The 57,130-nt window shown below is 58.4% G+C and carries 52 protein-coding genes, 1 tRNA gene and 1 pseudogene (1 of these 54 cut by a window edge); 27 read left to right on the top strand and 27 right to left on the bottom strand.

Annotated elements, in window-relative coordinates; genetic code table 11:
- A protein-coding gene (locus J2T09_RS19795; RefSeq protein ID WP_306837707.1) for a DUF1013 domain-containing protein crosses the window boundary here: on the bottom strand, positions 1 to 589 show its 5' portion. It extends 119 nt beyond the left edge of the window; the window shows 589 of its 708 coding nt (coding positions 1–589); the start codon lies at positions 587 to 589; its stop codon lies off the left edge, out of view.
- A gap of 251 nt (positions 590 to 840) precedes the next feature.
- Here J2T09_RS19795 and acs point away from each other — a divergent pair, with 251 nt between their 5' ends.
- On the top strand, positions 841 to 2,796 hold the full coding sequence (gene acs, locus J2T09_RS19790; RefSeq protein ID WP_306837706.1) for an acetate--CoA ligase: 1,956 nt from the start codon (positions 841 to 843) through the stop codon (positions 2,794 to 2,796).
- Positions 2,797 to 2,802: 6 nt separating this feature from the next.
- Here acs and J2T09_RS19785 read toward each other — a convergent pair whose 3' ends face one another.
- Together J2T09_RS19785 and J2T09_RS19780 are read right to left on the bottom strand one after the other, a co-directional pair.
- Positions 2,803 to 3,246, bottom strand: coding sequence for a thermonuclease family protein (locus tag J2T09_RS19785; RefSeq protein ID WP_306837705.1), 444 nt, complete (start codon positions 3,244 to 3,246; stop codon positions 2,803 to 2,805).
- 49 nt (positions 3,247 to 3,295) lie between these two features.
- Entirely contained in the window at positions 3,296 to 3,529 is a 234-nt protein-coding gene (locus tag J2T09_RS19780) for a DUF1674 domain-containing protein (RefSeq protein ID WP_306837704.1), read from the bottom strand.
- Positions 3,530 to 3,637: 108 nt separating this feature from the next.
- Here J2T09_RS19780 and htpX point away from each other — a divergent pair, with 108 nt between their 5' ends.
- The 4 genes from htpX to purH all read left to right on the top strand — a co-directional run bounded on the left by htpX (position 3,638) and on the right by purH (position 9,469).
- Positions 3,638 to 4,597, top strand: a complete 960-nt coding sequence (htpX, locus tag J2T09_RS19775; RefSeq protein ID WP_306837703.1) for a zinc metalloprotease HtpX — start codon at positions 3,638 to 3,640, stop codon at positions 4,595 to 4,597.
- Positions 4,588 to 5,979 (top strand): RsmB/NOP family class I SAM-dependent RNA methyltransferase, encoded by a 1,392-nt coding sequence (locus J2T09_RS19770; protein ID WP_373458533.1) that lies wholly within the window; start codon positions 4,588 to 4,590, stop codon positions 5,977 to 5,979. Before htpX ends, J2T09_RS19770 begins: the two co-directional genes overlap by 10 nt.
- Positions 5,980 to 6,169: 190 nt before the next feature.
- Positions 6,170 to 7,765, top strand: coding sequence for a heparinase II/III family protein (locus tag J2T09_RS19765; protein ID WP_373458532.1), 1,596 nt, complete (start codon positions 6,170 to 6,172; stop codon positions 7,763 to 7,765).
- Between the two features lie 87 nt (positions 7,766 to 7,852).
- Positions 7,853 to 9,469 carry a bifunctional phosphoribosylaminoimidazolecarboxamide formyltransferase/IMP cyclohydrolase gene (gene purH / locus J2T09_RS19760; RefSeq protein WP_306837700.1) on the top strand — a complete coding sequence of 539 codons (1,617 nt, stop codon included), beginning with the start codon at positions 7,853 to 7,855 and terminating at the stop codon, positions 9,467 to 9,469.
- 9 nt (positions 9,470 to 9,478) lie between these two features.
- Here the strand turns inward: purH and J2T09_RS19755 are convergent, their stop codons facing one another.
- Together J2T09_RS19755 and J2T09_RS19750 are read right to left on the bottom strand one after the other, a co-directional pair.
- Entirely contained in the window at positions 9,479 to 10,876 is a 1,398-nt protein-coding gene (locus J2T09_RS19755) for an MFS transporter (RefSeq protein ID WP_306837699.1), read from the bottom strand.
- A gap of 33 nt (positions 10,877 to 10,909) precedes the next feature.
- A complete protein-coding gene (locus tag J2T09_RS19750) occupies positions 10,910 to 15,649 on the bottom strand; it encodes an NAD-glutamate dehydrogenase (RefSeq protein ID WP_306837698.1) in 4,740 nt (1,579 codons plus the stop codon).
- Positions 15,650 to 15,821: 172 nt separating this feature from the next.
- On the opposite strand from J2T09_RS19750, the gene pdxY reads away from it, so the two are divergent.
- A complete protein-coding gene (gene pdxY / locus J2T09_RS19745; protein WP_306837697.1) occupies positions 15,822 to 16,694 on the top strand; it encodes a pyridoxal kinase PdxY in 873 nt (290 codons plus the stop codon).
- A 52-nt stretch (positions 16,695 to 16,746) separates the two neighbouring features.
- Complete coding sequence (locus tag J2T09_RS19740) at positions 16,747 to 17,385, top strand: carbonic anhydrase (protein ID WP_306837696.1); 639 nt, start codon at positions 16,747 to 16,749, stop codon at positions 17,383 to 17,385.
- Positions 17,386 to 17,418: 33 nt separating this feature from the next.
- Here the strand turns inward: J2T09_RS19740 and J2T09_RS19735 are convergent, their stop codons facing one another.
- The 3 genes from J2T09_RS19735 to J2T09_RS19725 form a co-directional block, all read right to left on the bottom strand.
- On the bottom strand, positions 17,419 to 18,231 hold the full coding sequence (locus tag J2T09_RS19735; protein WP_306837695.1) for a lytic murein transglycosylase: 813 nt from the start codon (positions 18,229 to 18,231) through the stop codon (positions 17,419 to 17,421).
- Between the two features lie 194 nt (positions 18,232 to 18,425).
- Positions 18,426 to 19,460 carry an aspartate-semialdehyde dehydrogenase gene (locus J2T09_RS19730; RefSeq protein WP_306837694.1) on the bottom strand — a complete coding sequence of 345 codons (1,035 nt, stop codon included), beginning with the start codon at positions 19,458 to 19,460 and terminating at the stop codon, positions 18,426 to 18,428.
- Positions 19,461 to 19,565: 105 nt separating this feature from the next.
- Entirely contained in the window at positions 19,566 to 19,763 is a 198-nt protein-coding gene (locus tag J2T09_RS19725) for a hypothetical protein (RefSeq protein WP_306837693.1), read from the bottom strand.
- Between the two features lie 155 nt (positions 19,764 to 19,918).
- On the opposite strand from J2T09_RS19725, the gene J2T09_RS19720 reads away from it, so the two are divergent.
- From J2T09_RS19720 to J2T09_RS19710, 3 genes are read left to right on the top strand one after another with little or no spacing between them, the layout of a single operon-like run.
- Positions 19,919 to 20,866 carry an MraY family glycosyltransferase gene (locus J2T09_RS19720; protein ID WP_306837768.1) on the top strand — a complete coding sequence of 316 codons (948 nt, stop codon included), beginning with the start codon at positions 19,919 to 19,921 and terminating at the stop codon, positions 20,864 to 20,866.
- Positions 20,867 to 20,903: 37 nt separating this feature from the next.
- Positions 20,904 to 21,845 carry an NAD-dependent epimerase/dehydratase family protein gene (locus J2T09_RS19715; RefSeq protein ID WP_306837692.1) on the top strand — a complete coding sequence of 314 codons (942 nt, stop codon included), beginning with the start codon at positions 20,904 to 20,906 and terminating at the stop codon, positions 21,843 to 21,845.
- Positions 21,846 to 21,892: 47 nt separating this feature from the next.
- On the top strand, positions 21,893 to 23,812 hold the full coding sequence (locus tag J2T09_RS19710) for a polysaccharide biosynthesis protein (protein WP_306837691.1): 1,920 nt from the start codon (positions 21,893 to 21,895) through the stop codon (positions 23,810 to 23,812).
- A gap of 2 nt (positions 23,813 to 23,814) precedes the next feature.
- On the opposite strand, the gene lpxE is transcribed toward J2T09_RS19710, so the two are convergent.
- The 4 genes from lpxE to J2T09_RS19690 all read right to left on the bottom strand — a co-directional run bounded on the left by lpxE (position 23,815) and on the right by J2T09_RS19690 (position 26,926).
- Positions 23,815 to 24,573, bottom strand: a complete 759-nt coding sequence (gene lpxE / locus J2T09_RS19705; RefSeq protein WP_306837690.1) for a lipid A 1-phosphatase LpxE — start codon at positions 24,571 to 24,573, stop codon at positions 23,815 to 23,817.
- A 131-nt stretch (positions 24,574 to 24,704) separates the two neighbouring features.
- The gene (gene leuB, locus J2T09_RS19700) at positions 24,705 to 25,814 is read right to left on the bottom strand and encodes a 3-isopropylmalate dehydrogenase (RefSeq protein WP_373458527.1); all 1,110 of its coding nucleotides are present in this window, start codon (positions 25,812 to 25,814) and stop codon (positions 24,705 to 24,707) included.
- A 160-nt stretch (positions 25,815 to 25,974) separates the two neighbouring features.
- Positions 25,975 to 26,580: a 3-isopropylmalate dehydratase small subunit gene (gene leuD / locus J2T09_RS19695; protein WP_306837689.1), complete on the bottom strand. Its 606-nt coding sequence runs from the start codon at positions 26,578 to 26,580 to the stop codon at positions 25,975 to 25,977.
- A gap of 115 nt (positions 26,581 to 26,695) precedes the next feature.
- A complete protein-coding gene (locus J2T09_RS19690; protein WP_306837688.1) occupies positions 26,696 to 26,926 on the bottom strand; it encodes a hypothetical protein in 231 nt (76 codons plus the stop codon).
- A gap of 133 nt (positions 26,927 to 27,059) precedes the next feature.
- On the opposite strand from J2T09_RS19690, the gene J2T09_RS19685 reads away from it, so the two are divergent.
- Positions 27,060 to 27,956: an HpcH/HpaI aldolase/citrate lyase family protein gene (locus J2T09_RS19685; RefSeq protein ID WP_306837687.1), complete on the top strand. Its 897-nt coding sequence runs from the start codon at positions 27,060 to 27,062 to the stop codon at positions 27,954 to 27,956.
- A complete protein-coding gene (locus J2T09_RS19680) occupies positions 27,953 to 28,159 on the top strand; it encodes a DUF1737 domain-containing protein (RefSeq protein ID WP_306837686.1) in 207 nt (68 codons plus the stop codon). The genes J2T09_RS19685 and J2T09_RS19680 overlap by 4 nt, the downstream gene beginning before the upstream one ends.
- A gap of 3 nt (positions 28,160 to 28,162) precedes the next feature.
- On the opposite strand, the gene J2T09_RS19675 is transcribed toward J2T09_RS19680, so the two are convergent.
- The gene (locus tag J2T09_RS19675; RefSeq protein WP_306837685.1) at positions 28,163 to 28,606 is read right to left on the bottom strand and encodes a metallopeptidase family protein; all 444 of its coding nucleotides are present in this window, start codon (positions 28,604 to 28,606) and stop codon (positions 28,163 to 28,165) included.
- Between the two features lie 172 nt (positions 28,607 to 28,778).
- Here J2T09_RS19675 and J2T09_RS19670 point away from each other — a divergent pair, with 172 nt between their 5' ends.
- From J2T09_RS19670 to bfr, 5 genes are all read left to right on the top strand, one after another.
- Positions 28,779 to 29,729 carry an ImuA family protein gene (locus tag J2T09_RS19670; RefSeq protein ID WP_306837684.1) on the top strand — a complete coding sequence of 317 codons (951 nt, stop codon included), beginning with the start codon at positions 28,779 to 28,781 and terminating at the stop codon, positions 29,727 to 29,729.
- Complete coding sequence (locus J2T09_RS19665) at positions 29,617 to 31,179, top strand: Y-family DNA polymerase (protein ID WP_306837683.1); 1,563 nt, start codon at positions 29,617 to 29,619, stop codon at positions 31,177 to 31,179. Before J2T09_RS19670 ends, J2T09_RS19665 begins: the two co-directional genes overlap by 113 nt.
- Positions 31,176 to 34,598: an error-prone DNA polymerase gene (locus J2T09_RS19660; RefSeq protein ID WP_306837682.1), complete on the top strand. Its 3,423-nt coding sequence runs from the start codon at positions 31,176 to 31,178 to the stop codon at positions 34,596 to 34,598. The genes J2T09_RS19665 and J2T09_RS19660 overlap by 4 nt, the downstream gene beginning before the upstream one ends.
- A 150-nt stretch (positions 34,599 to 34,748) precedes the next feature.
- Entirely contained in the window at positions 34,749 to 35,060 is a 312-nt protein-coding gene (locus J2T09_RS19655) for a (2Fe-2S)-binding protein (protein ID WP_306837681.1), read from the top strand.
- Positions 35,026 to 35,511 carry a bacterioferritin gene (gene bfr / locus J2T09_RS19650; RefSeq protein ID WP_112730631.1) on the top strand — a complete coding sequence of 162 codons (486 nt, stop codon included), beginning with the start codon at positions 35,026 to 35,028 and terminating at the stop codon, positions 35,509 to 35,511. The genes J2T09_RS19655 and bfr overlap by 35 nt, the downstream gene beginning before the upstream one ends.
- A gap of 74 nt (positions 35,512 to 35,585) precedes the next feature.
- Here bfr and J2T09_RS19645 read toward each other — a convergent pair whose 3' ends face one another.
- From J2T09_RS19645 to obgE, 10 genes are all read right to left on the bottom strand, one after another.
- Positions 35,586 to 36,119, bottom strand: a complete 534-nt coding sequence (locus J2T09_RS19645) for an RNA pyrophosphohydrolase (RefSeq protein ID WP_306837680.1) — start codon at positions 36,117 to 36,119, stop codon at positions 35,586 to 35,588.
- Between the two features lie 11 nt (positions 36,120 to 36,130).
- Positions 36,131 to 37,321, bottom strand: a complete 1,191-nt coding sequence (locus tag J2T09_RS19640) for a divergent polysaccharide deacetylase family protein (RefSeq protein WP_306837679.1) — start codon at positions 37,319 to 37,321, stop codon at positions 36,131 to 36,133.
- Between the two features lie 80 nt (positions 37,322 to 37,401).
- The gene (locus J2T09_RS19635; RefSeq protein WP_306837678.1) at positions 37,402 to 38,730 is read right to left on the bottom strand and encodes a S41 family peptidase; all 1,329 of its coding nucleotides are present in this window, start codon (positions 38,728 to 38,730) and stop codon (positions 37,402 to 37,404) included.
- Positions 38,720 to 40,150, bottom strand: coding sequence for a murein hydrolase activator EnvC family protein (locus J2T09_RS19630; protein ID WP_306837677.1), 1,431 nt, complete (start codon positions 40,148 to 40,150; stop codon positions 38,720 to 38,722). The genes J2T09_RS19635 and J2T09_RS19630 overlap by 11 nt, the downstream gene beginning before the upstream one ends.
- 98 nt (positions 40,151 to 40,248) lie before the next feature.
- Positions 40,249 to 40,731: a 23S rRNA (pseudouridine(1915)-N(3))-methyltransferase RlmH gene (gene rlmH / locus J2T09_RS19625; protein ID WP_306837676.1), complete on the bottom strand. Its 483-nt coding sequence runs from the start codon at positions 40,729 to 40,731 to the stop codon at positions 40,249 to 40,251.
- A 102-nt stretch (positions 40,732 to 40,833) separates the two neighbouring features.
- Positions 40,834 to 41,280 carry a ribosome silencing factor gene (rsfS, locus tag J2T09_RS19620; RefSeq protein WP_373458526.1) on the bottom strand — a complete coding sequence of 149 codons (447 nt, stop codon included), beginning with the start codon at positions 41,278 to 41,280 and terminating at the stop codon, positions 40,834 to 40,836.
- Between the two features lie 106 nt (positions 41,281 to 41,386).
- Positions 41,387 to 41,980, bottom strand: coding sequence for a nicotinate-nucleotide adenylyltransferase (locus tag J2T09_RS19615; RefSeq protein WP_373458531.1), 594 nt, complete (start codon positions 41,978 to 41,980; stop codon positions 41,387 to 41,389).
- Between the two features lie 42 nt (positions 41,981 to 42,022).
- Positions 42,023 to 43,306 carry a glutamate-5-semialdehyde dehydrogenase gene (locus tag J2T09_RS19610; protein ID WP_306837674.1) on the bottom strand — a complete coding sequence of 428 codons (1,284 nt, stop codon included), beginning with the start codon at positions 43,304 to 43,306 and terminating at the stop codon, positions 42,023 to 42,025.
- Entirely contained in the window at positions 43,296 to 44,471 is a 1,176-nt protein-coding gene (gene proB, locus J2T09_RS19605; RefSeq protein WP_306837673.1) for a glutamate 5-kinase, read from the bottom strand. Before proB ends, J2T09_RS19610 begins: the two co-directional genes overlap by 11 nt.
- Positions 44,468 to 45,532 carry a GTPase ObgE gene (obgE, locus tag J2T09_RS19600; protein ID WP_306837672.1) on the bottom strand — a complete coding sequence of 355 codons (1,065 nt, stop codon included), beginning with the start codon at positions 45,530 to 45,532 and terminating at the stop codon, positions 44,468 to 44,470. The genes proB and obgE overlap by 4 nt, the downstream gene beginning before the upstream one ends.
- A 75-nt stretch (positions 45,533 to 45,607) precedes the next feature.
- Here obgE and J2T09_RS19595 point away from each other — a divergent pair, with 75 nt between their 5' ends.
- Positions 45,608 to 46,468, top strand: coding sequence for an endonuclease/exonuclease/phosphatase family protein (locus tag J2T09_RS19595; protein ID WP_306837671.1), 861 nt, complete (start codon positions 45,608 to 45,610; stop codon positions 46,466 to 46,468).
- Positions 46,469 to 46,499: 31 nt separating this feature from the next.
- Here the strand turns inward: J2T09_RS19595 and J2T09_RS19590 are convergent, their stop codons facing one another.
- The 4 genes from J2T09_RS19590 to rplU form a co-directional block, all read right to left on the bottom strand.
- Positions 46,500 to 47,084, bottom strand: a complete 585-nt coding sequence (locus tag J2T09_RS19590) for a GNAT family N-acetyltransferase (RefSeq protein ID WP_306837670.1) — start codon at positions 47,082 to 47,084, stop codon at positions 46,500 to 46,502.
- A complete protein-coding gene (locus J2T09_RS19585; RefSeq protein ID WP_306837669.1) occupies positions 47,081 to 47,713 on the bottom strand; it encodes a GNAT family N-acetyltransferase in 633 nt (210 codons plus the stop codon). The genes J2T09_RS19590 and J2T09_RS19585 overlap by 4 nt, the downstream gene beginning before the upstream one ends.
- 127 nt (positions 47,714 to 47,840) lie before the next feature.
- Complete coding sequence (gene rpmA, locus J2T09_RS19580) at positions 47,841 to 48,110, bottom strand: 50S ribosomal protein L27 (RefSeq protein WP_132278681.1); 270 nt, start codon at positions 48,108 to 48,110, stop codon at positions 47,841 to 47,843.
- 31 nt (positions 48,111 to 48,141) lie between these two features.
- Complete coding sequence (gene rplU, locus J2T09_RS19575; protein WP_306837668.1) at positions 48,142 to 48,453, bottom strand: 50S ribosomal protein L21; 312 nt, start codon at positions 48,451 to 48,453, stop codon at positions 48,142 to 48,144.
- Positions 48,454 to 48,764: 311 nt separating this feature from the next.
- On the opposite strand from rplU, the gene J2T09_RS19570 reads away from it, so the two are divergent.
- The 9 genes and pseudogenes from J2T09_RS19570 to cas2 form a co-directional block, all read left to right on the top strand.
- Positions 48,765 to 48,854: transfer RNA gene (locus tag J2T09_RS19570), tRNA-Ser, on the top strand.
- Positions 48,855 to 49,095: 241 nt separating this feature from the next.
- A complete protein-coding gene (gene cas3 / locus J2T09_RS19565) occupies positions 49,096 to 51,381 on the top strand; it encodes a CRISPR-associated helicase Cas3' (RefSeq protein ID WP_306837667.1) in 2,286 nt (761 codons plus the stop codon).
- Between the two features lie 333 nt (positions 51,382 to 51,714).
- Positions 51,715 to 52,407, top strand: a complete 693-nt coding sequence (gene cas5c, locus J2T09_RS19560) for a type I-C CRISPR-associated protein Cas5c (RefSeq protein ID WP_306837666.1) — start codon at positions 51,715 to 51,717, stop codon at positions 52,405 to 52,407.
- Positions 52,404 to 54,176 (top strand): type I-C CRISPR-associated protein Cas8c/Csd1, encoded by a 1,773-nt coding sequence (gene cas8c / locus J2T09_RS19555; protein WP_306837665.1) that lies wholly within the window; start codon positions 52,404 to 52,406, stop codon positions 54,174 to 54,176. The genes cas5c and cas8c overlap by 4 nt, the downstream gene beginning before the upstream one ends.
- On the top strand, positions 54,173 to 55,135 hold the full coding sequence (gene cas7c / locus J2T09_RS19550; protein ID WP_306837664.1) for a type I-C CRISPR-associated protein Cas7/Csd2: 963 nt from the start codon (positions 54,173 to 54,175) through the stop codon (positions 55,133 to 55,135). The genes cas8c and cas7c overlap by 4 nt, the downstream gene beginning before the upstream one ends.
- Before the next feature lie 3 nt (positions 55,136 to 55,138).
- Entirely contained in the window at positions 55,139 to 55,831 is a 693-nt protein-coding gene (cas4, locus tag J2T09_RS19545) for a CRISPR-associated protein Cas4 (protein ID WP_306837663.1), read from the top strand.
- Positions 55,828 to 56,040 (top strand): CRISPR-associated endonuclease Cas1, encoded by a 213-nt coding sequence (locus J2T09_RS19540; protein WP_306837662.1) that lies wholly within the window; start codon positions 55,828 to 55,830, stop codon positions 56,038 to 56,040. Before cas4 ends, J2T09_RS19540 begins: the two co-directional genes overlap by 4 nt.
- Positions 55,997 to 56,863, top strand: a complete 867-nt coding sequence (cas1c, locus tag J2T09_RS19535; protein WP_306837762.1) for a type I-C CRISPR-associated endonuclease Cas1c — start codon at positions 55,997 to 55,999, stop codon at positions 56,861 to 56,863. Before J2T09_RS19540 ends, cas1c begins: the two co-directional genes overlap by 44 nt.
- An 11-nt stretch (positions 56,864 to 56,874) precedes the next feature.
- A pseudogene (gene cas2, locus J2T09_RS19530) lies at positions 56,875 to 57,042 on the top strand (CRISPR-associated endonuclease Cas2); the annotation flags it as partial.
- Between the last annotated feature and the right edge of the window lie 88 nt (positions 57,043 to 57,130).

Genomic DNA, 57,130 nt, shown 5'->3' with positions numbered 1-57,130 from the left:
CGAGGTTCTCGGTCTCGTTAGCCGGGCGCAGCGAAGCGCCAAGCTCGGCGGCGGTCGGCAACGGACGGTTCTTGGCGGCGCGTTCGACTTCGAGATCGAGGTCGATCTGGCTGCAGAGGCCAAGCGTGACCGGATCCATCGGGGTCAGGTTGGTGGCGTTCCAGTGCGTGCGGTCGCGGATCTGTTCGATCGTCGACTTGGTGGTGCCGACGAGACGCGAGATCTGCGTGTCCTTCAGTTCCGGATGGTTGCGCACCAGCCACAAAATGGCGTTCGGGCGATCCTGACGCTTGGAAACCGGCGTATAACGCGGGCCACGGCGCTTGGATTCCGGCACGCGAACCTTGGGTTCCGAAAGCTTCAGCCTGTAATTGATGTCGCCTTCGCCGTGGGCGATTTCATCGCGCGAAAGCTGGCCGGTGGCGATCGGGTCGAGGCCCTTGATACCCTGAGCGGCTTCACCATCGGCAATCGCCTTTACCTCGAGCGGGTGAAGCTTGCAGAAGGTGGCAATCTGATCAAAGGAAAGCGCGGTGTTGTCGACCAGCCATACTGCGGTCGCCTTCGGCATGAGCAATTGTTGAGCCATGGATATAGTTCCTCTGTCCGTCCGCGCCGGTGTCGCGGGCCGTGGGTATCAACCACCATTTCCGGGAATTAGAGGCCGTATAATCGATTTGGGACAGAATTGCAATTCTTTGAAGCGCGATCCCGAAGATCACATTCTCTCTTTTCATCTCCATTTGTCTAATTGCCGCCCCTGCCCCAATTTGTATGAATGCCAGAATGTCGCACATTGGTGGATGCAATGTGCCAGCATGCAAATGAGGGAGGAGTTTCATGTCCGAAAAAATTTATCCGGTTCTCAAGTCGACAAGAGCGAAAGCCCTGATCGACAAGGAGAAATACGAAAAATGGTATGAAGAGAGCATTGAGGATCCGGATAAGTTTTGGGGCAAGCATGGCCGGCGGATCGACTGGTTCAAACCCTATACCAAGGTCAAGAACACATCCTTTAAGGGCAAGGTTTCGATCAAATGGTTCGAGGATGGCCTGACCAATGTTTCCTACAATTGCATCGACAGGCACCTGAAGACGCATGGGGAACGCACCGCCATCATCTGGGAAGGCGACAACCCCTATATCGACAAGAAGATCACCTATAACCAGCTTTACGATCAGGTCTGCCGCATGGCGAATGTGCTGAAAAAGCACGGCGTCAAGAAGGGCGACCGGGTTACCATCTACATGCCCATGATCCCCGAAGCGGCCTATGCGATGCTGGCCTGCGCGCGCATAGGTGCCGTGCATTCCGTCGTCTTCGGTGGTTTTTCGCCGGAAGCGCTTGCCGGTCGTATCATCGATTGTGAATCCACCTTCGTGATTACCTGCGATGAGGGTGTACGCGGCGGCAGGCCGGTGCCGCTCAAGGAAAATACGGACAAGGCCATTCATATCGCTGCCCGGCAATATGTGACCGTCAACAAGGTCCTGGTCGTGCGCCGCACCGGCGGCAAGACCAACTGGGCGCCGGGGCGCGACCTCTGGTACCATCAGGAAATCGCCACCGTTAAGGGCCATTGCGAGCCGGTCAAAATGAAGGCGGAAGATCCGCTGTTCATTCTTTACACATCAGGCTCGACCGGAAAGCCAAAGGGCGTGCTGCACACGACGGGCGGTTATCTCGTCTATGCGGCGATGACGCATGAATACACATTCGATTATCAGGACGGCGATATCTACTGGTGCACCGCCGATGTCGGCTGGGTGACCGGGCATTCCTACCTTGTCTACGGGCCACTGGCGAATTGCGCGACGACGCTGATGTTCGAAGGTGTGCCGAATTTCCCGGACAATGGTCGGTTCTGGGAAGTGGTCGACAAGCACAAGGTCAACATCTTCTACACGGCACCCACGGCCATCCGTTCGCTGATGAGTGTCGGCGACGATTTTGTGACCCGCTCCTCGCGTTCCAGCCTGCGGCTGCTCGGCACGGTCGGCGAGCCGATCAATCCGGAGGCGTGGGAATGGTATTACAACGTCGTCGGCGGCAAGCGTTGCCCGATCGTCGATACATGGTGGCAGACCGAGACCGGCGGCCATATGATAACCCCCCTGCCCGGCGTCACGGACCTCAAGCCCGGATCAGCAACGAAACCGTTCTTCGGTGTGCAGCCGCAACTTGTCGATAACGAAGGCAATGTGCTGGAAGGCGCTGCCGACGGTAATCTCTGCATCATTAACAGTTGGCCGGGCCAGATGCGCAGTGTCTACGGTGATCATGAACGCTTCGTGCAGACCTATTTTTCCACCTACAAGGGGAAATATTTCACCGGCGACGGATGCCGTCGGGACGAGGACGGCTATTACTGGATCACCGGTCGCGTCGATGATGTCCTGAACGTCTCCGGCCACCGTCTTGGTACAGCCGAGGTGGAGTCCGCTCTGGTTTCGCATAATCTCGTGTCGGAGGCGGCAGTCGTCGGTTATCCGCACGGCCTCAAGGGCCAGGGCATCTATTGTTACGTGACGCTGATGGCCGGCAACGAGGGTACCGACACGCTGCGGCAGGAACTGGTCAAACATGTCCGCAACGAGATTGGCCCCATCGCCACACCGGATAAGATCCAGTTTGCGCCAGGTCTGCCGAAAACCCGTTCGGGCAAGATCATGCGGCGCATTCTCCGCAAGATCGCGGAGGATGATTTCGGGGCCCTCGGTGATACCTCGACGCTGGCAGATCCTGCCGTTGTCGATGATCTGATCGAAAACCGTCAGAACAAGGTTGGTGCCTGAGGGCCTCTAACCGTCGCAGTTTTCTTTCGGCTTCCGACCGCCGCTGTAAACGCGCACCAGGCCGGCGACCAAAAGGTCGTCGGCTACATTCTTTCCGTCCGGCAGAATGACATCGGCAACGATGCGCCCAAAATATTTGTCGCCGGAAATATGGACGAGCTGGATTTTCCGGGATGCAGCCGTCAACTCTTCCAGAGCGTTGCGAGCATCAACTCCTGCCAGACGAACGCCTGGGCATCCGGATTTCATTTCCGGTGCATCGATGCCGCGGATACGCACATACACTTCCATCCGCTGCTGTGGCCATGGCCTTGCCTCGACGAGCAGAGTATCTCCATCCACGATACGCAAAATCGTCGCCTCGACAGGCCCCGCGATTTCTTCGCGCGCGAAAGCCGCGGTTGCGATCGCTGCGGCCAAAAGGAGCGGCGTGGATAGTGTCTTCAACATAAAAAGGAATAAATTCCGATTCTACGTCAAAATCAATAGGAATATTTACTTAAAAATCGATGGCGCGACCATTGATCTCCCAATCGCCAAAACGGGCGGGATCGGCGCCGCCGCGGCCGCCGAATTCTTCAGGCATCTCCGTCGCCTGAGATGCCGCCTGACGACGCGTCTCGGCTTCCTGCAGGGCACGTTGTGCAGCGGGAGAGAGCGGCTTGCGTTCCGCAACGGTTTCGCTCACGGTTTCGGCCAAGGTCTGGGCATTGTCATTATCGGCAGTTTGCATTCCGCTCACCGGATGGTTCATTGAAAAATCAGGCTGAATTCACCACATCATAGGCCGTTCCAGGAAAATGGAAAACCCTTCGGTTCACCGGTTACGGGAGAGATGACGATGAATATGATGCGCACCGCCATGCTTCTGGCCTTCATGACGGCCCTTTTCATGGGGATTGGCCTCCTGATCGGCGGCAAGGGCGGCATGATGATCGCGCTGGTGATAGCCGCCGGCATGAACCTGTTTTCCTATTGGAATTCCGATAGGATGGTCCTTTCTGCCTATCATGCGCAGGAAGTTGACGAGCGCAATGCGCCCGAACTGTTTCACATGATCCGTGATCTGTCGGCGAGTGCCGGCCTGCCGATGCCGCGTGTCTATGTCTACGACAATCCGCAGCCGAATGCGTTTGCCACCGGTCGTAATCCGGAAAATTCGGCCGTGGCCGCTTCCACCGGCCTACTGGAGCGTTTGACGCCGGAGGAAGTGGCAGGCGTGATGGCGCACGAACTTGCACATATCCAGAATCGTGACACGCTGATCATGACGATCACAGCGACATTTGCCGGTGCCATTTCCATGCTTGCCAATTTTGGCATGTTCTTCAGTGGCAATCGTTCCAACAATCCGCTGGGTGTGATTGGCACGATCGTGGCTATGGTCGTTGCGCCTTTCGCGGCGATGATCGTACAGATGGCCGTCAGCCGCACGCGCGAATACTCCGCAGATCGTCGCGGTGCGGAAATCTGCGGCAATCCGATGTGGCTTGCCTCCGCGCTTGCCAAAATCTCCGGTGCGGCGCACGCCATTCCGAATTATGATGCCGAGCGTAATCCGGCCACTGCGCACATGTTCATCATCAATCCGCTGTCGGGTGAACGCATGGACAATCTGTTCTCCACCCACCCGAATACCGAGAACCGCATCGCTGCCCTGCAGGAAATGGCATCCTCCTATGCTCCTACTGCCTCGACGGGCGGCTTTCAGGCTGCTAGACCGCAGCGCGCCGCACGTTCCGTACCCAATACCGGCTGGGGCCGCGGCTCTGACGAACCGCGTAAAGGTCCCTGGTCTTGAACGACAGCAATAACAAGAAATCTTCGAAATCATCCAACGGCAAGCGGCCCCCTCGCCCGGTCCAGTCCGACAAGCCGGGCCTGGAAGTGCGCATGACCGCCGCCAAGCTTTTGGGCGCGGTGATCGATCGCAAGATTTCTCTCGACGGCATGCTCGATCTCAATCAGGGCAATGCAGCCTACAAGGCGCTGAACGATGCCGACCGGGCGCTGACGCGTGCTATCCTGACGACGGCGCTGCGTCATCTTCTGCGCCTCGAAGCTGCCATCGGTTCGCTGATCGATACGCCACTTCCCGAGGGCGCGCGGGCTCTTCACCACGTCCTGATCGTCGCCGGAGCGCAAATCCTTCATCTGGATGTGCCGGCTCATGCAGTCGTTGATCTCGCCGTCGAACAGGCTAATCGCGATCCGCGCAATCGCCGCTTTGCCAAGCTGGTGAATGCGGTGCTGCGTCGAATGGTGCGGGAAAAAGATGATATCCTTTCCAAAACATCCGAAATCTCGCCGGTGCCCGCTTGGTTCCACGCTCGCCTTGTGAAAGCCTATGGCGCAGACGATGCCATGCGCATCGCCGAAGCACAGCTCTGGCCGCCGGCGATCGATCTCACAGTCAAGACCGATCCCGAAGCCTGGGCGAACACGCTGCATGGTCGCGTATTGCCGACTGCCAGCGTCCGTCTTCCGGCCTTCGATGGTGCTGTCTCGGGGCTCGAAGGATACGAGGACGGTGTCTGGTGGGTACAGGATGCTGCTGCCGCCATTCCCGCCAAACTGTTTGGCGATCTGAAGGGCAAGCGTGTTGCCGATCTCTGCGCTGCCCCCGGCGGCAAGACGGCGCAGCTTGCGGTGGCGGGCGCAGATGTGATCGCGATCGAGCAATCCGCCAATCGTGCGCGCCGGCTGCAGGAAAACCTCGATCGCCTAAAACTGTCTGTCGAGGTGCGTCAGGCCGATCTCTTCGATTTCAAACCGGATGAACTGCTGGACGGTGTCCTGCTTGATGCCCCCTGCTCGTCCACCGGCACGACCCGCCGGCATCCCGATGTATTCTGGACAAAGGGGCCGGAGGATATCGGCAAGCTGGCCGTTCTGCAGGAGCGCATGCTTCGCCATGCGATCACCCTGGTAAAGCCGGGCGGTCTGGTGGTGTTCTCGAACTGCTCGCTTGATCCGCTTGAAGGTGAAACCGTCATTGCCAAGGTTCTGGCGGATAATCCGAACCTGGTCCGCGTGCCGGTTGATCCAGCGGCATGGCCGGGGCTGGAAAAAGCGATCACCCCGCTTGGGGAATTCCGTACCACTCCGGCCATGTTGCCGCCGGTGGACGGTTTTGCAGGTGGCATGGACGGCTTCTTCGCCGCCGTGCTTTCCCCTCGCTAACAATTTCTTCACTATAAAAGACAATAGTTTTTTAGGTTTGGAGGATGATTGCGTCGCCGGGTAGCGGTAGGCGGGTCATGCTCGTGGGAGTTTTTGATTGTCAAGTCGCGTAGCAGATCGCCGGGGAGCGTTTTCCATCGGCCTGCAGCAGGCTCGCTACAGGTTTTGCCTGGCGTGGCTGGCCTTGCGTATGCCATTGACGCGGCCGACTTTGCGAGTGCCGGATCGCCTGATCGTGGCGCCGACCGATCTGCGCGCAACCGATCCCTATATTGCCGAGGAAATTCTGGAAGGCCGTTTTCCGCTGGCTGGAAGGGTTCTGGTCACGGATGGTGAGTCACCGTTTACTCTGCAACTGCCGTCACGCGGTTTTGCCGAGCGGCTGCATTCCTTTTCCTGGTTGCGCCATATCCGCACAGAAAAAACAGACGAGGCCTGCGCCAACGCCCGATCCATTACCGCCAACTGGATCGCTCTGCATGGCAAGCGGATTTCGGGCATAGCCTGGGAGCCGCATGTGACGGCCGAGCGGCTGATTGCCTGGCTGTCCCATTCCACCGTGGTACTGCAGGGGGGCGACAGCGTCTTTTACCGGCGCTTCATGAAAAGCCTTGCCTATCAGGCAAAATATCTGCGCAAGATCGCTGATTATCTGCCGGAGACGGAAACCCGGCTGCGGTTGCAGATCGCGCTCTCCATGGCAGCGATTGCCATGCCGAGTTCCCCTGCAGCCGTGCGCCGGCAAGGCCTGAAACTCGACCGCGAGCTTGAGCGCCAGATCCTGTCGGACGGCGGCCACGCCTCGCGCAATCCGCGGCTTGTGCTCGATCTGTTGCTTGATCTTCTGCCGCTGCGCCAGACCTATATCAATCTGGGGCATGACGTGCCGCAAAAGCTGATCCCGACGATTGACCGCATGTATCCGGCCTTGCGCTTCTTCCGGCATCAGGACGGCGATCTTGCCCTGTTCAACGGGGCGAGTGCAACTCCTGCCACCGAGCTTCTGTCGGTGCTTCGCTATGACGAGACGTCGGGAAAACCGTTCAAGGCCCTGCCGCATATCCATTACCACCGGCTGGCGGCAGGTGAGACGACGGTGATTACCGATGCAGGTGCGCCGCAGTCCGCACAGGCGGCCCATTCTGCGCATGCGGGTTGCCTTGCCTTCGAAATGTCGGCCGGTCGGCATCGTTATATCATCAATGCCGGCATGCCGAAATTTGCCGGCCGCAGTTATCGCACGCTGGCACGGGCGACCGCTGCTCATTCGACCGTGACCTTAAGCGAAACCTCTTCGTCCAGGCTGGCGAAATCACCGTTGGGCCTTGCGGTCATGGAACCGTTTAACGTTGTTCATTGCGAGCGCTCCGAGGATGCGCAGGGCAATGACTGGCTGAGCGCCACGCATGACGGTTATCTGGCAGCGTTCGGTTACCTGCATGCCCGTGAAATCGGCATGAATGTCAAAGGCACCAAGATCAAGGGTCATGACAAGTTCATCATCCCGGAAGGCGCTGCGCGCGGTGGCAAGAAGGAGCTTGTTGCCGTTGCCCGCTTTCATATTCACCCGGCGATTTCCCTCTCACGCATCGATGCGGAGACGATATTGATGGATGCGCCGGATGGTGAAGCCTGGCTGTTCACGGCGCCGGGGCTCGAGGTGGAAATCGAGGAGGATATCTTCTTTGCGGATGTCTCCGGCGTGCGCGAGACGGAGCAGTTGACGATCACCTTCACCCTGCCGATGGTCAACGAAATCCGCTGGATGCTGAAACGATCGGAATAGTGCGGTTTCTTATCCGTCAAACCTGTGCTAACGCGACGCCTTGAGGGCGCCCGATCGTCTGCGGGCGCGACCAGATGGAGAAGCCCGATGGCCGTCGTGTCCAAAAAAATCCCCGCTCCCGACAAGGTGAAAATTCGTACCGCGCTTTTGTCGGTGTCGGACAAGACCGGCATCATCGAGCTCGCCAAGGCGCTGGCGGAGCAGGGGGTTCGCCTTCTGTCGACCGGCGGCACCCACAAGGCAATCGCCGCTGCCGGCCTAGATGTCACCGATGTTTCGGAAGTGACCGGTTTTCCGGAAATCATGGATGGCCGCGTCAAGACGCTGCATCCGGGCGTTCATGGCGGTCTTCTTGCCATCCGTGACGACGAAGATCATGTCGCTGCCATGAAGGAACACGGCATCACAGGTATCGATCTCAGCGTCATCAACCTCTATCCTTTCGAGGAAGTGCGTGCGGCCGGCGGCGATTATCCGACGACGGTTGAAAACATCGATATCGGCGGTCCGGCCATGATCCGCGCCTCCGCCAAGAACCATGCCTATGTTACGATCGTCACCGATCCATCCGATTATCCGGCGCTGATCGAGGCGCTTGGCAGCAATGATGGCCACACAGTCTATGCATTCCGCCAGAAACTGGCGGCAAAGGCCTATGCCCGCACGGCGGCCTATGACACGGCCATTTCCAACTGGTTTGCCGAAGCGCTCGATATCGAAATCCCGCGTTACCGCACCATCGGCGGCGTGCTGAAGGAAGAGATGCGTTATGGCGAAAACCCGCACCAGAGCGCAGGCTTCTACGTCACTGGTGAAAACCGCCCGGGCGTTGCCACGGCGACGCTTCTGCAGGGAAAGCAGCTTTCCTACAACAACATCAACGATACCGACGGTGCTTTCGAGCTGATCGGTGAGTTCACGGCCGACAAGGGGCCGGCCTGTGCGATCATCAAGCACGCAAACCCCTGCGGCGTTGCCACCGGTCCGACACTGAAGGATGCCTATCTGCGGGCGCTTGCCTGCGACAGCACATCTGCCTTTGGCGGCATCATTGCGCTCAACCAGTTGCTGGATAGCGAGACCGCGGAAGAAATCGTCAAACTGTTCACCGAGGTCATCATCGCGCCGGAAGTGTCGGAAGAGGCCAAGGCGATCATCGCCAAGAAGCCGAACCTTCGCCTTCTGGTGACCGGCGGCCTGCCTGACCCGCGTTCGCGCGGCATTACGGCGAAGACCGTTGCCGGTGGTTTGCTGGTCCAGACACGCGATAACGGCATGATCGAGGATCTCGATCTGCGTGTCGTCACCAAGCGCGCGCCGACGCCGACCGAGCTGGAAGACCTGAAATTCGCCTACAAGGTTGCCAAGCACGTCAAGTCGAACGCCATCGTTTACGCCAAGGAAGGCCAGACAGCCGGCATCGGCGCCGGCCAGATGAGCCGCATCGATTCCGCGCGTATCGCCGGCCTCAAGGCTGAAGAAGCCGCCAAGACCATGGGCTGGGCCGAGCCGATGACCAAGGGTTCGGCTGTTGCCTCGGAAGCTTTCTTCCCGTTTGCGGATGGCCTGCTTTCGGCCATTTCCGCAGGCGCAACGGCGGTCATCCAGCCGGGTGGTTCGATGCGTGATGCCGAGGTGATTGCAGCTGCCGATGAACACGGCGTTGCAATGGTCTTCACCGGCATGCGCCACTTCCGCCACTGATTTTGGGATTTACGGGGCCGGAAGCTCTTCCGGCCTCGTTGTCGGCTCGGGTGTGGTGATCAAAAGCACGAGGCCTACCGAGAGAAAGATGATCAGTGTCGCCATGCCGATATGGGCCGAGCCCGTGGCATAGGTGGCGATGGAGAAAAACAGGGTGGCGAGAAAGCTCGTCGCCCTGCCAGATAGGGCATAAATGCCGAAATAACGGCCCGCTTCCGATAGGCTGACACTACGCGCCATATAGGACCGCGACGACGCCTGCACCGGGCCGAAGGCGATACCGATTAGCATGCCGAAAAGAATATAGGCCTTTTCCGCAGCCGTGCCGAACAGGCCACCACTATCTTCCGTCGATAGGGACAGCAGGCCGAAAAACACATTGCCTGGGCTGGTCGAGATGATGCCGACCGTTGCAGTCAACAGCAGCGTGAGGCTGATGATGACCACTGTTTTCGAGCCTATCGCGCGGTCTACCCAACCTGCTGCAATACAGCTGAACACTGCAACCACGTTCAGGATAATGCCATAGATGCCGATCTCGATGGTCGCCCAGCCGAACATGCCGGCAGCAAAAGCGCCGCCGAGGATCAGCAGGCCGTTGACGCCGTCCTGATAGAGCATTCGCGCTATCAGGAAGCGCAAAAGATGCGGACGATGTTTCAGTTCATCGATTGTGCCGCGCAATTGACCCAGGCCCGAGGCTATGGCTTGCCGCAGTGGCAGGCCCTTTGCTGCGTCCGGGGTGAACAGGAACATCGGCAGGATAAACACAAGATACCAAATTGCGGAAAGTGGGCCAGTGACGCGCGCGTCTTCACCCGTTGCCGGGTCGAGGCCGAATAACGGTGTGGTTCCGATGATAGTGCGTCCGGATTGCGGATCGCCTGCCAGCAGCGCAACCACGAGGATCAGCACCAGCATGCCGCCGAGATAACCCAGCCCCCAGGCAATGTTGGAAATGCGCCCAACTTCCTTTTCGCTCACCAGTCTCGGCATCATGGAGTCGTTGAAGACGATCGAAAACTCTGCCGCAAGCGACGCCAGAACCATGAACAGCAGCGGCCAGATGATGGGTGAACCGGGAGCCGAAAACCACAACATGGCAAGGCTGATGATCTTGATGACCGCAAAAAACGCGATCCAAGGTTTTCGTGAGCCGGATTCATCGGCGATCGAGCCGAGAATCGGCGATAGAATGGCGATCAGCAGCGATGAGACCGTCGCCATATTGCTCCAGGCGGCCTGAGCTGCGACCGGATCCTCGGTCATTCGGGCCACGAAATAGGGCCCGAAGATAAAGGTCGTGACGACCGTGAAGAAGGGCTGGGCGGCCCAGTCGAACAACATCCAGCCCCAGATGCCAAGACGTGATGTTCTCGGATCCGGGGCAGGGTGGTCGGTCGACATCGGGCCGCTCTCCATGGGTGATTACATCAGTGATTACTTGGCGCTGCGGTGGGCGAGATCGCCCAGCAGACCGGCAGCCACCGTTACCTTCGCCAAAGTCACATCCGCCCCGTCGCTGAGTGCGATCAGTTCGCCGCTGATGCGGTTGACGCGCTGACGATCGCCGGCATACCAGGCCTCGACCGGCTTCTTGTCTTTTGCATGTGCGGACAAGGCGGCAATGACGATGTCCCGGCGGGCAACGGTGATCTGCTGAAGGCTGCGGGTGAGTGCCAGGCTTTCATAATGATCGCTGGTCGCCACCCGCTCGCCGGCATCCAACAGACGGCCGATACGGAAAATTTCGCTGACGGCGAAATATGCTTCCGTCGCGCGTGCAAGAGGTTCGCCGGTGCGTTCGGCAACAACCATGATTTCCGGTGCCAGCACGAGAGTCGGAAGCGCTCGCAGTTTTTGCGAAAGCTCGTCCGAAATCCCGGCTGCTTCCAGTTCGGCATCGGCCGGCAAATCCTTCAGCGATGTGCGCATGCCTTTGATCGCCGTTGCCAACCGGCGGCTGGCTGCTTCCAGCGGACCATCGGCTGTTTTGGTCTGCAGGATCAACCGGGTCGCATCGGCAAAAATATCCTCGACACGCGCATAGAGCATGTTCTGGGTGCTGCCCGGAAGGACATTGTCGAGCGCGTCGATTTCCTTCCAGATCTGGGTCAGGTCAAAGCTTTCGCGGGCGAGGAAAGCGGCCTTGACGACATCTGCCGGCGCGCAGCCTGTAATATCGACCATCTGCTGCACAAAGCCGGGGCCACCCCGATTGATCGTTTCGTTGGCAAGCAATGTTGCAACGATTTCACGATGCAGGCGGTGACCAGCGATGTCCGCCGCATAGGCTTTCTTCATTCCGCCTGGGAAATAGTCGGCCAAAGTGCCTGCCATATAAGGATCGTCCGGCAGCGCGCTTTCGAGAATGTCGTCAAACAGAACGATCTTCGCGTAGGAAAGAAGCACGCCGATTTCCGGTCGGGTCAAAGGTTTGCCGGCAATGTAACGGTCGGCCATGGCCGTATCATCCGGCAGGGTTTCGACCTTGCGGTTCAGCTGACCACGGGATTCCAGAACCGACATCAGGCGCGACAGCACTTCGCGATCACGAACCCCCTTGCGCTCGGATAGCGAGATTGCCAGCGATTGCAGGTAGTTGTTGCGCAAGACGAGGGCGGCGACTTCCTCCGTCATCGAGGTCAGCAGGCGGTTGCGCTTCTCACGCGGCAGTCGGCCTTCCTTCATGGCAGGGCTGAGAGCGATCTTGATATTGACCTCGACGTCGGAGGAATTGACGCCCGCCGAGTTGTCGATCGCATCCGAGTTGCAGCGGCCACCATTCAGGGCATATGCGATACGGCCCTTCTGGGTGACGCCCAGATTGGCACCTTCGCCGATGACCTTGGCGCGCAGTTCGCCAGCCGTTACGCGGATCGGATCATTGGCGCGGTCGCCGACTTCGGCATCGGTTTCGGAAGCTGCCTTGATATAGGTGCCGATACCACCGAACCACAGAAGATCGACTGGGCTTTTCAGGATGGCTGTGAGGATTTCGAACGGTGTCGCCGTCGTCTTTCCGAGATCGATCGCGGCAGCGGCTTCAGGTGTCAGCTTTACCGATTTTTCCGAACGCGAAATGATCATCGCGCCGTTGGAGAGGACGGAACGATCATAATCCTGCCAGCTGGAGCGGGGCAGGGCGAACATGCGTTCACGCTCGGCAAAACTCTTTTCCGTATCCGGGTTCGGGTCGATGAAGATGTCGCGGTGGTCGAAGGCGGCGATCAGCCGGATTTCGCGTGACAGCAGCATGCCGTTGCCAAACACGTCACCCGACATGTCGCCGACACCGGCAACGGTGAACGGCGTGGTCTGGATATCGATGTCCTGCTCGCGGAAATGTCGCTTGACGGTTTCCCAGGCGCCGCGGGCGGTGATGCCCATCTTCTTATGGTCGTAACCGGCCGAACCGCCCGAGGCAAAAGCGTCGTCCAGCCAGAAACCGGCTTCCTGTGCAAGGCCGTTGGCCGTGTCGGAGAAGGTGGCGGTACCCTTGTCGGCAGCAACGACGAAATAGGGGTCGTCGTCATCGACACGCACCGTATTCTTCGGTGCCACCACTTCGCCATCGATGATGTTGTCGGTGATCGACAGCAGCGTGCGGATATAGGTCATGTAGGCTGCGCGACCGGCATTGAAGATTTCGTCACGTGTGCCGCCGACGGGCAGCTTCTTCGGGAAGAAGCCTCCTTTGGCGCCGACCGGCACGATGACGGCATTCTTGACCTGCTGCGCCTTCACGAGGCCCAGAACCTCGGTGCGGTAATCCTCGCCGCGATCCGACCAGCGCAGACCGCCACGGGCGACCTTGCCGAAACGCAGGTGAACGCCTTCCACCTCGGTGCCGTAGACGAACATTTCGCGGAAGGGACGGGGCTCCGGCAGGTTGTCCAGCTGTTTCGGGTCAAGCTTGAAGGCCAGCATGGCATTCGGCTTTCCGTCTTCGCCTCGCTGGAAATAGTTGGTGCGCAGCGTCGAATCGATGACGTTGACGAAACGGCGAAGCGTGCGGTCGTCGTCGAGGTTCGGCACGTCGGCCAATGCCGTTTCGATCTCGGCGTGGCGCTCGGAAAGCTTTTTATCCCGCTTCTTGTCGCTCAGTTCCGGGTCAAAACCGTCATGGAACAGTTTCAGCAGATCGGCGGCGATGGCCGGGTAACGTGCCAGCGTATCGGCGATGTGGTTCTGCGAATAAACGATGCCGGTCTGGCGCAGATAACGGGCATAGGCACGCAGCACTGTCACTTCACGTGCGGTAACGCTGCAAAGCAGAACAAGCCTGTTGAAGCTATCGTTGTCGATCAGGCCGAAATAGGCATCGAGAAATGCCTCTTCGAGCTGCTGTGACTGACGTGTGAAGTCGATGCTGTGGCTACCATCGATCCGCAATTCCATATCGTGAAGAACGACCAGCGTGCGGCCACCTTCGGCCTCCACTTCCAGTTCGAACGTCTGCTCGCTCAGGACCTGAAAACCGAGATTTTCCAGAAGCGGAACGCGGCGTGACAGTGAAAGCTGGCCGGCTTGATGGAAGATTTTCAGCGAAAGCGTGGTCTCGTCATCGGCACCGCTGCGGTAGAATTCGATGCGGATGGGCTCGCCGCCGACGCAGGCGTTGATATCCGCCAGATCACCAAACACCTCTTCCGGCGTAAAGGTCTCCTGATAGGCCTGGGTCGTATGGAGTGTGGGCTGATGCGGACCGGCGAGGGCTGCAAATCGTTCGCTCCAGGGGGTCGCGATATCGCGAATGGTGGCTTCCAGCTTCTGTTGCGGAATGCGCGGCGTCTTGCCGCCGGTTCTGCCGATGATGAAGTGGACGCGGGCGATCCCGCCCTCCGGGAAGGCGGGGTAATAGGCAGAAACATGCCCTTCGTAGATGGTGGAAAGGTAGTCTCCTACCTTTTCACGTACGTAAGAGTTGTAGTTTTCACGTGGAACATAAACGATCACCGACACGAAACGGTCGAACTGGTCGATACGCGACAGAACACGCACGCGCGGGCGCTCCGCCAGTTCCATGATCTGTTCGCAGAATTTGATCAGAACCTCGGGATGAATCTGGAACATGTCGTCACGCGGATAGGATTCCAGCGTGTTCTTCAACATGCGGCCGGAATGGCTCAGACGATCGAAGCCGAAATGCTCCTTGATGCGTTTGGTTTTGGCGCGGATGAGCGGGATTTCGCTGACGGAATGGGTATAGGCCGTTGCCGTGAACAGGCCGACAACACGCAGTTCGCCAATGACTTTGCCGGATTCGTCAAAGCGCTTGATGCCGACATAATCCATATAGGCGCGGCGATGGACAACGGATTTGACGTTGGCCTTGGTGACGATGAGGAAATCCGGTCCTTCAAGAAATTCGAGGATTTCCGGCGTGGTCATCACGGCGTTTTTGCCCTGACGAAGAACGAGGACGTCCGGATCGGACAGAATGCCGAGGCCGCGTTCCGTGGCGCGCTCGAAGCGGGCGTCGGCACCGTTGCCCGAATAGGTATATTCGCGCATGCCGAGGAAGGTGAAATTGTCGTCGCGCAGCCATTCGAGGAAGGCCAGTGCTTCGTCGCGATCGGTCTTTTTGCGAGAGACGGCCGAGAGTTCGGAGATCGCCGTATCGAGGCGCCCAAGCATCGACTGCCAGTCCGCAATCGCCAGGTGAACCTGCTCGAGAACCTTGCGGATGCGCTGTTCCAGATCACTCGCCTGTTCCGCGGTCAGCGACGGCATGTGGATCTGGATCAGACTGACTGTGTGTTCGGGATCTGCCGGCGCGTCGCTCGGGTGAAAGATCGGCTCCTTGCCGTTTTCGACATGCAGGATGGGGTGAACGGCGAGTGTCAGATCACGATAGCTGCCCGTTACCTCGCCCATGATGGAATCATAGAGGAAAGGCTGGTTGCGATCGACGATCGTCAGTACGGAAACCGGGCTCCCTGCAGGCTCGATACCGGGAACTGCCTCGATCAGTACGTGCGCGTTTTTATGATTCCAGTCTGCAAGAGTCTTTCGTGCCTGTTCGGCGGAAAGAGCGAGCATTTCGGGCGTATAGTTCGCAAGGTCGTCCTTGCTGGCGCGGCTGAAGAGGAGATGCGGATCGAGTGCATTCTTGGTGGCGATGCGGCGCGCCGCGTCGATCTGCTTGTCTTTTTTCGGATTGCGCTTCTTATCCATGGGCATTCCTCTCCCAGATCATATTATTGGCGTCTGCCGCAGACGACGCGAAGCAGACGTTTGTCTCATGTTAGCCGATTGCCACCCGGTTATTCCACCGATCAGCGAAGACTTGTTGACATAAAGGCCTGAAAAACTGATCAACAAACCATTCGATCGAAAGTCTTGTCTCATGTCTGAAAGCCCAAGCGCCGTCATCGTCATTTCCAGCCACGTCGTGCGCGGGTCGGTTGGCAACCGGGCAGCTGTGTTCGCTTTGGAAACGCTTGGATTTCCGGTCTGGGCGCTGCCGACCGTGATTCTGCCCTGGCATCCCGGGCATGGTCGCTCGACACGCATGGTCTTTCCGGAGGAAGAGTTCGACAAGGTCATTGATGATCTGATCGCCGCACCATGGATCGGTGAGGTCAAAGCCATCCTGACCGGTTATTTTGGACATCCGGGCCAACCCAGGGCTGTTGCCCGTCTTATCCAGGCCCTGAGGCAGAAAAATCCTGACGTGATGTATGTCTGTGATCCGGTCATGGGCGATGTTGGAGGCTTATACATTCCCCAGCCAACCGCTGAGGCTATTCGCGACGAGCTTATTCCGCTTGCGTCTCTTGCAACGCCCAACCGCTATGAGTTGGCCTGGCTTTCCGGTGCAGCACTTGAAACCAACGCGGCCATCATGGATGCGGCCGTGGCGCTTGGTCCGGCCCGAATGCTGGTGACATCTGCCGTGCCCATGATGGCAGGTGGAACCGGCAATCTTTATCTGACCGGCAAGCTGGCGCTGCTGGCCGAACATCGCCTGATCGACGATCCGCCGAATGGTCTGGGAGATTTGCTGGCTGCCGTTTTTCTCGCCCGTTTGCTGTCCGGCATGGATGAGGAAAAGGCCCTTCAGATGGCGACGGCCAGCGTCTATGAAGTGCTGGCACGAACGGCCAAGCGCGGTGGTGATGAACTGGCGCTTGAGACCGACGCTTCCAGCCTGTCGACACCCATGGCAATGGTACAGTTGCGCCGTTTGATTCACCCTTTGCAGAATGTTCGCCGATAAGGCGATATCCTGCCCGTTGATTCCCGTCAGCGTGCGCTATAAGCGTCTTCTCATGGACGCTTTTCCCGAACCCCTGCTTGCGGGCTACCGCAACTTCATGAACGGCCGTTATGCCGATGCCCGCGAACGTTATCGCGTGCTTGCCGAGCACGGTCAGACCCCACATACGCTGCTGATTGCCTGTTGCGACTCACGCGCGGCGCCGGAACTTATTTTTGACTGTGGTCCCGGTGAATTGTTCGTTGTTCGCAACGTTGCCAATATGGTGCCGCCTTTCGAGCCGGACAGCCAGTATCACGCAACGTCTGCGGCCGTTGAATATGCCGTGCAGGTGCTGAAGATCAGCAATATCGTCGTCATGGGACATGGCCGTTGCGGCGGCATCAAGGCCGCTCTTGATCCGGAGATGGAGCCACTTTCCCCCGGTGACTTTATTGGACGTTGGATGCAGCTTCTGAAACCTGCCGCCGAGCAGATCCAGAACAATGATCTGATGACACAGGGCGAACGTCAGACCGCGCTCGAGCGCGTCTCGATCCGCAATTCGATCAACAATCTGATGAGCTTTCCGTTCGTGAAAAATCTTCACGACGAAGGCGAACTCAACGTTCACGGAGCATGGTTCGATATTTCGACCGGCGAGCTCTGGATCATGAACGAGGCGGGCGATTTTATCCGCCCGACCCTTTAAGAGACTGCATTTTCAAAAAATGAGATCGACGGCTTATTTGCCGTCGATCTGCGCGCCGATATGGGCGATTGCCTTCTGGTAGACTGAGGCAGCATTCCATCCCTGAATGGCAACGAAGTTCGGTTCACCCGGCTGATAACCGGCACCGGCACGCCAGCCGTGGCCACGCAGGAAGTTGGCCGTCGATGCCAGGGCATCGGCACGCGAGCGAACCATGTCGATATGGCCGTCACCGTCGCCATCGGCGCCATAACGAATGACGTTGAGCGGCAGGAACTGGGTCTGGCCGATTTCACCATGAGCGGCACCCTTGGCCGTCACGCTCAGGTCACCGCGCGCAACGAGCTGCAGCGCAGCGTAAAGCTGCTCAGTAAAAAACGCCGAGCGACGGCAGTCATAGGAAAGCGTCGCTACTGCGGAAAGTGTGTGCTGGTTGCCAAGATAGCTGCCGAAACCGGTTTCCATGCCCCAGATGGCGAGGAGCGGGCCAGCCGGAACGCCATAACGACGCTCGATGGAGGCAAACAGGGCGGCGTTGCTCTTCTTCATGGTTTTGCCACGCGAAATGATCGTCTGGCCACCACGCTTCTTCATGAATTCCTCGAAGGAAAGCTTGAAGCTGCGCTGACCACGGTCTGCGCGGATCGTATCGCGGTTATAGCTGACATTGGCGAAAGCGCGGTCGAGAACCGACGGCGAGATGCCCTTCGACGGCGCCGTCTGCTTGAAATCCTGGACCCAGTTGGCAAAGCCGCTGCTGTCGTTTCCACATGCCGCTGCCAGAGCAGGTGCCGCGGAAAAGCCGAAGCCGATTGCAAGTATCCCGGAAAGGAAAAGCTTTTTCATGCGTGTCAGGTCCATCGTTCCGTTAGAGCAGCGGGCGATCTAGCCGCCGCAGGGCCATCGATATTCAGCTTATGGCAGAGTTTTCGACGCTCGCAACGCTCGGAAACATGAACAGTTCGTGATCCTGTTGCGATTCGTATTTAAAAACCCCGCTTCTCAGCGGGGTTTTTAGTATGACATGCTTACCAAATGGTTCAGGCAGCCTGCTTGCGCGGCTTGATCAGGCCACGATTGACGAGAAGCTCGGCAATCTGGATGGCATTGAGGGCGGCACCCTTGCGCAGGTTGTCTGAAACAACCCAGATATTGAGGCCGTTCTCGACGGTCGCGTCTTCGCGGATACGCGAGATGTAGGTCGCATCTTCACCGGCGGATTCGAGCGGCGTGATATAGCCACCGTTCTCGTGCTTGTCGATGACGAGGCAGCCGGGTGCTTCGCGCAGAATGTCGCGAGCCTGATCGGCGGTGATCTCGTTTTCGAACTCGATATTGACCGATTCCGAGTGGCCGATGAAGACCGGAACGCGCACGGCGGTGCAGGTCACCTTGATCTTCGGGTCGAGCATCTTCTTGGTTTCGGCCAGAACCTTCCATTCTTCCTTAGTGTAGCCGTCTTCCATGAAGCTATCGATATGAGGAATGACATTGAAGGCGATGCGCTTGGTGAACTTCTTGGCCTCGACCGGGTCGGCAACAAAGACGGCGCGGGTCTGGGTGAAAAGTTCGTCCATGCCTTCCTTGCCGGCACCGGAAACCGACTGGTAGGTGGAAACGACGACGCGCTTGATCTTGGCAAAGTCATGCAACGGCTTCAGGGCGACGACGAGCTGGGCAGTCGAGCAATTCGGGTTGGCGATGATGTTCTTTTTGCCAAAAGTGGCGATCGCATCCGGGTTTACTTCCGGGACAATCAGCGGCACGTCAGAATCGTAGCGCCAGGCCGAAGAATTGTCGATCACGACGCAGCCCTGTGCTCCGATCTTCGGCGACCATTTCTTGGAAGCGTCGCCACCTGCGGACATCAGGCAAATGTCGGTGTCGGAGAAATCATAATTCTCGAGGTTGGAAACCTTCAGCGTCTTGTCGCCGTAGGAGACTTCGGTGCCCTGGCTGCGGGCGGAAGCGAGTGCGACGACTTCATCTGCCGGAAAGCCACGCTCGGAAAGAATGTTCAGCATTTCCCGGCCGACATTGCCGGTAGCGCCTGCGACTGCGATCTTGAAACCCATGATATGCTCTCTTTCTCTTCTCTCCGCGGCGGTGAGGGGAACCCGGACGTAATCCCGGATCCTGATCCCCGGCCTTACCGGGGAGAGAGCGGTGGGCCAGAGACGTCAGACGATAATTTTCGTCGTGGTTTTGGCCTTGGTTTTGGAAACGAAGAAGCAGTCTTCGGCAGCCCGTGCCGGCAGATCATAGGCAGCGATGTCGAACCGCAGGTGGGCCATGGTGCTTCCTTTTCGCGGCACTTCAATAAAAGATTTGCGCGCAGAGTCAAGCTTGCCTTGCGGCAAACCGGTAGTGCTGGACAAGGTCTCGAACTTCACCCTAAAGCTGTTAGGTTGATTTTTGATACAGGATCGCAATTTTCGTCATGATGATGAATGTGTTTCTCTGCATCGCGGCCGCCGCCATAAGCTGGCTCGCCATACGATACGTCATTGTCAATTCGGAAAAGCTTGGATTGGTGCAGGCGCCGGTGGCGCGTTCATCTCACCGGAAGGCGACCCCGACTGGCGGTGGGATCGGCATTTTTCTTGCCGCATTGATTGTCTGCCTGATCCTTGCAGGTGGTGATCGGGTCATGACGGGTCTATGTGGTCTGGGCACCTTGATTGCAGTTCTGGGTCTGATCGATGATCGGACGCCGTTGCCCTCTCGTGTCAGGTTTCCCGTTCAGGTTTGCGCGGTGTCTGCGGCGGTTTTTCTATCGGGTTCTGCCGTTCTTCTCGGTGGCGAAATATATTCCGTACTGTGGCTGGGAGCCTTCCTTTTACTCACTCTGGCGGGAACCTGGTGGGTCAATCTGTTCAATTTCATGGACGGTATCGATGGCATTGCCGGACAGCAGGCGGTGATGATGCTGGTTTCCGCCATGCTGGCAATCTGGATCAACGGCACCCCCTTGAACCCGCTGTGGTGGATGATGGCTGCCGTTGCCATGTCCACCTTGTCCTTTCTTGCTTTCAATTGGCCGCCGGCCCGGATTTTCATGGGTGATGTCGGCAGCACGTTTCTTGCCTTCATGCTACTCTGTTTTGCACTCGTCAGCATGCCGTCCGGATGGATGACCTTGCCGCAATGGCTTCTTTTGGCCTCATTTTTTGCGACTGATGCGACACTGACTTTGCTGGTGCGATTCTTCCGTGGCGAGAATGTCACGCAGGCTCATCGTTCACATGCCTATCAACGCCTGTCCCGCCGATCAGGAGGTGCTTCCCGGGTGACTGCTGCAGTTGCGACATTCAATCTGGTTGTTGTCATGCCCCTGTCGGTGTTTCTGCCGGCTTCGCCATTCGCCGCATTTGGCATCGTCATTGTGGTTTATGCCTTTCTGGCAATGATCTGCCTTTGGGCTGGGGCCGGTCTACCGGACGAGGAGCCGGGTGGCCATTGGAGACGCGAAAGAGGATGACCACCATGTGTCCGGATGTTGGGAAGGGGATCCTTTCGTGATTTTGCTCACCGGCGGAAACGGTTTCATCGGTCGCGCCCTTGTCGCCTGCCTGGAAAAGCGTGGGCTGGCTTTCCGGGTAACCAGCCGCAATGCCAGCCCCGGATGTGTCGCGATTGGGGACATTCGGTCGGTTACCGACTGGTCCTTGCCGTTGCGTAATATTGATGTCGTCATCCATCTCGCCGGCCGTGCCCACGTGCTGAAAGATGAACCGGATTCCGCGGCCGCATTCATGTCCGTCAATGTCGATGCGACCATGTCGCTTGCCCGCCAGGCTGCCACGCGTGGCGTAAAACGGTTCATTTTTGTCAGTTCCGTCAAGGCAGGTGGTGCCTATAGCCGTACCAGACAGCCCTTGATGGCTGATGATATGGCGATGCCTGCGGATGATTACGGGCGCTCCAAGCTGGAGGCGGAGCGTCAATTGTTTGCTCTTGGGCGTGAAACCGGAATGGAGATCGTCGTCATTCGACCGCCGCTTGTGTATGGACCGGGTGCGCCTGCCAATTTCGCGCTTCTGCTGAAATGGGCGGGAAGCGGCCTTCCTTCCCCGTTTGGTTCGGTCAGAAATAGCCGGTCACTGATTTATGTCGATAACCTGTGTGATGTGCTCGTGCGGGTGATCGACCATCCCCATGCCGCCAATCAGATTTTTCTCGTCAGCGATGGTGCCGACTTCTCGACGGTAGAGCTGTTTTCAAGACTGGCCAGACTGCAGGGAAAAAAGCCGCTCAATCTGCCCATTCCTCTCCCTGTCTTGAATGGCATTTTGCAACTTATAGGGAAGTCGCAATATCGAGAACGCCTGTTGACTAACCTTCAGGTAGATATAGGAAAGACGTGTCGGCTTTTGCATTGGATGCCACCGGTTTCACCAGAGGCAGGAATGCGTGTGACGGTTGAGTATTTTGGGGGTCGTGTGCATGAACGACGCTGACGTGAAGGAAGGCTGTTTCCGTCAAACCTCGATTGAGCTCGGGTAAGATGAGCGTTCTCGAAACCCTTCGCTGGATCATTTTCACGACGCCTCGTCTCTGGAAGCGCGTTTTCCTCATCGGTTTTGATTTTCTGGCGCTGATGTTTGCGCTCTGGGCGAGCTATGCGCTGCGTTATGCAGACTGGACGCCCCAGATTACCGAGGAACGACTGTTGCTCGGTTTGCTGGCTCCGGTAATCGCCATCCCGGTTTTCATTCGCATGGGGCTATACCGGGCGGTTTTGCGTTATCTGCCCGATACGGCGATCTGGACCATTCTGCATGCAATGGCGATTTCCACGATCGCCTGGGTTATTTTTGTTTTCATGACCGCGATGGCGGGGCGGGATATCGTACCGCGCTCTGTTCCGTTCTTCTATTTCGCCATTGGCGTTCTGATCATTGGCGGCAGCCGTTTTGCTGCAAAACTCATCCTGAGCACCGGCACCGGTATGCGCCGGGATGAACACCCGATGCTGATCTATGGTGCGGGACCATCCAGCGTGCAATTGGCCACCGTGTTGCGCGGCCATGGCAAACGTTATGTCGTCGGGCTTGTTGATGACGACCCTCAACATCACGGGCGTGATGTCGGCGGTTATCGTGTTTTTCCGCCGGTTCATCTACCGCGGCTGATCGAGAAATACGGTGTCCAGGAAATCATCCTGTCGATGTCCTCGATCCCGATAGGCCGGCGTCAGGCCGTTATCAGTCTGGTGAGCGGGCTGGGCGTGAAGATCCGCACATTGCCGGACATCACGGATCTGGTCGATGGGCGATATCTGGTCAACCAGATCCGCGAGATCGAGATCGACGAATTGCTCGGCCGCTCCTTCGTCCCGCCGGATCAGAATCTGTTGCGCGGTATCCTTCACGGCAAGGTCGTCATGGTGACAGGCGCGGGCGGCTCGATCGGCTCGGAATTATGCCGATTGATCATGCAGTGGAAGCCGAAGCGTCTGGTTCTCTTCGAGGCAAATGAATTCGCGCTCTACAAGATCGATCGCGAGCTGCGCAGTGCAGGGCATTTCGACGTCGTTCCGGTTCTCGCTTCCGTCCGGGATGCCGGTCAGGTTCGTTCGGCGATTACGCGCAATGGTGTCGAGGTAGTGTATCATGCCGCTGCTCACAAGCATGTGCCGCTGGTCGAGGCCAATACATTCGAGGGTATCAGCAACAACATTTTCGGAACGCTGACTGTGGCCGATGTGGCTCTGTCCGCTGGTGTTGAAAATTTTGTCCTGATCTCCTCCGACAAGGCTGTGCGACCGACCAATGTCATGGGAGCGACCAAGCGTTGGGCGGAATTGATCACTCAGGAAAAGGCGATCGCGGCTGCCAAGCAAGGTGGGCAGCATTTCTGCGCCGTGCGCTTCGGCAATGTCGTTGGTTCCAATGGCTCGGTCGTACCGTTGTTTCGTGAACAGATAGCCAATGGCGGCCCCGTCACGGTTACCGATCCGGATATGACGCGTTACTTCATGTCGATACAGGAAGCGGCAGAACTGATCGTGCAGGCGAGTGCCATGTCACTGGGGGGCGACACGTTCCTGCTCGACATGGGGCAGCCTGTGCGGATCGGAGAGCTTGCCGAAAACATGATCCGTCTGGCTGGTTTTGCAGTTCGAAAGGGCAATGGCGGGTCGGGAAGCATCGAAATTCAGGTCACTGGTGTAAGGCCTGGCGAAAAGCTTTTCGAAGAACTTTTTTATGATGTTGCCAGCGCTTTGAAAACCGAGCACCCCAAGATCATGCGAGCGGAAGCGAAATTTGCCGGCTCCGGCATTTCGGAAGCCTTGAGAGACCTGCAGGCGGCAATGTTGCGCGAGGATGAGCACGCCGCTCGCAAGATCCTTTTCGATTTCATCGACCTTGAGAAAAGACCTTTAACGCCTCCCGCACAGAACCTCGCCAAAAGCGTGATGTGATCTCAGGGATTTCCCTTTACCGGACGCAAGCTCAGCGGCCGTCGCAGGCGCGGCAAGCGACCGGGCGTAAACCGGAACAGCAGCCCGTAACGGGAAAAGGCAATCGCGGTCACCAAGGCTGTCCATGCACCGAATGACAGGCCGGCGATGACATCGCTGGGATAATGGACGCCGATAATGACACGGGCCATTCCAAGCCAGAGAGCAGCGATCAGAAAGAAGACCCTGTAGCGTGGTAAAAGAAGCGCCAGGGCGGCCATGAAGGCGCCGGCGACGGTCGAATGTCCGGACGGAAAGCTTTCGAAACTGAAATCGCCATGGAAAGGCGAGAATCCAAAAATTCCCCATTCTTCGTACTGGGTCGGACGGGCTCGGCCGATGGCGATTTTCAGAATGTTGGCGATCAGGCTGGATATGGCCACCGATAAAAAAACATAGGCGGCTATGTGCGTGGTGTAGATGACCTGAAAGCGCTTGCGATGTGGCATCGGTCGACGCGAATAAAAAAATGCGCCGAGAAACAGAAGACCGGCCACGACAAGGATCCATCCCGACCGGGCAAAATCGGTGACCTTTTCACCTATCGGTAAAAGCACATTCGGCGTGTGGGTCGCATAAGCCCCCATCGGCGCATCAAGCGTGAAGAAAGCAATCAGGATGAGGTTGATGGCGACGAGAGCATAGGGCCACCATGCAGGAGAAGCGGGGCCACCGCTATGTCGCAGTCTGCGTTGTCGTAGCTTGGATAATGTCGATGTCATGCTCACCTGTTCTTCAATCGCCGCCATGGCTTATGGGAACAGGGATATGGGAAGCCCGGCAGGTGAAAGCCAGCCGGGCCAATAACGAAGTCGCAGAGAACCCAACACATTCGTGTCAGGTCGTGCCGTGATCAGGCAGAGGCGGCGGCGAATTCCGCGAGAATTGCATCACCCATTTCGGACGTGCCTACCTGACGGCAACCTTCGCCCATGATGTCGCCGGTACGGATGCCCTTGTCGAGAACCGATGCTATCGCCTTTTCCAGACGGTCGGCTTCGACTACCATGTTGAACGAATAACGCAGGCACATCGCAAAGGATGCGATCATGGCGATCGGGTTGGCGATGCCCTTGCCGGCGATATCCGGGGCCGAACCGTGCACGGGCTCGTAAAGCGCCTTGCGCTTGCCGGTCTTGGCATCGGGTGCGCCGAGCGATGCCGAAGGCAGCATGCCGAGCGAGCCCGTCAGCATGGCGGCGACGTCGGACAGCATGTCGCCGAACAGGTTGTCGGTGACGATCACGTCGAACTGTTTTGGCGCACGTACGAGCTGCATGCCGCCGGCATCGGCCAGCATATGCTCGAGCTTGACGTCGGAATAGGAACGCTTGTGAACCTCGGTAACGACCTGGTTCCAGAGCACGCCCGACTTCATGACGTTGCGCTTTTCCATCGAGCAGACGGCATTCTGTCTCGTACGTGCCAGCTCGAAAGCGACGCCGGCAATACGCTCGATTTCGTAGGTGTCGTAGATCTGCGTGTCGATGCCGCGTTTCTGGCCGTTGCCGAGATCGATGATCTCCTTCGGCTCACCGAAATAGACGCCACCGGTCAGCTCGCGAACGATGAGGATGTCGAGGCCTTCGACCAGTTCCGGCTTCAGCGAGGAAGCGGGGGCCAGCGCCGGATAGCAGATCGCCGGGCGCAGGTTGGCAAACAGCTGCATGTCCTTGCGCAGACGCAGCAGGCCGGCTTCCGGGCGAACCTCGTAAGGTACGCTATCCCATTTCGGGCCGCCGACGGCGCCGAACAGGACGGCGTCGGCCGCCATAGCCTTGGCCATGTCCTCTTCCGAAATGGCAACGCCATGCGCGTCATAGGCGCAGCCGCCGACAAGACCTTCGTCGAGGGTGAAACCCGTGCCCATGGTGTCGTTCATATGCGCGATGATCTTGCGCACTTCGCCCATCGCCTCGGGGCCGATGCCATCACCAGGTAGAAGGAAGATTGTATTGGACATGATGTTCCCTTGCGTTCGCAGGCTCACCCTCCTTGCCTCGCATTGCGCGATGCCTGGAACTCCGCCCGAACCTGCCGAGGGCGGAGCCGGATATGATGTTTGTCAGGCTGTGATGGGGTATCGAAGAGAGCCTGAAAAGTCCGCGTTGCTCCGTGGCCTGTTACAGCCAGGGGCGCTCGGCCTGCATCTTGTTTTCGAAACTGCCGATGCTGGCGTCGTTCTTCAGTGTGGTGCCGATATCGTCCAGGCCCTCGAGCATGATGTGCTTGCGCGCCGGATCGATATCGAAGGTGATCGAGCCGCCATCCGGGCCGGAAATCGTCTGAGCTTCCAGATCGATCGACAGAATGGCATTGGAGCCGCGCGAAGCGTCATCCATCAGCTTGTCGAGATCGTCTTGGGAAACGACGATCGGCAGGATGCCGTTCTTGAAACAGTTGTTGTAGAAAATGTCGGCAAAGGACGTCGAGATCACGCAGCGGATGCCGAAGTCGAGCAGGGCCCATGGCGCATGTTCGCGCGAAGAGCCGCAACCAAAGTTGTCGCCGGCGACGATGATCTTGGCGTTCTGATAGGCGGGCTTGTTAAGCACGAAATCGGCGTTCGGGCTGCCGTCTTCATTGTAGCGGGCTTCCGCGAAAAGTCCCTTGCCAAGACCGGTGCGCTTGATCGTCTTCAGGTAATCCTTCGGAATGATCATGTCGGTGTCGATATTGACGACCGGAAGCGGTGCGGCAACGCCGGTGAGTGTAGTGAACTTTTCCATGGCAAACCTTCGGATGGTCTTCTCGAACAGAAGCTCATGCCAATAGAGCAAAACCGCCCGGATTTGAAGGTCGATTCGTGTTTAACTGGTACGGTACCCGCTGGTACGATCGATCTTAGAGATCGATGATCGTGCCGCGACCGTCGTTCCAGACGCGCATGTTTTCCTGTCTGGCAGTCTTGGCGCGTACCGGCACGGGTTTCAGGCGGGCCGAAAGCAGGCGGATGCCGGTGAAGATTGCCAGCATGCCGGCGAAGGTGACCGTCAGAGACGCGGTGAGGACAGCCACAAATGCGATGACGGCGATGCCGGACAGAGCAAAAAAGAAGGCGCGGATGTTCTGCATGGTGGTTTTAATCCCTTTCGATGCTGGCAATGTGGGCCCTACCCGCCGTGCTTGCAAGAGGGTGGGTGCGCTGGAGCCGATCAAGGCGTGATCACGATATTGCGCGTGGGTTCAAAGCTTGGCACAAAGCGGCATGCCTGTTTATTCAGAAAATGTTCGACTGCGTCGATCCGTCCTCAGCGTTCCTGCCATCAACCGGCGGGCTCTGGAAAAGACCCATATGCTTGATTGCGATGCGGTGATTTTTGATCTCGAAGATTCCGTAGCGCCAGAGAAGAAGGCAGAAGCACGGGACAATCTGCGGCGTTTTTTTACGGAAACGCCGTTGAGAGGGCGTGAAGCCATCATTCGCATCAATGCACTGGGCAGCGAGTTTGGTCAGGAAGATCTCGAACTCGTCCGCGATCTTTTGCCGGATGCCGTTGCCTTGCCCAAGGTGGAGGATGTCTCATCCATCACCGGTCTTGAAGAACGGCTCGCGGCTGCGTCGCCACGTTTGCGCATCTGGGCGATGATGGAAACCGCACGCGGCATTTCCAGCGCGGTCGAGATTGCCCGGTCTGCAAACAATGCCGAAAGCCGGCTCGATTGTTTTGTGATCGGCCTCAACGATCTGCGCAAGGATACCGGCGTCCCGGCACGTCCCGGCCGTACCTATCTTGTGCCTTGGATGATGCAGGTGATGCTGGCGGCTCGCGCCTATGGTCTGGATGTGGTCGACAGCGTCTTCAACGATTTCCGGGATTCGCCAGCTTTCGAAGCAGAATGCGAACAGGGGCGTGACATGGGTTTTGACGGCAAGATGCTGATCCATCCGGCCCAGATCGAAGCCGCCAATCAGGCCTTTGGCCCCGCATCCGAAGCGGTGGAAGAGGCGCAGGCGATCATCGCTGCCTTTGCCCGGACCGAGGCCCAAAATCTCAACGTCATCACCATGGATGGCCGCATGGTCGAGCGCCTGCATTTGGTGCAGGCGGAAAAACTGGTCGCACAAGCAAATCTTATCGCAGAACGAAGGATACGCGCATGAAACTTTATCGCCTTCTCACCGGCGTTGATGACGCCGCATTTTGCCACAAGGTGACACTGGCTTTGAACAAGGGCTGGGAACTGGCCGGTTCGCCAGCCTATGCGTTTAACGCCAAGACGGGCGAAATGCAGTGTGCCCAGCCCGTTACCAAAACTGTCGTGGGCAAGGATTACCATCCCGACATGAAGCTCGGCGAGCAATAAGCATCATCGATCCGCAGCTGCGGCGGCATCGGCGCTTTCCTCGATCCGCTCCATGTCGTCGTCGCTGAGGCCAAAATGATGGCCGATTTCGTGGATCAGCACATGGGTGATGATATCGCCCAGCGTTTCCTCGTTTTCCGCCCAATAATCCAGGATCGGGCGACGATAGAGCCTGATCCGGTTCGGCAACTCGCCGGTCTCGACGGTAAAGCGTTCGGAGAGGCCTCGGCCTTCGAAAAGGCCGAGAAGGTCGAAGGGTGTTTCCAGCGCCATGTCTTCGAAAACGTCGTCATCGGGAAAATCCTCGATTTCGATCGTCAGATTGGCTGTGAGTGCTCTGAATTCCGCAGGCAAGAGACCATAAGCCTCGATCGCAAGCGATTCAAAGGCACTGATGGTGGGCGCATGGCGGTCACGCCAATCGTCTGTCTGGTCGATACGGGCCATGGGTACTCCTTATGGCCTTGCATATATGCTTTTTGAGAAAATTTTTCGAGTGCGGATTCAAGGCTTCGCATCATCATGGATGGGAATCATTTCACATTGCTGTTGACTCCTCAAGCCAGCTCTGGAATCCATAAGAACATAAAGTGAACATATCCGAATGGGAGCTGACGTCATGGCTGGGAAAGCTGTGGCGCAGGAGACAGTTTTTGCCCTGCGTGAAACCATAGCCCGCATGGAGGGCCGAGATATCCGGATGTTTGACGCATCGGATGACAGGGCTGAAGAGATTCTGGGCACACAGGAAAAACGGCGCCGGCTTTCTTTGGGCATCGATGTGCTGGATGAAGCGCTGGATGGCGGATTGCCACTGGATGGTCTTACGGAAATCCGATCCAGCGCCATGAAGGATGCCGGCGCGGCAAGTGCTTTTACCTTGGCGATCGCATCGCTTTTGCAAAAGCAGGGAAACGGTCTTTCGGCTCGCCAGGCAGGTGAAAACGAATTGCCGATCCTCTGGATCGCCGATCGTCTCGCGGTTCTGGAAGCCGGCATGCCCTATGCATTGGGGCTTCAGGATTTCGGCATGGCACCCGAAACCTTTCTCCATGCGCGTCCGCGCAAGCTGGAGGAGGCGCTGTGGCTGGCGGAAGCGGCAGTGGCAAGCGGTGCTTTTGCGATGACGATCCTCGAGGTGAGCGGCAATCCCAAACATTTCGGGCTCACCGAAAGCCGGAGGCTCAGCCTTCGCGCCAGGGCGTCAGGGCGGCATCTTCTCGTCTTGAGGCAGGCCGGGGAGGAGGAGGCAAGCAGTGCCGACTTCCGCTTTCTCGTCGAAACTGCACCGGCAGCCAACCGGTATCTCGCGGATGGAGCCCTGCTTGGCGGCAGCATCGGGCATTCCGTCTTTCGTCTTACCCTGGAAAGGAGCCGAAACCCGGCCCTGCTTTCCTTATCTCTGGAATGGAATTCCCATGACCGCCGCCTTCTCGTCAGCACGCCAGCCAAATCTGATGCTTCAAGCAGGCCAGCAGCGCATTCTGGCGCTCGCCTTTCCGCGTCTGTCGATCGACAGGGTGCTCCGGAAAAAATGGGGACACGCCTGGCGTTCCACCGGGCGTCCTGATGCCGGACCGGTCGTGTGTGTTGCCCATATCGACAATACGCTGCGGCTTGTCGCCTGTGATGACGAGGCCATGCGGTGGGGCTTGCGCTCAGGGCAGGGTTTGGCCGAAGCCCGTGCCATCTGCCCCGGCGTCATCGTCATCGATGAGGATCAGGCCGCTGATCGGCGGCTTCTCGAAGCCGTTGCCGACTGGTGTGATCGTTATACGCCGCTGTTGGCACTGGAGGGAAAGAACGGCCTTTTCCTTGATATTACAGGCTGCACGCATCTCATGGGCGGCGAGGACTGCCTTCTAGAAGACATTCTCAAACGTCTCACCCAGATGGGGTTTGAGGTGCGTGGTGCGATATCGTCCTCGCCCGGCTTGTCATGGGCGGTTTGTCGTCATGATGCCGATCGTATTGTCAGCGACGAGGATCGCGAGGAAATCCTTGCACCGCTGCCGGTTGCCGCGCTGCGACTTGATCCTAAAACTGTCGCAGCCCTGCAGAAACTCGGGCTGAAACGCGTTGGTGACCTCATGCGAACGCCGCGTGCGCCGCTCGCCAGACGTTTTGGTTCGGAAGTCCTGTTGCGTCTCGACCAGGCACGGGGAGATGACGAAGAAGCCATTTCACCACGACGGCCGGTTGCCAGTCTTTCGGCGGAGCGGCGCCTTGCCGAACCGATCCAGTCGGAAGAGGACATCCTGTTCCTGACCCGGCAGATTGCCCAATGCCTGCTTTCTGGGCTTGAGGCGCGTGGTGTTGGCGGGCGTCTTTTCGAATTGGTGCTTTTCCGGGTCGACGGGCAGGTTTTTCGTCTTTCCGCCGGTGCTTCGCGCCCCTTGCGGGATGTGGAACGCATCACCGCGCTATTCTCGCAGCGTCTTGCCACATTGCAGGATCTCGAAGCCGGTTTCGGTTTCGAGATCCTGCGCCTCAATGTGCTGCATCACCAGCCTTTCGAAAACATCCAGTCCGATCTGGCGGAAAACGACCGCCGGCATCTTTCCCTGTCGACCTTTGTGGATCAGGTTTCGGCACGGTTCGGTCCTGACTGCCTGCAGACCTACCAATTGCGCGAGAGCCATATCCCGGAACGGGCCGAATGTTTTGTTCCGGCCTCAGAAGCGCTTGGTAGACAGATGCCGAAGGCACCTCGCATTCTCAATCGTAGCGAAAGGCCTGTCCGGCTTTTCCGTGTGCCGGAACCGCTGGAAAGTTTTGCCGCCGAAATTCCGGACGGTCCGCCGACACGTTTTCGCTGGCGTCGCCTTACCCATCAGGTGGCGCGCGCAGAGGGGCCGGAGCGCCTCAGCCCCGAATGGTGGCTGGATGACGATACGGCTGCGACACGGGATTATTTTCGACTGGAATCGACTGCCGGCTATCGGTTCTGGATCTTTCGAAAGGGCCTTTATGAGCGCGACGCTCAACAGCATTGGTTCATGCATGGTCTCTTCGCATGAGCACTGAACCTTGCTTTTTCGAGATCGGCGCCCGCACCAATTTTTCTTTCCTTGAAGGGGCTGCCCGGCCGGAGGAAATGATGTTCGTGGCAGGTGCGCTCAACATGTCAGGCATCGGCATTGCCGATCGCAATTCCGTCGCCGGCGTCGTGCGTGCGCACAATTACCTGCGTGAAATGCACGAAATCCACGCGCGTCAGAAAAAGGAAGGCGTGAAGGGTGATGAAGAAGAGATGCCGTCGCCCTGTCGCTTCCAACCCGGCGCTCGACTGGTGTTTTCGGACGAGACGCCGGACATTCTGGCCTATCCCTGCAATCGCCGGGGCTGGGCCAATCTCTGCCGGCTGCTCAGCCGCGGCAATCTGAGAACGACGAAGGGCAGCTGCATTCTGGAGGAATGGGATATTCTGGAATGGGGTGCGGAGATGATGCTCGCCATCGTTGCCGATCCTGCCTGCCTGTCCGAAAGCCGGAGTATCGAAAAGCTGGAGGCGGTCCTTGGTCTTCTGAAAGAGCGTTTCGACAAGGCCATCTATCTGGCTTTGTCGCCCGCTTATGATGGCAGGGATGCAATCACTCTGGCCACGCTTGCCGGTATCGCCGGTCGCACCGGCATTCCACTGATCGCAACCAATCAGCCGCTCTATCATCTGCCCGATCGAAAGCCATTATCGGATGTGGTGACGGCAATCCGTGAGCATGTGACGGTGGCAGGCGCCGGTTTTCGCCTTGCTCCGAATGCTGAGCGGCATCTGAAATATGGGCGGGAGATGGCGCGTGTTTTTCGCAATTATCCGCAGGCCATCACCAATACGGAGCGGTTTTTCAAAGCGCTGAAATTCTCGCTGGATGAGCTTCAGCACAATTACCCGGATGAGAGCGTTGTCGGCGAAACCCTTAGCGAGACTCTGGAACGCTTAACCTGGGAGGGTGCGAAGGAACGTTATCCAGATCGTATTCCCGCCAAAGTGGCGCAGGCCATCGTCAACGAGTTGGATCTCATTCGGGGAAAGGAATACGAAGCCTATTTTCTCACGGTTCGCCATATTGTCTGGCATGCACGACATAGACTGAAAGTCCTTTGTCAGGGCCGCGGTTCAGCCGCGAATTCTGCCGTGTGTTATTGCCTTGGCATTACCGAGGTAAACCCGGAAAACTCAACCCTCCTATTCGAACGTTTCATCTCGACGGAGCGTCACGAACCGCCGGATATCGATGTCGATTTTGAGCACGAACGCCGCGAAGAGGTCGTCCAGTATATCTATGAGCATTACGGTTTTCGCCATGCCGGCCTGACGGCGGCGGTGACCAGTTACCGGACACGCATGGCCGGGCGCGAAGTCGCCAAGGCCTTTGGTCTGTCCGAGGATGTGCAGGCGGCCTTGTCCAGCACGGTCTGGGGCTGGTCGCAGGAAGGCGTGACGGAGCGGGATGCCAGGGCGGCCGGTCTGGATCTTAAGGACAAGACTACTCTGAAGGTGATGAAATACGCTCAGGAGTTGATGGGGTTTCCACGGCATTTGACCCAGCATGTCGGCGGTTTTCTCATTACGCGTGACCGTCTGGACGAGGTCGTGCCGATCATGCCGACGGCGATGCCCGGCCGCTACATGATCGAATGGGACAAGGATGATCTCGATACGTTGAAACTTCTGAAGATCGACGTTTTGGCGCTCGGCATGCTGACCTGCCTGCGCAAGGCTTTTGAACTGATGCGCCAGCATTATGGAAGAGAGGAAACACTTGCCGGCCTGAACAAGGGAAACCGACCGGAAGTTTACGACATGATCTGCCGTGCCGATACGATCGGCGTGTTCCAGATCGAAAGCCGGGCGCAGATGAGCATGTTGCCACGGCTGCGTCCGCGCGTTTTTTACGACCTTGTCGTTGAGGTGGCGATCGTTCGGCCGGGGCCGATCCAGGGCAATATGGTGCATCCTTATCTGAAACGGCGTGAGGATGAACGCCATGGACTACCAATCATCTATCCAAGCCCAGAACTCAAAGAAGTATTGAAGAGGACACTGGGCATCCCTCTCTTTCAAGAGCAGGCAATGCAAATCGCCATGAAAGCAGCCGGTTTTCCGGCCGCCAAGGCCGATGCGCTGCGGCGATCAATGGCAACCTTCAAACGCTCGGGCCGTGTCAATTCGTTCAAGCAGGACATGATCAATGGCATGCTTGCGAATGGCTATGCCAAAGAATTCGCCGAAAGCTGTTTCAAGCAGATCGAGGGGTTTGCCGAATACGGTTTTCCGGAAAGCCATGCGGCCTCCTTTGCCCTGCTCGTTTACGTCTCGTCCTGGATCAAGGCCTTTTATCCGGATGTCTTCTGCACGGCTCTGCTCAATTCCCAACCCATGGGTTTTTATGCGCCGTCGCAGCTTGTGCGGGATGCGCGCGAACATGGCGTCGAAGTGCTGCCGGTCGATGTCAATCATTCCGATTGGGACAGCAGTTTGAAGGAAGCGGAGTTTGACCGTTGGCGTGTCGACCGTCGTCATGTCGAAATGCGCGATGTCATCCTGACACGACATGCCGTGCAACTCGGCTTTCGACAGGTCAAGGGCCTGTCGGAAAAGGCCATGCGTGAAAAGCTGATGGCTAATCGCGGAGATGGGTATCACTCCGTTCGGGATCTCTGGCTGCGATCCGGCTTGGAGAAAGCTGATGTGGAGCGGTTGGCCGATGCGGATGCCTTTCGATCGATGCGCCTGTCGCGTCGTGAGGCGCTTTGGGCTGTGCGAGCGCTTGATGCCAGAAGTGCGGCGGAAAAACTGCCATTGTTCGACCAGGTCGCGCATCTCGATCTGCAGGTGGAGCCAAAAACGCAATTGCCCGAAATGTTGCCCGGTGAAGAGGTCATCGAGGACTACCGGGCGCTTTCCCTGTCACTCAAGGCGCATCCGGTTTCCTTTTTGCGGGATCGTCTGCAGGCGATGGATGTTTGCCGCAGCGTCGATCTTCTCAATGTCCGCAATGGCCGGAAGGTCACGATTGCCGGTCTCGTTCTGGTGCGGCAGAGGCCGGGCTCGGCAAAGGGCGTGATCTTCATGACGCTGGAAGACGAAACAGGGGTCGCCAATGCGATCGTCTGGCCGAAGACATTCGAAAAATACAGGCCGGTCGTCATGGGCGCGCGCCTGGTCAAGATCTTTGGACGTCTGCAAAGCCAGAATGGCGTCATCCATACGGTCGTCGATCATATCGAGGACCTGACACCGATGCTGGGCCTGCTGCAGACGGAAGTGCGCCGTTTTGCCGTTCTCGAACGCGCAGATGAGGTTTTGAATGGTCCGCGTCCCGATCCTCGTCAGTCACGCAAGGATCGGGATTTATATGCTGGTGGCAGCGTAGCGAATGTTCAGCCCGGGCTTGATACGGCACGCGTCATGCCAAAAGGCCGGAATTTTCATTGATCACGTAAATTTTTTTAGAGCGCAGAAAGCACGGAACAGGCGCTTTGCAAAATCTGCATATTAGCGGATTGATTCATTTTCTTGACATTTGCCCCCTTGTTTGACAGAGAAAGCGGATAAGCTAGGTCATGTTTCCGGATCGGCCCGAAAATGCTCGTCTGCAGCTGCAATTACATCACCGACACCGAAATTCGCAATGCCATCACCGCATTGCTCGATGAGGACTGTTGGCAGCTCATCGTCCCGGCCAAGGTCTATCATTCCATGGCCAAGCGCGGTCGCTGTTGCGGCTGTTTCCCGAACGTTGTCGACCTGATCATCCGTACGACCGAGGATTACCACTCTCGCCGCCACTCGACGGAAGCTGAACTAGTTGATTATATGTCCCGCCTGAAACAACTCCACGAAGAGAACAGGAGAGCGGACATTGAAAGGCGACAAAAAGGTCATCGAGCGGCTTAACGAGGCTCTTTTCCTCGAACTCGGCGCCGTCAATCAATACTGGGTACATTATCGTCTTCTCGAGGATTGGGGTTACACCAAGCTCGCCAAGAAGGAACGTGCCGAGTCGATCGAAGAAATGAACCACGCGGACAAGCTGGTTGCCCGCATCATCTTCCTCGAAGGTCATCCCAATCTGCAGACGCTTGCGCCCCTGCGCATCGGCCAGAACGTCAAGGAAGTTCTGGAAGCGGATCTTGCCGGCGAATACGATGCCCGCAAGGCCTACAAGGAATCCCGCGACATCTGTCACGCCGCCGGGGATTATGTCTCCATGAAGCTTTTCGAAGAACTGTTGATGGACGAAGAAGGTCACATCGATTTCCTCGAAACGCAGCTGGAACTCCTCGGCAAGATCGGTGAAGCGAAATACGGCCAGCTCAATGCCGACTCCGCCGATACGGCAGAATAACGAAGAAATTCAGCACATAAAAAATGCCGGCAGTTTTGGCTGCCGGCATTTTCATTTTTTGCTGTTTTCCCTTTTCAGGCCGGCTTGCCCGCAAGATGGGCAAATTCGGCAACCACCTTGCGATAAACCTCACGCTTGAAGGACACGATCAGGTCCGGCAGCTCGGCCATCGGTTTCCAGTCCCAGTCCTCGAATTCCTGATGCTGGCCGGATGGCGGGTCCTCGATATTGATCTCGTTTTCATCGCCTTCAAAGCGGAAGGCAAACCAGCGTTGCGTCTGGCCGCGATATTTGCCCTTCAGGCCGATGCCGATCAGATGGGCGGGCAGATCATAGTTGATCCAGTCGCTCGCTTCGCCGAGCAAGGTCACGCTGCGCATACCCGTCTCTTCGAAAAGTTCGCGTTTCGCGGCGACCAAGGTATCCTCGCCCTTGTCGATTCCGCCCTGCGGCATTTGCCAGAGCTGAGGCGACCCATCGGATTCTGAATTGTTTTCAGACATGCGCCGCCCGACCCAGACAAGACCATCACGGTTGAGAACCATGATGCCGACACAGGGGCGGTAAGGCAGATTATCGGCGGATACCGGCTTTTGGGATTTGCTCATCTCTCTTCCATTCATGGATGCGCAGGATCGTTCACGACGGCAGAAACGCCAACGATTTCGATGCCGCGATTGCTGACTTCGCGAACCCATTGCTGGATCGCGTCCACGCTTTCGTCAAAGGCCGAGGCCGAGCCGATGGCAAAACCCTTGCGTTGGGCAATGCGCTCCAGTTCGTCGAGCTTCTTCAGAATTTCCACCTTGTCCAGCTGTCCGTCCAGGGTCAGATCGGCAAAGGCATGTGGAAGCTGCAACGGTTTGGCAATCTTTTCCGTCAGCGATTGCGAGGAAGAACCGTCATCCAGAAACAGCAGGCCGCGTCCGGCGATATCTCTCAGTACCGGTTCGAGTGCACCGGCATCGGCGAGAAAACGACCGCCGAGATAGTTCATCACACCGGTGTAATTGGTGATCTTGCCCATCGCTTCATGCAGGTTGGCAATGTTTTCCTTCACATTGGCTTGCGTCACCAGAGTGGTAGCGCCCGGATTGTTGCTTGGGTAATCGAAGGGCTCCATGGGAAGCTGCACGAGAATTTCGTGGCCGTTGCGTCTTGCTTCCTGCACCCAGCGCTGAAGGCTGTTGCCCGTTGCGGCAAAGGCAAGCGTAATCTCGGCCGGAAGCGTGCGGATGGCCTTCTGTGTGCCGGTCTGGCTCAGCCCCAGGCCTCCAACGACGATAGCGATACGGGTGCCGCGCGCGCCGGACCATGGACGGGCATACTGCTCCATCGGCCGAAGTCCGTCCGGGCCAACGATCGGTAGGCGTCCTGCCGGTGTATCTTCGATGAGATCGTCATTCGGCGTGGCAGCCATGCGTGGATCCTGGCCGACCCGCCGCCCATCAACGATCAACGGGCCATCGCCGTCACGTTGACGCGGAGAATAGGTCGTGACGACCTGACCGTTGTTGGTCTGAGTGCGCTGGATATTGGCCCCGCCACTGGGGCCGGAGCGCGCTATTGTGGCCTTGCCTTGGGAATCGCTCGCCGGAGCGCGGTCAGCCGGTGTTTGCGAAGGTGTATCGGTCCTGGTCGCTATCTCGGTTTTTTGCAACGCCGGATCAGGTTGCATGGCATAGAAGGAGAAGCCGAGAAGACCGGCGCCAACCAGCACACCGAAGATGACACCGATTGAAACGCGTCGGGAGCGTCGCAGACGCGCCTCGCGGTCCCGCCCAAGCGGTGCGTGAAGATCCGTCCCCAATGATCGTCCGCCCTGATATGTTGTCCGGATAACAAAAACCGGCCCGAAAACGGGCCGGTCTTATGTGTATATTGAAACGATTACGGCTTAACGGCAGCTGCCGCCTTGTCCTGCTGTGGCGGGAAAGACGGGTCTGTCTTGGCACCACGCAGCAGGTCGAGCGCGTAGTTCAACTGGATATCGTCCTTGGTTTCCGGCGGCACATAGGCCGAGGAACCCGATCCCTCTTCAGTTTCACTCTGGCCGGTAATATGGCCGCGCAGGCTGGATTCACCCTCGGCCTTCACCTTGCCCTGCAGTTCCGGCGGCAGCGGCTGCTCAACCTTGATATCCGGTTCGATGCCGGTGCCTTGGATCGACTTGCCGGACGGCGTGTAATAAAGCGCGGTCGTCAGGCGCAATGCGCCGGCATCGCCGAGCGGAATGATGGTCTGCACCGAACCCTTGCCGAAGGACCGCGTACCGACAACGGTGGCGCGCTTCAGATCCTGCAAGGCGCCGGCAACGATTTCCGAAGCGGAAGCCGAACCGCCGTTGACGAGAACGATGACAGGCTTGCCATCGGTCAGATCGCCGGCGCTGGCGTTGAAGCGACGGGTTTCCTCGGCATTGCGGCCGCGGGTCGAAACGACTTCGCCACGCTCCAGGAAGGCGTCGGAGACGTTGATCGCCTGATCGAGCAGGCCGCCCGGATTGAGGCGAAGGTCAAGGACATAACCCTTCAGCTTGTCGGCCGGCACATCCGCCTTGATCTTCTGGATTGCCTTTTCGAGGCCTTCATAGGTCTTTTCCGTGAAGGAGATCACGCGGACATAACCAACGTCACCTTCGACACGAGACTTGACGGCCTGAACGGCGATCGTGTCACGAACGACAGTGATTTCCAGTGGCTTGTCTGCGCCCTGGCGGATAACCGTCAGCTTGATCGGCGTGTTGATCGGGCCGCGCATCTTTTCGACGGCATCTTCAAGCTTCAGGCCGCGCACCGGCGCGCCATCGATCTCGGAAATGAAGTCGCCGGCCAGAACACCTGCCTTGGCGGCCGGCGTGTCATCGATCGGCGTGATGACCTTGACGAGCTCGTTTTCCATCGTCACTTCGATACCGAGACCGCCAAATTCGCCCCGGGTCTGGGTGCGCATGTCGTCGGCATCCTTGGCATTCATGAAGCTCGAATGCGGATCGAGCGAGGTCAGCATGCCGTTGATGGCGTTTTCGACCAGCTTCTCTTCATCCGGCGGCGTGACATACTGGGCCCGCACGCGCTCGAAGACGTCGCCGAAAATCGACAGCTCGCGATAGGTCGAGGAACCGGCTGCCTGAGCCGGCACGCCGGCTGAATAGATCACGCTCATCGCGGTTGCACCCATCAGTGCGCCGACGATGACAAGAGAAGCCCTACGAATCATTGCGTGCCCTTCCAGTGTCCTTTTTGACCCACCACGGTGCCGAATCGACCGGGCTGCCATCTTTTCTGAATTCAATGTAAAGCGTCGGGCGATCCGTTTCCAGCGCCAACGCGGTTGCGCTTGCCACTCTTTTTTTACCCATCAGGGCGATAGGCTCACCTGCGAATACGAACTTGCCTTGTCGCACGTTTACGGTGTTCATGCCGGTCATAACCACGTGATAACCATCGCCGGCATTGAGAATAACCATCTGGCCGTAGCTTCTGAAAGCGCCGGCAAACACCACAAGACCATCCGCCGGAGCCGTCACTACCGCATTCGGACCGGAGGCCACCGTCATGCCTCGGGCCGGGTGGCCTGTACCATCAGGATCATCCCATGAACGCAGAATATCGCCGGCGACCGGCAGTTCCAGCTTCTGTCTCAGACTGGAAAACGGATATGCGGGCGCAATGCGGTTTTTGTCGGGCACACCGCTTTCGGCCAGTTGCCGGGCCTTTTCGCGTTCCTCGACACTCAACTGCTTTTGGCGCTCTTCCTCAAGGCGGGCTCTTTCCGCGGCGTCGCGGATCGAGGTGATGTCGTTTTCCAGGGATTCGATGAGGCCACTCAGGCTTTCTGCCCGTGCTGCCAGTTCATCCGTGCGCTGCTGTTCGGCCACGAGGTCCGCAGCGCCCGTCTGGCTCTGCTTGTCGTTTTCGGCCATCAGAAGCTGCATGCGCCTGTCTTCTTCAAGACTCTCAGTGATCGTTCCGGAAACGCGGGCCTTTTCCGTTGTCGCGTCTCTCTGAAGTGACGTCAGGGCCTCAAGGTCATTGACGAGTGCGGTTGCTTGCTTGCGCATTCCCGGAACGACCGCACCGAGCAGGATGGCGCTGCGCACGGATCCGAGCGCATCTTCCGGCGTGACGAGCAGGGCCGGCGGCGGGCTGCGCCCCATGCGCTGCAGCGCGGCCAGAACTTCCGCCAGAACGGCCCGGCGGTCATGCAGGGATTTCTTGATGGCATCCTGACGAACGCCGAGCTGCGCAATCTTTTCCTCGCTGGCAAGAATCTGGGCTTCCAGTTCCTTGCGGCGCGTGGCTGAATCAATCAGCGCCTGCCGCAGATTGGCCGTGCTCTTTTCCAGCGCCGCGATGTTTTCCTCGATCAGCCGTGCCTTTTCCGAGGAAATATCGATGGAGCGGGTCAGTTCCTCGAGTTCATTGCGGGTTTCGTCACGCTTGCGTTGCAGTTCGGCAGACGCATTGTCGGGCGTGCCGGGCGCCGACTGAGGCGATGGTTCAATCTGCTCCGCGTTAACCGCCTCTTCCTGCGCGAGGGAGGGGGGCGGAGATAGCAGTGCGGCAGCCGACAACACGAAAACCGCCGCCGTTGCCGGCAGCGCTGCAGTCAGCCCGTTCCATGTCGATCTCTTCATTCCGTCCCGCGAATCTCTGCCGGATGGATTTATCTTAGGCGGATTTGGTTCGTTGCGCCACAGAGAACATGGTCTGCGCCAATCCAGCCAAAACGGCACTAGACACGATGATAAGGATGGCCGGACAGAATGGTGACGGCGCGATAAAGCTGCTCGGCCAGCAGAATGCGCACCAGCTGGTGCGGCCAGGTCATGGCGCCGAAATTGACGACGGCGTCCGCTCTGTCACGTGAAGAGGCATCATGGCCGTCGGCGCCGCCGATCGCCAGCATGCAGTCACGTTTACCCTGGTCGCGAAACCGGCCGATCAGGGCTGCGAATGCTTCGCTGTCCATGGATTTGCCGCGCTCATCGAGAATGATCAGCACGCTGCCTTCCGGCATTGCCTTGTCCAGCATGCCGGCTTCTTCGCGTTTGCGGGTATCGGCATTGGAGGCGCGGCTTTCCGCGACTTCCACAACGCGCGCAAACTCCAGTCCCACGGCCGGGCCGGCCTTGGCCATCCGGTCCACGTAACGGGACGCAAGTTCCTTTTCAGGGCCGGCTTTCAACCGTCCCACTGCAAAGAGGCTTATCCGCATCGTTTAAAAACCGCCATGTTCGTCCGTTCCTGCACGACCTCATGTGTCGTCGTGCGGGAAAGGCTTGGGCACCCAGCGGTTCAATCGAAAGTGATAAACCCGTCAGTGCAATGTGTTTTCCTCGAAATCCGGCGCGGCCCACATCTTTTCGATGTTGTAAAACTCGCGGATTTCAGGGCGGAACACATGGATGATGATGTCACCGGTGTCAATCAACACCCAGTCGCCGGTTTCCTGGCCTTCGACACGGGCGCCGCCGTATCCTTCGTCCTTGAGATCGGAAACGAGATGGTCGGTGATTGCCGAGACATGGCGGCTCGATCGCCCGGAGACAACCACCATGTGGTCTCCCAGCGCCGATTTTCCGGCAATGTCGACGGTGACGATATCTTCGGCTTTGGAGTCCTCAAGGCTGGCGAGGACCAGTTCGAGAGCACGATGAGCAGCTTCGGCGCCGCGGTCCGTGCTCGTCGGGAGGAGACGCTGGGTCTTTCCCTTGGCGTGTACTGTTGTCAGGGTTTTTCCTTTCGTCCAAGACAAAACAGGCACTCGCGAATCCCTGATCTGAGGAACCCGCAAGAATGAAGGTGGCATCGAATTGTTAATCTTTCAAGAGCGATGCAGTTGGATTGCGACCATAAGGCGACCACGCCGTTCACGTTTTCTGTCGCGCCTTTGCACGCAGCTGCGTGGAACTGATGGATGAGCGGCGATCGTGCAGAAAAGTCCATGCCGGTGCGGCGCGCAGCGCCAGATTCGCCGCGTCTTCCTCATCGATCCGGGCATGGTCATAGGCGCGCGCCATGGTCGACGAGACGAGCGACAGCGTGGCGCCAGGACGGTCGATAATCGCAATCGGGAAAGTGGCGACGATCTGGCGCCAGTTCTGCCAGAGGTGAAAGGTCTTCAGACTGTCGGCGCCCATGATCCAGACAAAACGGATGCCGGGGTTACGTGCGGCCACATGCGCCACCGTATCCGCCGTGAAGCGTGTATCGAGTGCCTGCTCAAATGCCGTCACTTTGATGCGCGGATCGTCGATCAGCTTCTCGCTGGCCGCGATCCGGTCGGAAAGCGAAGCGAGTTCCGAGCGGCTTTTCAGCGGATTGCCGGGCGTCACCATCCACCAGAGAGTATCGAGCGCCAACCGGCGCATGGCGATTTCCGCCACCAGCTGATGGCCTTCATGCGGCGGGTTGAAGGAGCCGCCGAACAGGCCAACGGTCATGCCGCGCTCGGCATGCGGCATGCGCAGATAACGGCGATCGACTGTCTCCCCCTCCACCAGCGATCAGGGCCTTGTCTGGCCGGTGCCGTGCACGCGGTATTTGAAGGACGTCAGCTGCTCGACACCAACCGGACCACGGGCGTGCATCTTGCCGGTGGAAATGCCGATCTCGCCGCCCATGCCGAATTCGCCGCCATCGGCAAACTGGGTTGAGGCGTTATGCAGCAGGATCGCCGAGTCGATTTCGTTGAAGAACCGCGCGACCACGGCCGGATTTTCGGCAATCACGGCTTCCGTATGGTGCGAGGAATAGGTGCCGATATGGTCAATGGCGCCGGAAATGCCGTCCACCAGCTTTACCGAAATGACGGCATCGAGATATTCGGTGCTCCAGTCCTCTTCGGTGGCTGGAACAAGACCGGGAATTTGGGTGAGCACATTGGCGGAACCGCGCACTTCACATCCGGCAGCTTGCAGATCATTCACCAGCGTTGCCAGTACAGCCCCGGCGGCGGCCTTGTCCACCAGCAATGTTTCAGCAGCACCGCAGACACCTGTGCGTCGCATTTTTGCATTCACGACGATCTTTTTGGCCATGTCCAGATCGGCAGATGCGTCCACATAGATATGGCAAAGGCCTTCGAGATGGGCAAACACCGGCACCCGCGCCTCGTTCTGCACCCGTGCGACAAGGCTTTTGCCGCCACGCGGCACGATCACGTCGATGGCGCCATCAAGGCCGGAAAGCATGGCGCCGACGGCGGCGCGATCTGTGGTCGGCACAAGCTGGATCGCATGCTCTGGAAGTCCGGCTGACTTCAGCCCTTTGACCAGGCAGGCATGGATCGCCTGCGATGAAAATGCGGAATCAGAACCGCCGCGCAGGAGCACGGCGTTGCCGGCCTTGAGGCACAATGCGCCGGCATCTGCCGTCACGTTCGGGCGGCTTTCATAGATGACGCCGATGACGCCAAGCGGCGTGCGAACGCGCTCGATCTGCAGGCCGTTGGGGCGATCCCAGGCGGTGATCACTTCGCCGACCGGATCCTTGAACTCGGCGATCTCGCGCAGGCCCTGCGCCATGCCGTCGATGCTCTTTTCGGTCAGCGTCAGGCGGTCGATGAAGGAGGGCAGCAGCCCCTTGCCTTCGATGCTTTTCAAGTCGGCCGCATTGGCGGCCAGCAATTCGTCCTTCGCGGCCAGAATGGTATCGGCCATGGCATGGAGGGCGGCGTTCTTGGCCTCGGTCGAGGCGGTGGCAAGTGCGCGCGCAGCACTTTTGGCATTGCGGCCAAGGGCGTCCATCATGGCAGCGATATCTGCCGCTCCCGAAACCTTATCCAGCATGAACGTCCTCCCGCACTTTCGCATCCTCGGTGGCAAGGAAATGGCCGGTCACGACGAGATCGTCGCGATGCACCATGGCGGCGCGGCCTGCATAGCCGAGAATGCTTTCAATCTCGCCCGACTTGCGACCGGCAATCTGCCGCGCCTCGTCGGCATCATAACTTGCAAGGCCACGGGCAATCTCGCGGCCATCGGCACCGACGATCGCCACCGTATCACCCCGGCTGAACTGGCCGCTGATCTTGCGAACACCGGCCGGCAGCAGGCTTTTTCCGCCGCGCAGTGCGTTTTCCGCACCGGCATCCACATGCAGCTCGCCGCTGGCCTGCAGATGGCCGGCGATCCATGTCTTGCGGGCATTGACCGGCGTCTTTGCCGGAGCGAACCACGACGAGCGTGCACCATCCTCGATGGCACGCAGCGGATGGTCCGGCTTGCCCGATGCGATGATCATGGCACAGCCGGCCGTTGTCGCGATCTTGCCGGCATCGATCTTGGTGCGCATGCCGCCACGCGAAAGCTCGGACGCCGCACCTCCGGCCATGGCTTCGATTTCCGGCGTGATTTCAGCAATTTCACTCAGGAATTGTGCCTGCGGATCGACATGCGGCGGCGCCGTATAAAGCCCGTCGATATCGGAGAGTAGCACCAGAAGGTCGGCGCCGGCCATGGTGGCGACGCGGGCGGCCAGCCGGTCATTGTCGCCGTAGCGAATTTCGGATGTGGCGACCGTGTCATTTTCGTTGATGATCGGCACGGCGCCCATTTTCATCAGCTGTTTCAATGTCGCGCGGGCATTGAGATAACGGCGGCGTTCTTCCGTGTCGCCAAGGGTCAGAAGAATCTGGCCCGCAACGATATTGTCGCGCGACAGGCTTTCTGACCATGCGCGCGCCAGGGCGATCTGGCCAACGGCCGCGGCCGCCTGGCTTTCTTCAAGCTTCAGCGCGCCGGCGGGCAGGCCCAGAACCGTGCGGCCCAGCGCGATCGCGCCGGAAGACACGACAAGCACTTCAGTGCCGCCCGCCCTCAAGGCCGCAATATCGGCGCAAACCGCATCGAGCCAACGCGATTTCAATCCCGTGCCGCGATCGACAAGAAGGGCCGAGCCGATCTTGATGACGATGCGTCTATGGCTGCTCAGCGATTTGCGGCCGACACTCATTCGTCGTCGTCCTCGTCGCTGTCTTCCTTGACCGGAGTAGAGCGATCCGGAAGCGCCGTCTCGCCGGTGCCACTCGCCTCGACGATGACATCGCGCAGCGCGCGCAGGACATCGGTCATGCCCTTGCCGGTGATGGCCGAAATCAGGAACGGTTTCTGGCCGGATGCCTTTTCAAGCTCCTTGGCCTTCTTCTTCAGTTCCGTCTCATCAAGGATGTCGATCTGCGACAGGGCCACGATGACGGGCTTGTCGATCAGGCCGCCGCCATAAGCTTCCAGCTCGGTCTTCACGGTCTTGTAGGACTTGCCGACATTTTCCTCCATCGAGGAAACGAGATGCAGGAGGACCCGGGTGCGCTCGACATGGCCGAGGAAGCGGTCACCGATGCCCACACCTTCATGCGCGCCTTCGATCAGGCCCGGAATGTCGGCCAGCACGAATTCGCGGCCATCGATGGTGGCAACGCCGAGGTTCGGATGCAGGGTCGTGAACGGATAGTTGGCGATTTTTGGCCGTGCACGGGTAACGGATGCCAGGAAGGTTGATTTACCGGCATTCGGCAGGCCGACCAGACCCGCATCGGCGATCAGCTTCAGCCGCAGCCATACGGTCTTTTCTTCGCCTTCGAGGCCCGGATTGGCCCAGTTGGGCGCCTGGTTGGTCGCGGTCTTGAAGTGCGAGTTTCCAAAACCGCCATTGCCGCCCTTGGCCAGACGAAAGCGCTGGCCTTCCTTGGTCAGGTCGGTGATCAGGGTTTCGTTGTCTTCTTCGAAGATCTGCGTGCCGACCGGCACTTTCAGCGTCACTTCGCCGCCATTGGCACCGGTGCGGTTGCGGCCCATGCCGTGAATGCCCGTCTGCGCCTTGAAATGCTGCTGGAAGCGGAAATCGATCAGCGTGTTGAGGCCATTGACGGCCTCGACCCACACATCGCCACCACGACCACCATCGCCGCCGTCCGGTCCGCCGAATTCGACGAATTTTTCCCGTCGGAACGAGACAGCGCCGGCGCCGCCGTCGCCTGAGCGAATGTATACTTTTGCCTCGTCGAGAAATTTCATCTTTTTGCCGTCACTTGTCTGATAGTCGGTTTGCGGTTTGGATATCGCCCATAGGGGCTGAGGTCAAAGAATATCATGAAGTTCGTAAGCTATAACATCCAATACGGTTTCGGCCTTGATGGCCGTTTCGACCTGGAGCGCATCGCGACAAGCCTTGCCGGAGCCGATGTGATCGCCCTGCAGGAGGTCACGCGCAACTCGCCGGAAAACGATCACGTCGACATGGTCGCCGCCCTGCAGGACCTGTTTCCTGAATTTTTTGCCGCTTATGGTGCCGGTTGCGACGCTTTGCTGGACAGCAGGATCGAAAACGGACGGGCCAGGGAACGGCGTTTCCAGTTCGGCAACATGATCCTGTCGCGCTGGCCGATCCTTGCCATCCGCAACCTGCTTCTGCCGCGCAGCCACAGTGTCGAGCATATCAACCTGCAGCGCAGCGCGCTTGAAGTGGTGGTCGACGCGCCGGGCGGCGCCATACGCACCTATTCCGTTCATCTCGATCATGTCTCTCCGGACGAGCGGCTGGCGCAGATTGCTTTTCTGAAGGACCGTGTCCTGAATTTTGTGGGTGAAGGTGGTGCGTTGACGGGTCTTGTCGCCAACGGCGTTCCGGTTTTGCCGCTGCCGCAGGACTTTGTGGTCATGGGCGATTTCAACATGGAGCCCGAAACGCCGGAATATATCGCCATGGTCGGACATGACGATCATTTTTACGGACGCGCCCTTCGTGCCAACCAGCCGGTTGACGTGCTGGCGCGTTTCGGTCGCCTGACGCCCGATTGCTACAGCTGGATCGAACCGCCGGAAGGACCGCAGAAGGCGCATCTCGATTACTGTTTTGTCAATCACCAACTGTTTCCCCGTGTTCGGGATGTGTTTGTCGATATGGACGCCAAGGGATCAGATCATTTTCCCGTCTGGCTCGACGTCAATTGAAATGTCCGGGGCGGCTTCCCGCCCCGGCATGTTATTTTCTGGTGGTCTCGACAAAATCCCGGGCTGTGATGACCGTATCGATGTGCATGACCATGGCATTGCGCGCGACCGAAAACATGTCACGGCAGCCGGTAATGGCAAAACCAAGCTTCTGCTGGACCCGCAGCGATCCCGGGTTGTCGGAAAACATGCCGGAATGTATCGGCGCTTCCGGCATACGTTCGAAAAACGCCTTCAAGGCGGTTCCAGCCGCTTCCGTCATCAAACCGCGGTTCCAAGCGCTTCGGTTCAGCCAATAACCGAGATGCCATTGCCCGTGTCGAAGCTCAATGCTGACGGCGCCGATATGACTTCCATCGGTATCGCAGATGGCAAAGTTCCAGTCTGGCAGCTTGCTGTTCGCCTGGCTTTTCAGCCAGTCCACGGCATCCTGCCGATGGAAAGGTGCGGGCACGCGGGCAAGCATGCGCGAGACCGAAAAATCGGCAAGCGAGGCCGCAATCGCGCCGGCATCTTCCAGTGTGTGAGGCCGTAACAGGAGGCGTGGCGTGCGGATGACCGGGCAGAGCCCCATGTCGACACGGACGGCTTGCTTTTCGCAGGGCGAGGCGATCATCGCATTTCCCCCCAGCTTCTCAGCGACATCCAGGTCTTGCGGTCGAGCCTGAACCATTCGACCGGCACCATGCCACCAAGCGCCAGCGAGCCGACCATGCCGGAGCCCTGAAACTGAAAGCCGCATTTCTGGATGACACGGCGCGAGGCGATATTGGTAACCCGGCAGCGCGCATCGATATGATCGATGTCGCGAGTGCGAAAAGCCATGTCGATCAGCGCATGAGCTGCTTCGGTGGCAATCCCCTGGTTCCAATAGGGTTCGCCCAGCCAATAGCCGATTTCCAGCGTGGCCGGGTCTTCCTGCGGTTCGAGAGCGCAGCAGCCCAGGAATTTTCCGTTATCGGCGTTGGTAATGGCATAGACGCATTTGCCAATCACGCCATCTTTCGTACGTCGCACAAAGTCTGCGGCGTCTTTGGCCGTATAGGGGTGCGGCATGCGGGCGACCATGGTCGCAATATTCGCATTGTTGGCGAGATGGGCAAGTGCGTCGATGTCTTCTTCGTGAGGCGCGCGCAAAACGAGCCTTGGCGACAATAAGACGGGGCAACTGCTTCTCAGCCGATCGGGCCTTGGCCGCTCTTCGGGCAACCGTGATTGGCTGCTCCTCAACAATTCGCCTTGCATGTTCAGTCTCCTTCGTGAGGGTAAAGAAAAAGGGGAGGTGGGTGGCGCCCCATCTCCCCTTTTCTTTGACTGAACCTTTAACGTTCAACCGGGTCGATGAGACGCCGGTTGCTAACGCTTGCCGGCTTTATTCTGCGGCTTCGGCTTTCGGCATCACGGACACGTATACGCGGCCGTTAGCCTTCGTACGGTAGTTCACGTTGCCGGCGGTGAGCGCAAAAATGGTGTGGTCCTTGCCGAGGCCGACATTGGCGCCCGGATGCCACTGCGTACCGCGCTGGCGCACGATAATGTTGCCTGCGATGACGACTTCGCCACCGAACTTCTTCACGCCAAGGCGCTTGGAGTTAGAATCGCGACCGTTACGCGATGAACCGCCAGCTTTTTTATGTGCCATGGGAGTTCTCCTTTAAACCTACGAAACCCGATTAAGCGACGATGTCGGTGATACGAACAACCGTGTGATGCTGGCGATGACCGCGAATACGCTTGGAATTCTGACGGCGACGCTTCTTGAAGGAAAGAACCTTCTTGCCACGGTTATGTTCAACGACTTCAGCCTTGACGATGGCGCCGGCTACGAAAGGCGCACCGAACTTGGCATCGGCGCCAACGCCGACGACCAGGATTTCGTTGAATTCTAAGACTGCACCAGCTTCGGCTTCCAGCTTTTCGATGGTGAGCACGTCGTTGGCGGCCACGCGGTACTGCTTACCGCCGGTCTTGATGACTGCGAACATTCTTTATCCTTTCATGTTCGTTCCGGCTCTATCCCAAGGGGATGGCCGTCTTTTTGTCAGTCGGGATGTCAGGCTTTTAAGGTTGCCCAAAAGGCCTGCCGGTGAAAATTTGCGGGAAAGCGTTTAGGGCAAAACCACACAAACAAAGAGGCGAGGAAAGCTTTCCACGCCTGATTGCGTGCGGGAATAAGCGAGAGTCAAAAAACTGTCAAGGTGACTATCTACAAAGAGTTTCTTTTGGCCTCTTGCCAGCCCGGATTTTCATCGCTATGAACCGCCTCGCGCTGACCAACGCGTCATCATGCTCAAGCGGAGAGGTGGCTGAGTGGTCGAAAGCACCGCACTCGAAATGCGGCATACGGGCAACCGTATCGTGGGTTCGAATCCCACCCTCTCCGCCATTGCATGATAATTTTTTAATAGTTTTCCTTGGAACTAAAGTCCGCCCGCCGAAAAACTTTAGCTGTTTTTGGGCCAATTGTCGCTTTTCGCCGTCGGAAATTTGCAGGCTTGGCTGCTAGGGCGCATTCCCTTGGATGCGGGCTGTCTTCGTGTTCGCACGGGCTTAAACTCGTTGATGATAAAAAAACTACCTTGAGTTGATTTGTTTTCTCTTGCATCATGACTGCGAGGGAGATTTCGATGTATTACGCGCATTCCGGCACAGTCGGCGGCACTCGCGACTGGCAGGTGCTTGAGGCGCATCTGAAGCAGGTAGCCGCCCTTGCTGCCGAGATGGCCGTGCCGCTCGGGCTTGAGAAGGCTGCATATCTGGCCGGGCTTTTCCATGATCTCGGCAAATATACCGCCGCCTTCCAGAAACGTCTGGCGGGGGCAAATATCTCCGTCGATCATTCGACAGCCGGGGCCTGGCAGATATTGCAGACGGCTGGCGCGGCCGATCGACATATGGCGGAACTGATCGCCTATGCGATTTTAGGCCATCATGCCGGTCTTCCCGATATGCGCGGCAGCGAGGCGTCGCTGACGGACCGCATCGCCGGATTTGACGGGACCTCGCTCGATCCGGTCTGGAATACCGAACTGGCAGCCGATCTTTGCGGTCTGGCGCCAAAATTCTCTTGGGACAAGGATCGTTTTGCCTTCCAGTTGGCGTTCTGCGGGCGGATGCTATTTTCGTGTCTCGTGGATGCCGATTTCAAGGATACCGAGAATTTTTACGCGGACCTTGAGCGGCGCGAGATTAACCGAAGCTGGCAGTCCCTGCAGGCGTTGTTGCCATCTTTCCTTGCCGGTTTCGAGAGTCATATGGCCGCCAAGGGCGAGCCCGTAGGCACACTGAACCATTTGCGTGCCAAAATTCTTTCGCATGTGCGTTCCAGGGCGGCAGATGCGCCCGGCCTGTTCACCCTGACCGTGCCGACGGGCGGCGGCAAGACGCTGGCCTCGCTGGCTTTCGCGCTGGATCATGCCGCTTTGCATGGACATCGCCGGATCATCTACGCCATTCCCTTCACATCCATCATCGACCAGACGGCGGCGATTTTCCGCAGCATTCTCGGCGAGGATAACGTCCTCGAACATCACTCGGCGATCGATGAGGAGAAGCTCGACGCCAAGGGAAATCGCGAGAGCCGCGACAAGCTGAAACTTGCCATGGAAGACTGGGCGGCCCCCGTCGTCGTGACAACCAATGTGCAGCTTTTCGAGAGCCTGTTTGCGGCCAGGACATCGCGTGCGCGAAAGCTGCACAATATCGCCGGTTCGATCATCATTCTCGATGAGGCCCAGACGATTCCAAAATCCCTGCTTTCTCCGTCGGTGCGGGCGTTGGACGAGTTGGCGCGTAATTACAAATGCACGATCGTGCTGTGCACGGCGACACAGCCGGCGCTGGACGAACGGAAGTTCGCCGATGGTGTGGCCGTCGCGCCAAAACACCCGGCCGGCTTGAAGCTTGAGGGTCGCGAGCTGGCGCCGAACCCGCCTGAACTGGCCCGCGAATTGAAACGGGTAACGATAAAGCGCGTGGAGGAGATGACCAATGCCGATCTCGTCGCCGCTCTCGAGGTCGAACAGCAGGGCCTCGTGATCGTCAACAGTCGCCGCCATGCCCTGGACCTGTTTCGGGAGGCAGAGGCGGCGGGCCTCGAAGGGATGGTGCATCTGACGACGCGCCAATATGCGGTTCATCGGCGGGAAATCCTCGCGGATGTGCGCGATCGTCTCAGGCATGGAGAGCCCTGTCGGGTGATTGCCACCAGCCTGATCGAAGCCGGGGTCGATGTGGATTTCCCAAAAGTCTGGCGGGCCGAGGCGGGGCTCGATTCCATTGCGCAGGCTGCGGGGCGGTGCAATCGCGAAGGCAGAAGACCGATTGTGGACAGCATTGTGACGGTGTTCGTAGCCCCGGATTATCCGCCGCCCTCGGAGATCAGGGGGCTGATTGGCGACATGGGGCGGATGGTAGAGAAACATGCGGAAGACCTGCTCGCGCCCCAGGCCATCGAAGACTATTTTGGCGAGGTTTATTGGCGTGCAGGTAAAAAGGGGCTGGACAGCAAGGACATCGTCGATCGCTTTCGGATAGACCTCAATGGGCTGAAACCCGGCAAGACAGGCAGTGACTTTGCCTATCGCAGCGTGGCGGCGGATTTCCGCATGATCGACAGCAACATGGTGCCGGTCATCGTCGCGCGGGATGCTGCGGCGCGCGCCGCTGTGGATAAGCTCTCCATAAGGGAAATTCCATCTGGGCGATTGGCTCGCGAATTGCAATTATACGTTGTGCAGATGCCGGAGGCCGCGCGCGGCCTGATGATCGCGAACGGGCATGTGAAATTCATGGACCCGGAGGTTCGGGCCGATCAGTTTGCGGTGTTGCAGACCGACAGTCTGTATCGGGAGGATGTGGGGATGTCGTGGGAGGATGCGGATTATCTGGCTCTGGATATTCAGGTGATCTGAATTTCTGCAGCAAATTGGATGGGCCAATGTATGTCATTTATAAAATTACTTGGCCAAACCGCAAAATATATGTCGGCAGTGATTTGACGGATTCCATTACGTATCTCGGAAGTCCGCACAAACCTTCGATCGTAGCGGATTTTCCATCGCGTGAAGCGAGACGCGTGATGACAATAACCCGCGAGATATTGTGGGAATCCGACACCGCCAGCAGAGGCGAGGTACTACGGCTTGAGCGCGAGTTCATAGTTTCATTGGCTGCCAATGACCCGGCGATTGGCTGCAACCGGTCGCCGAGGCGTAGACCCGTTACAATCGAATCGGGAGAGGCCATTGTCCTACGGAATTCGCCTGAAAATCTTTGGTAATTATGCCCTTTTTACGCGCCCGGAGATGAAGGTCGAACGGGTCAGCTACGATGTTCCGACGCCGTCGGCCATTCGGGGCATACTCGAAGCCATCCACTGGAAACCGGCGATCCGCTGGGTGGTCGATGCCATCCATGTTCTGGAGCCGATCCGTTTTCAATCGATCCGCCGCAACGAGGTCGGCGGCAAGGCGCCAGCGGGCAAGATCAAGAGTGCCATGAAGCGCGGCGATCTTCAGGGTCTGCAATTACTGGTCGATGAGGACCGGCAGCAGCGCGCGTCCACCGTGCTGGTCAAGCCGGCCTATGTCATCGAGGCGCATTTCGAATTGACCGACAAGGCCGGTCCCGACGACAACGAGGGCAAACATCTCGATATCTTCAACCGGCGCGCCGAGCGGGGGCAGTGTTTTCATCAGCCCTGCCTCGGCACACGGGAATTCGCGGCTCATTTCGAGCTTCTGCCACCGGATGCACCGCTGCCCGAACCGCGTGAAAAACTCGCCAGCCTCGGTTTCGGTGCGCCGCGCGATCTCGGCTTCATGCTGTGGGATATCGATCATCAGGCAAGCGGCAAGCCATCGATGTTTTTCCGCGCCGTGCTCGAAAACGGTATCGTGCGTGTGCCTGCTCCCAATTCGCCGGAGATCCGCCGATGAGCATTCTGGCCTCGCTGGCAAGGGCTTACGACCGTTTGCCCGATGCGCCGCCATATGGGTTTTCGACGGAAAAGATCGGTGTCGTGGTCTCGCTGAACATCGATGGCAGTGTTGCGAGCGTCTCTGATATCCGTGAGGTGAGCGGCAAGAAAAAGACCCCTCCGACGATGCTCGTGCCGCAGGCGGTAAAGCGAACCGCCGGCATCGCTCCGAATTTTCTCTGGGACAAGACGTCCTATGTGCTGGGCGTGACGGCGGGAGAAGGCAAGCGCACGGCGGATGAACATGCCGCGTTCGTCTCTCGCCACGAGGCCGATCTCGCCGCGACCGAGGACGTGGGGCTGAAAGCGTTGCTGTTGTTCCTTCGCAGCTGGACGGCGGATCAGTTCGTCCCGCCGTTTTGGCAGGAGGATATGAAGGACCAGAACGTCGTTTTTGCTCTCGAGAGTGACCGCTTGCGCCATATCCGCCTGCATGACCGACAAGCAACCAGAGAGCTCTGGGCTGGTCTCTTCGTGCAAGGCGGCAAGGAAGATCAGATCTGTCTGGTCACGGGCAAGGCTGGCCCTGTTGCACGACTGCATCCATCCATCAAAGGTGTCTGGGGCGCGCAGTCCTCGGGTGCGGCGTTGGTGTCCTTCAACCTCGATGCCTTCGAGTCCTACGGGCATGAACAGGGTGACAACGCACCCGTTTCCGAGGCGGCGGCCTTTGCTTACACGACGGCACTCAACCGTTTTCTCGAACGCGACAGCGGCCACCGCATCCAGATCGGCGATGCCTCGACGGTGTTTTGGGCGGATGCGTCCGAGGCCCATTCGGATGCGGCAGATGTGGCGGAACGGCTTTTCGGCATGATGCTGGATGGTCCGGCGACAAACCTCGATGAGAACATGCAGGCGGACAAGGTCGGCGATATTCTGACAAAAATCCGTGAGGGGCGGCGGGTCGCGAGTTTTGCGCCGGATCTGGCGGAAGGTGTGCGTTTTTACGTGCTCGGCCTTGCGCCCAATGCCGCCCGCCTGTCGATCCGTTTCCATTTCGAGGACGATTTTGGCGTGCTCGCAAAAAACTACCAGCAATTTATCGCCGACATGCGTGTCGAGCCGTCCCCGAGGGAGGGATATCCGCCGCTCTGGCGCTATCTGAATGAAACCGCGGTTCTGGGAAAACGTGAAAACGTGGCTCCCAATCTCGCAGGCGAATGGATGCGTGCGATCCTCGCCGGTACCCACTATCCGCTGACGCTGATGTCATCCGTTTTGACCCGCATTCGCGCGGATGGTGAGATCAACGCACTTCGCGTCGGCATCCTGAAGGCACTTCTTGTCCGCAATTTCAAACTGGAGGCTCCTGTGGCGCTGGACCCGGACTGCAAAAACAGAGGTTATCTGCTCGGGCGGCTGTTTGCCACTTATGAGCAAATCCAATCGGCGGCGCTTGGGCCCAAGCTCAACGCGACGATCAAGGACAAATTTTACGGTTCCGCATCATCCCAGCCCCGCAAGGTTTTTGCGACCCTGGATGCCGGTTCCGTCAATCACCTTTCCAAGGTTCGCAAGGCAAGCCCCGGTTGGGAAATCAATCTTCAGAGGCAGATCCGCGAGATTATGGACCTGATGACGCCATCGGATGATCCGTTACAGGATCCATATCCAGCTTCGCTCAATGCGCAGGAACAGGCCTATTTCGGTCTGGGTTATCATCACCAGCGCAGCGAAGCTTTCAAATCCAGAAAAACCGAGGTTTCGGGGGAGACCGCAGAATGACCACGCTCGCCAACCGTTATGATTTCGTCCTGATCTTCGATGTCACCAATGGCAATCCGAACGGCGATCCCGATGCCGGCAACCTGCCGCGTCTCGACCCGGAAACCAACAAGGGCCTCGTTTCCGATGTCAGCCTGAAGCGCAAGATCCGGAATTATGTGGAGCTTGCCCGCGAGAAACAGGATGGCTTTCATATCTACGTTCAGGAAGGCGCGATCCTCAACGAAAAACACCGTTTGGCCTACAAGGCACTGCGCCCCGACGACCCGAAGGCGAGCAAGGACGCGAAGCTCAATCCGAAGGACGATACAGAGGCCGTGCAACTGCGCGATTTCATGTGCCGCAACTTCTTCGATGTGCGCACATTCGGTGCCGTCATGTCTACCAGTATCAATGCCGGCCAGGTCAAGGGGCCGGTGCAGCTGACGTTTGCCAATTCGGTCGAGCCTATCATGCCGCTGGAAATCTCCATCACCCGCATGGCCGCCACCAACGAGGCGGAAAAGAAGCAGAAGGCGGAAGGCGATGACGGCAGCGAGCGCACCGACAATCGCACCATGGGGCGCAAGCATATCGTGCCTTACGGCCTCTATGTCGCACATGGCTTCATCTCGGCGAAATTCGCCGAGCGCACCGGTTTTTCGCAAGGCGATCTTGATCTTCTGTTCGAGGCTCTCTGCACCATGTTCGAACATGACCGTGCAGCCGCCCGTGGCGAGATGACCACCCGCAAGCTGATCGTGTTCAAACACGAGAATGCGCTCGGCAACGCGCCGGCCGGCCAGCTGTTCGATCGTGTGAAGATCGGCCGCAATATCGATGGCGAATTCCGCGAAATCGATGATCGCGGGCTGGGCAACCTGCCGCCGGCACGCAAATTTTCCGATTACCGGATCGATGTCGATGAGGCCGGGTTGGCGGAAAAAGGCATCGAGATCCTTTATCCCTGCGGGCTTTGAGCCATGCTTCCGGCGCGGGAAAATGCCGGAAAAGACGACCCGGGCGCGGAAAGGGGAGAACCCATTCCGCTGTCCGCCCTGCAGCACGCCGTCTATTGCCTGCGCCAGGCGGCACTGATCCATGTGGAGCGGGTCTGGGCCGACAACCGGTTTACGGCCGAAGGCAATGTGCTGCACGCCGTGGCCGACAAGGGTGGTGGGCGAATGGCGCGTGGCGTGCGGCGGGTCATGGCGCTTGCGATCGCCTCGCGCCAGTTGAACATTTCCGGCATTGCCGATGTTGTCGAGTTTCATCCGATGACGGATGCAAATGGCGAGACGCCCTTTCCGATCGAATACAAGCGCGGCAAACCAAAACCGCATCGCGCCGATGAAGTGCAGCTTTGTGCGCAGGCGCTCTGCCTGGAAGAAATGACGGGTAGCGCAGTGCCGGAAGGGGCACTGTTTTATGCCGAGACCAAACGCCGGCTTGTCGTGCCGTTCGATGAGGGACTGCGGCAGGTGACCCGGCAGGTCATCGGCGAAATGCAGGCGGTGTTCGACAGCCGCGAAACGCCGCGACCGACAGTAAGGCGCGAACGTTGCCGCGCCTGTTCGCTTCTGGAACTCTGTCGCCCCGGGATCGTGGCGCGTCCGGTGAAGGTCTGGCGTGGGCGGATGCTGGACAGGCTGCTGGCGGAGGAGGCATCCCCATGAAAAAACTGCTCAATACGCTTTATGTCACCACCGAAAACGCTTCGCTGCGCAAGGACGGCGAAAATCTCGTGGCCGAAGTGGAAGGGGTTGAGCGCGCCCGGGTACCCCTGCATATGCTGGCATCGGTCGCCGTTTTTCGGCGCAATCTTTGTGTCTCCGGCGCTGATGGCCGCCTGCGCGGCGGCCGGCATCTCCATCGTGCTTCTTGACCGGAACGGCCGTTTCCAGGCGCGGATAGAAGGTCCCGTGACGGGCAATGTGCTGCTGCGCCGGGCGCAATATCGTGCCTCCGACCTGCCGGAGGAAATCGTTCGCTCGATCGTGATCGGCAAGATCGCCAACCAGCGCTCGGTGCTGATGCGGTCCCTGCGCGATTATGGTCCGGATTTTTCGGACGCGGATAGGATGGCGATCACGACGGTGACGGAGCGGCTGGCGCGTATCGTGCGGCGCGTGGAGATTTCCGACGACACGCTCGATGCGCTGCGCGGATCGGAAGGGGAGGCCGCCAACCTCTATTTTTCCGTTTTCGATCATCTGATCCGCTCGCCGGATGCCGAAATGCGCTGGACAGGCCGTTCGCGCCGTCCGCCGCTTGATCCCGTCAACGCGCTCCTGTCGTTTCTCTATACGCTTCTGACGCATGACTGTCGCAGCGCCTGCGAAAGTGTGGGTCTCGATCCGGCGGTTGGTTTCCTGCATCGTGATCGCCCCGGTCGCCCCAGCCTGGCGCTTGACCTGATGGAAGAGATGCGCCCCATCATGGCCGTCCGGTTGGCGCTGTCGCTTATCAATCGCCGGCAGGTGCGGGCAAAGGATTTCGAGACCCGTGACGGCGGCGCCGTGATGATGTCGGACGATGCCCGCAAGCTGGTGTTGACGGCCTGGCAGGAGCGCAAGAAGGATGAGCGGCTTCATCCCTTCCTGGAGGAAAAGGCGCCGATGGGGCTGACGCCATATCTGCAGGCGCAGATGCTGGCGCGGCACCTGCGCGGCGATCTTGATGCATATCCGCCCTGGCTCTGGAAATAGGATTTTTGGTGATGCTGGTTCTGGTCACCTATGACGTCAATACGACTGAAGGCAACGGTGCCGCGCGTTTGCGCAATGTCGCGAAAGCGTGCCGTGATTATGGCCAGCGGGTACAATATTCCGTTTTCGAAATCGAAGTCGATCCGGCGCAATGGGTCAAGCTGAAGGCTCGGCTAAAGCGTGTCGCATCTATTCGGCCTCATATCCTGCTGCCTTGAAGAAGTTTCTGCACTCATCGACTGAGAAGAGGCTGATGATGTCACCGAG

Origin of the sequence: Neorhizobium huautlense, from assembly GCF_030811685.1 — a bacterium.
Taxonomy (GTDB): Bacteria; Pseudomonadota; Alphaproteobacteria; order Rhizobiales; family Rhizobiaceae; genus Neorhizobium; species Neorhizobium huautlense_A.
This window is presented reverse-complemented; position numbering and strand designations above follow the sequence as displayed.

Bases quoted from the DNA above. Each gene is read 5' to 3' on its own strand.
- acs (WP_306837706.1), top strand. From the start codon at position 841: ATGTCCGAAAAAATTTATCCGGTTCTCAAGTCGACAAGAGCGAAAGCC.
- J2T09_RS19785 (WP_306837705.1), bottom strand. From the start codon at position 3,246: ATGTTGAAGACACTATCCACGCCGCTCCTTTTGGCCGCAGCGATCGCA.
- J2T09_RS19780 (WP_306837704.1), bottom strand. From the start codon at position 3,529: ATGCAAACTGCCGATAATGACAATGCCCAGACCTTGGCCGAAACCGTG.
- htpX (WP_306837703.1), top strand. From the start codon at position 3,638: ATGAATATGATGCGCACCGCCATGCTTCTGGCCTTCATGACGGCCCTT.
- J2T09_RS19765 (WP_373458532.1), top strand. From the start codon at position 6,170: ATGCCATTGACGCGGCCGACTTTGCGAGTGCCGGATCGCCTGATCGTG.
- purH (WP_306837700.1), top strand. From the start codon at position 7,853: ATGGCCGTCGTGTCCAAAAAAATCCCCGCTCCCGACAAGGTGAAAATT.
- J2T09_RS19755 (WP_306837699.1), bottom strand. From the start codon at position 10,876: ATGTCGACCGACCACCCTGCCCCGGATCCGAGAACATCACGTCTTGGC.
- J2T09_RS19750 (WP_306837698.1), bottom strand. From the start codon at position 15,649: ATGGATAAGAAGCGCAATCCGAAAAAAGACAAGCAGATCGACGCGGCG.
- pdxY (WP_306837697.1), top strand. From the start codon at position 15,822: ATGTCTGAAAGCCCAAGCGCCGTCATCGTCATTTCCAGCCACGTCGTG.
- J2T09_RS19740 (WP_306837696.1), top strand. From the start codon at position 16,747: ATGGACGCTTTTCCCGAACCCCTGCTTGCGGGCTACCGCAACTTCATG.
- J2T09_RS19735 (WP_306837695.1), bottom strand. From the start codon at position 18,231: ATGAAAAAGCTTTTCCTTTCCGGGATACTTGCAATCGGCTTCGGCTTT.
- J2T09_RS19730 (WP_306837694.1), bottom strand. From the start codon at position 19,460: ATGGGTTTCAAGATCGCAGTCGCAGGCGCTACCGGCAATGTCGGCCGG.
- J2T09_RS19710 (WP_306837691.1), top strand. From the start codon at position 21,893: ATGAGCGTTCTCGAAACCCTTCGCTGGATCATTTTCACGACGCCTCGT.
- lpxE (WP_306837690.1), bottom strand. From the start codon at position 24,573: ATGACATCGACATTATCCAAGCTACGACAACGCAGACTGCGACATAGC.
- leuB (WP_373458527.1), bottom strand. From the start codon at position 25,814: ATGTCCAATACAATCTTCCTTCTACCTGGTGATGGCATCGGCCCCGAG.
- leuD (WP_306837689.1), bottom strand. From the start codon at position 26,580: ATGGAAAAGTTCACTACACTCACCGGCGTTGCCGCACCGCTTCCGGTC.
- J2T09_RS19690 (WP_306837688.1), bottom strand. From the start codon at position 26,926: ATGCAGAACATCCGCGCCTTCTTTTTTGCTCTGTCCGGCATCGCCGTC.
- J2T09_RS19685 (WP_306837687.1), top strand. From the start codon at position 27,060: ATGCCTGTTTATTCAGAAAATGTTCGACTGCGTCGATCCGTCCTCAGC.
- J2T09_RS19680 (WP_306837686.1), top strand. From the start codon at position 27,953: ATGAAACTTTATCGCCTTCTCACCGGCGTTGATGACGCCGCATTTTGC.
- J2T09_RS19675 (WP_306837685.1), bottom strand. From the start codon at position 28,606: ATGGCCCGTATCGACCAGACAGACGATTGGCGTGACCGCCATGCGCCC.
- J2T09_RS19670 (WP_306837684.1), top strand. From the start codon at position 28,779: ATGGCTGGGAAAGCTGTGGCGCAGGAGACAGTTTTTGCCCTGCGTGAA.
- J2T09_RS19665 (WP_306837683.1), top strand. From the start codon at position 29,617: ATGCTTCAAGCAGGCCAGCAGCGCATTCTGGCGCTCGCCTTTCCGCGT.
- J2T09_RS19660 (WP_306837682.1), top strand. From the start codon at position 31,176: ATGAGCACTGAACCTTGCTTTTTCGAGATCGGCGCCCGCACCAATTTT.
- J2T09_RS19655 (WP_306837681.1), top strand. From the start codon at position 34,749: ATGCTCGTCTGCAGCTGCAATTACATCACCGACACCGAAATTCGCAAT.
- J2T09_RS19645 (WP_306837680.1), bottom strand. From the start codon at position 36,119: ATGAGCAAATCCCAAAAGCCGGTATCCGCCGATAATCTGCCTTACCGC.
- J2T09_RS19635 (WP_306837678.1), bottom strand. From the start codon at position 38,730: ATGATTCGTAGGGCTTCTCTTGTCATCGTCGGCGCACTGATGGGTGCA.
- J2T09_RS19630 (WP_306837677.1), bottom strand. From the start codon at position 40,150: ATGAAGAGATCGACATGGAACGGGCTGACTGCAGCGCTGCCGGCAACG.
- rlmH (WP_306837676.1), bottom strand. From the start codon at position 40,731: ATGCGGATAAGCCTCTTTGCAGTGGGACGGTTGAAAGCCGGCCCTGAA.
- J2T09_RS19615 (WP_373458531.1), bottom strand. From the start codon at position 41,980: ATGCCGCATGCCGAGCGCGGCATGACCGTTGGCCTGTTCGGCGGCTCC.
- J2T09_RS19610 (WP_306837674.1), bottom strand. From the start codon at position 43,306: ATGCTGGATAAGGTTTCGGGAGCGGCAGATATCGCTGCCATGATGGAC.
- proB (WP_306837673.1), bottom strand. From the start codon at position 44,471: ATGAGTGTCGGCCGCAAATCGCTGAGCAGCCATAGACGCATCGTCATC.
- obgE (WP_306837672.1), bottom strand. From the start codon at position 45,532: ATGAAATTTCTCGACGAGGCAAAAGTATACATTCGCTCAGGCGACGGC.
- J2T09_RS19595 (WP_306837671.1), top strand. From the start codon at position 45,608: ATGAAGTTCGTAAGCTATAACATCCAATACGGTTTCGGCCTTGATGGC.
- J2T09_RS19590 (WP_306837670.1), bottom strand. From the start codon at position 47,084: ATGATCGCCTCGCCCTGCGAAAAGCAAGCCGTCCGTGTCGACATGGGG.
- J2T09_RS19585 (WP_306837669.1), bottom strand. From the start codon at position 47,713: ATGCAAGGCGAATTGTTGAGGAGCAGCCAATCACGGTTGCCCGAAGAG.
- rpmA (WP_132278681.1), bottom strand. From the start codon at position 48,110: ATGGCACATAAAAAAGCTGGCGGTTCATCGCGTAACGGTCGCGATTCT.
- rplU (WP_306837668.1), bottom strand. From the start codon at position 48,453: ATGTTCGCAGTCATCAAGACCGGCGGTAAGCAGTACCGCGTGGCCGCC.
- cas3 (WP_306837667.1), top strand. From the start codon at position 49,096: ATGTATTACGCGCATTCCGGCACAGTCGGCGGCACTCGCGACTGGCAG.
- cas8c (WP_306837665.1), top strand. From the start codon at position 52,404: ATGAGCATTCTGGCCTCGCTGGCAAGGGCTTACGACCGTTTGCCCGAT.
- cas7c (WP_306837664.1), top strand. From the start codon at position 54,173: ATGACCACGCTCGCCAACCGTTATGATTTCGTCCTGATCTTCGATGTC.
- cas4 (WP_306837663.1), top strand. From the start codon at position 55,139: ATGCTTCCGGCGCGGGAAAATGCCGGAAAAGACGACCCGGGCGCGGAA.
- J2T09_RS19540 (WP_306837662.1), top strand. From the start codon at position 55,828: ATGAAAAAACTGCTCAATACGCTTTATGTCACCACCGAAAACGCTTCG.
- cas1c (WP_306837762.1), top strand. From the start codon at position 55,997: ATGGCCGCCTGCGCGGCGGCCGGCATCTCCATCGTGCTTCTTGACCGG.